General features: G+C 54.0%; 51 protein-coding genes and 1 tRNA gene (2 of these 52 only partly in view). 31 read left to right on the top strand and 21 right to left on the bottom strand.

The genetic code is table 11. From position 1 onward, the window contains the following. Positions 1–368: the 3' end of a GDSL-type esterase/lipase family protein gene (locus tag M6D89_RS12105; protein ID WP_253968333.1), read on the top strand. The gene continues 901 nt to the left of window position 1, outside the view; only the last 368 of its 1,269 coding nucleotides appear in the window; its start codon lies beyond the left edge, outside the window; the stop codon is at positions 366–368. A gap of 42 nt (positions 369–410) precedes the next feature. Next, entirely contained in the window at positions 411–1,013 is a 603-nt protein-coding gene (locus M6D89_RS12100) for a glutathione S-transferase family protein (RefSeq protein WP_253968332.1), read from the top strand. On the opposite strand, the gene M6D89_RS12095 is transcribed toward M6D89_RS12100, so the two are convergent. Beyond that, positions 1,010–1,450 carry a BLUF domain-containing protein gene (locus M6D89_RS12095; RefSeq protein ID WP_253968331.1) on the bottom strand — a complete coding sequence of 147 codons (441 nt, stop codon included), beginning with the start codon at positions 1,448–1,450 and terminating at the stop codon, positions 1,010–1,012. The genes M6D89_RS12100 and M6D89_RS12095 overlap by 4 nt on opposite strands. Before the next feature lie 155 nt (positions 1,451–1,605). Between M6D89_RS12095 and M6D89_RS12090 the strand changes: the two genes are divergently transcribed. The 3 genes from M6D89_RS12090 to M6D89_RS12080 all read left to right on the top strand — a co-directional run bounded on the left by M6D89_RS12090 (position 1,606) and on the right by M6D89_RS12080 (position 4,258). Next, positions 1,606–2,499, top strand: a complete 894-nt coding sequence (locus tag M6D89_RS12090; protein ID WP_253968330.1) for a VOC family protein — start codon at positions 1,606–1,608, stop codon at positions 2,497–2,499. A gap of 3 nt (positions 2,500–2,502) precedes the next feature. Next, entirely contained in the window at positions 2,503–2,667 is a 165-nt protein-coding gene (locus M6D89_RS12085) for a hypothetical protein (protein WP_253968329.1), read from the top strand. A 598-nt stretch (positions 2,668–3,265) separates the two neighbouring features. Continuing rightward, positions 3,266–4,258, top strand: coding sequence for a tubulin--tyrosine ligase family protein (locus tag M6D89_RS12080; RefSeq protein ID WP_253968328.1), 993 nt, complete (start codon positions 3,266–3,268; stop codon positions 4,256–4,258). A gap of 19 nt (positions 4,259–4,277) precedes the next feature. Here M6D89_RS12080 and M6D89_RS12075 read toward each other — a convergent pair whose 3' ends face one another. Further along, complete coding sequence (locus tag M6D89_RS12075; RefSeq protein ID WP_253968327.1) at positions 4,278–5,453, bottom strand: DUF5924 family protein; 1,176 nt, start codon at positions 5,451–5,453, stop codon at positions 4,278–4,280. A gap of 135 nt (positions 5,454–5,588) precedes the next feature. Between M6D89_RS12075 and M6D89_RS12070 the strand changes: the two genes are divergently transcribed. The 3 genes from M6D89_RS12070 to M6D89_RS12060 all read left to right on the top strand — a co-directional run bounded on the left by M6D89_RS12070 (position 5,589) and on the right by M6D89_RS12060 (position 10,007). Then, positions 5,589–6,293 carry a LuxR family transcriptional regulator gene (locus M6D89_RS12070; protein WP_253968326.1) on the top strand — a complete coding sequence of 235 codons (705 nt, stop codon included), beginning with the start codon at positions 5,589–5,591 and terminating at the stop codon, positions 6,291–6,293. Between the two features lie 204 nt (positions 6,294–6,497). Beyond that, entirely contained in the window at positions 6,498–9,431 is a 2,934-nt protein-coding gene (locus M6D89_RS12065; RefSeq protein ID WP_253968325.1) for an Lcl domain-containing protein, read from the top strand. A 57-nt stretch (positions 9,432–9,488) separates the two neighbouring features. Next, on the top strand, positions 9,489–10,007 hold the full coding sequence (locus M6D89_RS12060) for an Lcl C-terminal domain-containing protein (protein WP_253968324.1): 519 nt from the start codon (positions 9,489–9,491) through the stop codon (positions 10,005–10,007). A 136-nt stretch (positions 10,008–10,143) separates the two neighbouring features. Here the strand turns inward: M6D89_RS12060 and M6D89_RS12055 are convergent, their stop codons facing one another. Then, the gene (locus M6D89_RS12055) at positions 10,144–12,720 is read right to left on the bottom strand and encodes a TonB-dependent receptor plug domain-containing protein (protein ID WP_253968323.1); all 2,577 of its coding nucleotides are present in this window, start codon (positions 12,718–12,720) and stop codon (positions 10,144–10,146) included. A 171-nt stretch (positions 12,721–12,891) separates the two neighbouring features. On the opposite strand from M6D89_RS12055, the gene M6D89_RS12050 reads away from it, so the two are divergent. Then, positions 12,892–13,296 (top strand): DUF4870 domain-containing protein, encoded by a 405-nt coding sequence (locus tag M6D89_RS12050; protein WP_253968322.1) that lies wholly within the window; start codon positions 12,892–12,894, stop codon positions 13,294–13,296. A gap of 203 nt (positions 13,297–13,499) precedes the next feature. Here the strand turns inward: M6D89_RS12050 and M6D89_RS12045 are convergent, their stop codons facing one another. Then, positions 13,500–15,683 (bottom strand): alpha-glucuronidase family glycosyl hydrolase, encoded by a 2,184-nt coding sequence (locus M6D89_RS12045; protein ID WP_253968321.1) that lies wholly within the window; start codon positions 15,681–15,683, stop codon positions 13,500–13,502. Positions 15,684–15,864: 181 nt separating this feature from the next. On the opposite strand from M6D89_RS12045, the gene M6D89_RS12040 reads away from it, so the two are divergent. Then, positions 15,865–16,479 (top strand): hypothetical protein, encoded by a 615-nt coding sequence (locus M6D89_RS12040; RefSeq protein ID WP_253968320.1) that lies wholly within the window; start codon positions 15,865–15,867, stop codon positions 16,477–16,479. Here M6D89_RS12040 and M6D89_RS12035 read toward each other — a convergent pair. Beyond that, positions 16,476–17,021 carry a sugar O-acetyltransferase gene (locus M6D89_RS12035; protein ID WP_253968319.1) on the bottom strand — a complete coding sequence of 182 codons (546 nt, stop codon included), beginning with the start codon at positions 17,019–17,021 and terminating at the stop codon, positions 16,476–16,478. The two genes, M6D89_RS12040 and M6D89_RS12035, sit on opposite strands and share 4 nt — an antisense overlap. Before the next feature lie 170 nt (positions 17,022–17,191). Between M6D89_RS12035 and M6D89_RS12030 the strand changes: the two genes are divergently transcribed. After that, positions 17,192–17,800, top strand: coding sequence for a DNA-3-methyladenine glycosylase I (locus M6D89_RS12030; RefSeq protein ID WP_253968318.1), 609 nt, complete (start codon positions 17,192–17,194; stop codon positions 17,798–17,800). Between the two features lie 8 nt (positions 17,801–17,808). Here the strand turns inward: M6D89_RS12030 and M6D89_RS12025 are convergent, their stop codons facing one another. The 4 genes from M6D89_RS12025 to M6D89_RS12010 form a co-directional block, all read right to left on the bottom strand. Next, complete coding sequence (locus M6D89_RS12025; RefSeq protein WP_253968317.1) at positions 17,809–18,669, bottom strand: UDP-2,3-diacylglucosamine diphosphatase; 861 nt, start codon at positions 18,667–18,669, stop codon at positions 17,809–17,811. Positions 18,670–18,867: 198 nt separating this feature from the next. Next, the gene (locus tag M6D89_RS12020; RefSeq protein WP_253968316.1) at positions 18,868–19,656 is read right to left on the bottom strand and encodes a metal ABC transporter permease; all 789 of its coding nucleotides are present in this window, start codon (positions 19,654–19,656) and stop codon (positions 18,868–18,870) included. Continuing rightward, entirely contained in the window at positions 19,649–20,413 is a 765-nt protein-coding gene (gene znuC, locus M6D89_RS12015) for a zinc ABC transporter ATP-binding protein ZnuC (protein WP_253968315.1), read from the bottom strand. Before znuC ends, M6D89_RS12020 begins: the two co-directional genes overlap by 8 nt. Further along, complete coding sequence (locus tag M6D89_RS12010) at positions 20,403–20,903, bottom strand: Fur family transcriptional regulator (protein ID WP_253968314.1); 501 nt, start codon at positions 20,901–20,903, stop codon at positions 20,403–20,405. The genes znuC and M6D89_RS12010 overlap by 11 nt, the downstream gene beginning before the upstream one ends. A gap of 62 nt (positions 20,904–20,965) precedes the next feature. Between M6D89_RS12010 and M6D89_RS12005 the strand changes: the two genes are divergently transcribed. Then, positions 20,966–21,892, top strand: coding sequence for a metal ABC transporter solute-binding protein, Zn/Mn family (locus M6D89_RS12005; protein WP_253968313.1), 927 nt, complete (start codon positions 20,966–20,968; stop codon positions 21,890–21,892). 439 nt (positions 21,893–22,331) lie between these two features. Here the strand turns inward: M6D89_RS12005 and M6D89_RS12000 are convergent, their stop codons facing one another. After that, positions 22,332–22,604, bottom strand: coding sequence for a hypothetical protein (locus M6D89_RS12000; RefSeq protein ID WP_253968312.1), 273 nt, complete (start codon positions 22,602–22,604; stop codon positions 22,332–22,334). A gap of 321 nt (positions 22,605–22,925) precedes the next feature. Between M6D89_RS12000 and polA the strand changes: the two genes are divergently transcribed. Further along, positions 22,926–25,652 (top strand): DNA polymerase I, encoded by a 2,727-nt coding sequence (polA, locus tag M6D89_RS11995; protein ID WP_253968311.1) that lies wholly within the window; start codon positions 22,926–22,928, stop codon positions 25,650–25,652. A 428-nt stretch (positions 25,653–26,080) separates the two neighbouring features. On the opposite strand, the gene yihA is transcribed toward polA, so the two are convergent. Next, entirely contained in the window at positions 26,081–26,704 is a 624-nt protein-coding gene (gene yihA, locus M6D89_RS11990; RefSeq protein ID WP_253968310.1) for a ribosome biogenesis GTP-binding protein YihA/YsxC, read from the bottom strand. A 187-nt stretch (positions 26,705–26,891) separates the two neighbouring features. Between yihA and M6D89_RS11985 the strand changes: the two genes are divergently transcribed. From M6D89_RS11985 to M6D89_RS11950, 8 genes are all read left to right on the top strand, one after another. Next, on the top strand, positions 26,892–27,563 hold the full coding sequence (locus tag M6D89_RS11985) for a c-type cytochrome (RefSeq protein WP_253968309.1): 672 nt from the start codon (positions 26,892–26,894) through the stop codon (positions 27,561–27,563). A gap of 110 nt (positions 27,564–27,673) precedes the next feature. Beyond that, complete coding sequence (locus tag M6D89_RS11980; protein ID WP_253968308.1) at positions 27,674–28,309, top strand: thiol:disulfide interchange protein DsbA/DsbL; 636 nt, start codon at positions 27,674–27,676, stop codon at positions 28,307–28,309. 110 nt (positions 28,310–28,419) lie between these two features. Beyond that, positions 28,420–30,093, top strand: coding sequence for a GGDEF domain-containing protein (locus M6D89_RS11975; RefSeq protein ID WP_253968307.1), 1,674 nt, complete (start codon positions 28,420–28,422; stop codon positions 30,091–30,093). Between the two features lie 28 nt (positions 30,094–30,121). After that, the gene (locus M6D89_RS11970) at positions 30,122–30,751 is read left to right on the top strand and encodes a methylamine utilization protein (protein ID WP_253968306.1); all 630 of its coding nucleotides are present in this window, start codon (positions 30,122–30,124) and stop codon (positions 30,749–30,751) included. A gap of 2 nt (positions 30,752–30,753) precedes the next feature. Beyond that, positions 30,754–33,078 carry a putative bifunctional diguanylate cyclase/phosphodiesterase gene (locus M6D89_RS11965; RefSeq protein WP_253968305.1) on the top strand — a complete coding sequence of 775 codons (2,325 nt, stop codon included), beginning with the start codon at positions 30,754–30,756 and terminating at the stop codon, positions 33,076–33,078. After that, positions 33,075–33,935, top strand: a complete 861-nt coding sequence (locus tag M6D89_RS11960) for a DUF3034 family protein (protein WP_253968304.1) — start codon at positions 33,075–33,077, stop codon at positions 33,933–33,935. Before M6D89_RS11965 ends, M6D89_RS11960 begins: the two co-directional genes overlap by 4 nt. Then, the gene (locus M6D89_RS11955; protein ID WP_253968303.1) at positions 33,935–34,354 is read left to right on the top strand and encodes a group I truncated hemoglobin; all 420 of its coding nucleotides are present in this window, start codon (positions 33,935–33,937) and stop codon (positions 34,352–34,354) included. Before M6D89_RS11960 ends, M6D89_RS11955 begins: the two co-directional genes overlap by 1 nt. Positions 34,355–34,481: 127 nt before the next feature. Further along, the gene (locus M6D89_RS11950; RefSeq protein WP_253968302.1) at positions 34,482–36,962 is read left to right on the top strand and encodes a glycoside hydrolase family 9 protein; all 2,481 of its coding nucleotides are present in this window, start codon (positions 34,482–34,484) and stop codon (positions 36,960–36,962) included. A gap of 100 nt (positions 36,963–37,062) precedes the next feature. On the opposite strand, the gene M6D89_RS11945 is transcribed toward M6D89_RS11950, so the two are convergent. Beyond that, positions 37,063–38,070 carry a glycoside hydrolase family 5 protein gene (locus M6D89_RS11945; RefSeq protein WP_253968301.1) on the bottom strand — a complete coding sequence of 336 codons (1,008 nt, stop codon included), beginning with the start codon at positions 38,068–38,070 and terminating at the stop codon, positions 37,063–37,065. A 236-nt stretch (positions 38,071–38,306) separates the two neighbouring features. On the opposite strand from M6D89_RS11945, the gene M6D89_RS11940 reads away from it, so the two are divergent. The 4 genes from M6D89_RS11940 to M6D89_RS11925 all read left to right on the top strand — a co-directional run bounded on the left by M6D89_RS11940 (position 38,307) and on the right by M6D89_RS11925 (position 42,912). Continuing rightward, positions 38,307–40,712: an acyl-CoA dehydrogenase gene (locus M6D89_RS11940; RefSeq protein WP_253968300.1), complete on the top strand. Its 2,406-nt coding sequence runs from the start codon at positions 38,307–38,309 to the stop codon at positions 40,710–40,712. 53 nt (positions 40,713–40,765) lie between these two features. Beyond that, a complete protein-coding gene (locus M6D89_RS11935) occupies positions 40,766–41,683 on the top strand; it encodes a pirin family protein (protein ID WP_253968299.1) in 918 nt (305 codons plus the stop codon). Positions 41,684–41,807: 124 nt separating this feature from the next. Next, on the top strand, positions 41,808–42,314 hold the full coding sequence (xrtH, locus tag M6D89_RS11930; protein WP_253968298.1) for an exosortase H: 507 nt from the start codon (positions 41,808–41,810) through the stop codon (positions 42,312–42,314). Beyond that, entirely contained in the window at positions 42,301–42,912 is a 612-nt protein-coding gene (locus M6D89_RS11925) for an exosortase H-associated membrane protein (RefSeq protein WP_253968297.1), read from the top strand. Before xrtH ends, M6D89_RS11925 begins: the two co-directional genes overlap by 14 nt. Here M6D89_RS11925 and M6D89_RS11920 read toward each other — a convergent pair. Both M6D89_RS11920 and M6D89_RS11915 read right to left on the bottom strand, forming a co-directional pair. Further along, complete coding sequence (locus M6D89_RS11920; protein ID WP_253968296.1) at positions 42,902–43,087, bottom strand: hypothetical protein; 186 nt, start codon at positions 43,085–43,087, stop codon at positions 42,902–42,904. The two genes, M6D89_RS11925 and M6D89_RS11920, sit on opposite strands and share 11 nt — an antisense overlap. A gap of 27 nt (positions 43,088–43,114) precedes the next feature. Further along, positions 43,115–44,608 (bottom strand): glycosyl hydrolase family 79 N-terminal domain-containing protein, encoded by a 1,494-nt coding sequence (locus M6D89_RS11915; protein ID WP_253968295.1) that lies wholly within the window; start codon positions 44,606–44,608, stop codon positions 43,115–43,117. 65 nt (positions 44,609–44,673) lie between these two features. Between M6D89_RS11915 and M6D89_RS11910 the strand changes: the two genes are divergently transcribed. Beyond that, on the top strand, positions 44,674–44,949 hold the full coding sequence (locus M6D89_RS11910) for an acylphosphatase (protein ID WP_253968294.1): 276 nt from the start codon (positions 44,674–44,676) through the stop codon (positions 44,947–44,949). Between the two features lie 46 nt (positions 44,950–44,995). On the opposite strand, the gene M6D89_RS11905 is transcribed toward M6D89_RS11910, so the two are convergent. Then, positions 44,996–45,928 carry a DUF808 domain-containing protein gene (locus M6D89_RS11905; RefSeq protein WP_253968293.1) on the bottom strand — a complete coding sequence of 311 codons (933 nt, stop codon included), beginning with the start codon at positions 45,926–45,928 and terminating at the stop codon, positions 44,996–44,998. 189 nt (positions 45,929–46,117) lie between these two features. Here M6D89_RS11905 and M6D89_RS11900 point away from each other — a divergent pair, with 189 nt between their 5' ends. Then, a complete protein-coding gene (locus M6D89_RS11900; RefSeq protein WP_253968292.1) occupies positions 46,118–46,609 on the top strand; it encodes a GNAT family N-acetyltransferase in 492 nt (163 codons plus the stop codon). 15 nt (positions 46,610–46,624) lie between these two features. Here M6D89_RS11900 and M6D89_RS11895 read toward each other — a convergent pair whose 3' ends face one another. The 3 genes from M6D89_RS11895 to M6D89_RS11885 form a co-directional block, all read right to left on the bottom strand. Then, positions 46,625–47,410, bottom strand: coding sequence for a ZIP family metal transporter (locus M6D89_RS11895; RefSeq protein WP_253968291.1), 786 nt, complete (start codon positions 47,408–47,410; stop codon positions 46,625–46,627). Between the two features lie 43 nt (positions 47,411–47,453). Next, complete coding sequence (locus M6D89_RS11890; RefSeq protein ID WP_253968290.1) at positions 47,454–48,179, bottom strand: glutaredoxin; 726 nt, start codon at positions 48,177–48,179, stop codon at positions 47,454–47,456. A 199-nt stretch (positions 48,180–48,378) separates the two neighbouring features. After that, positions 48,379–48,455, bottom strand: a tRNA-Arg gene (locus M6D89_RS11885). Positions 48,456–49,112: 657 nt separating this feature from the next. Here M6D89_RS11885 and M6D89_RS11880 point away from each other — a divergent pair. Further along, positions 49,113–49,514 (top strand): c-type cytochrome, encoded by a 402-nt coding sequence (locus M6D89_RS11880; RefSeq protein ID WP_253968341.1) that lies wholly within the window; start codon positions 49,113–49,115, stop codon positions 49,512–49,514. 108 nt (positions 49,515–49,622) lie between these two features. Here the strand turns inward: M6D89_RS11880 and rep are convergent, their stop codons facing one another. Next, complete coding sequence (rep, locus tag M6D89_RS11875) at positions 49,623–51,632, bottom strand: DNA helicase Rep (protein WP_253968289.1); 2,010 nt, start codon at positions 51,630–51,632, stop codon at positions 49,623–49,625. A 311-nt stretch (positions 51,633–51,943) separates the two neighbouring features. Between rep and M6D89_RS11870 the strand changes: the two genes are divergently transcribed. Beyond that, positions 51,944–53,716: a putative bifunctional diguanylate cyclase/phosphodiesterase gene (locus M6D89_RS11870; protein ID WP_253968288.1), complete on the top strand. Its 1,773-nt coding sequence runs from the start codon at positions 51,944–51,946 to the stop codon at positions 53,714–53,716. Here the strand turns inward: M6D89_RS11870 and M6D89_RS11865 are convergent. Both M6D89_RS11865 and M6D89_RS11860 read right to left on the bottom strand, forming a co-directional pair. Beyond that, positions 53,688–55,178 carry a YifB family Mg chelatase-like AAA ATPase gene (locus M6D89_RS11865; protein WP_253968287.1) on the bottom strand — a complete coding sequence of 497 codons (1,491 nt, stop codon included), beginning with the start codon at positions 55,176–55,178 and terminating at the stop codon, positions 53,688–53,690. The genes M6D89_RS11870 and M6D89_RS11865 overlap by 29 nt on opposite strands. Before the next feature lie 70 nt (positions 55,179–55,248). Continuing rightward, positions 55,249–55,488 carry an accessory factor UbiK family protein gene (locus M6D89_RS11860; RefSeq protein ID WP_254722316.1) on the bottom strand — a complete coding sequence of 80 codons (240 nt, stop codon included), beginning with the start codon at positions 55,486–55,488 and terminating at the stop codon, positions 55,249–55,251. A gap of 447 nt (positions 55,489–55,935) precedes the next feature. On the opposite strand from M6D89_RS11860, the gene M6D89_RS11855 reads away from it, so the two are divergent. After that, the gene (locus M6D89_RS11855) at positions 55,936–56,274 is read left to right on the top strand and encodes a P-II family nitrogen regulator (protein ID WP_253968286.1); all 339 of its coding nucleotides are present in this window, start codon (positions 55,936–55,938) and stop codon (positions 56,272–56,274) included. A 30-nt stretch (positions 56,275–56,304) separates the two neighbouring features. Next, positions 56,305–56,654, top strand: partial view of an ammonium transporter gene (locus M6D89_RS11850; protein WP_253968285.1) — the beginning only. It continues 919 nt past the right edge of the window; 350 of the gene's 1,269 nt are visible here — the first part of the coding sequence; the start codon lies at positions 56,305–56,307; its stop codon lies beyond the right edge, outside the window.

The raw sequence follows: 56,654 nt of genomic DNA, 5'->3' as shown, positions 1-56,654 counted from the left end.
TGATGATCGGTACCAATAATACCGGGCATCGCCAGGACGATCCGGCGCGTATTGCCGAAGGCATTAAGCATATTCTAAATGAGCTGGAACAGCGCATTCCCGACAGTAAAGTGTTGCTTCTGGCCATCTACCCGCGCGGCGCGACCGCCGACGATGTGTTGCGCCAAAACAACGCGTTGGTGAATGCGCGCATTCGCAATTTTGCCGACGGCGAACGGGTCTTTTTTAAAGATATTAACAGCGTCTTTCTGACCGAAGATGGCGTATTGAGTGAAAAAGTAATGCCCGATTTACTCCACCCGGAAGAGTATGGCTACACCCTGGTGGCCGAGGCGATTAAAGATGATATTAAGCGCTTAACGCGCTGAAGGGCAGAGCGTATGATGTCGGTTCCAAAGGAGGGAATCGATATGCATACGCTCTTTCAGTTTCACCCATCCGGTAATTGCTACAAGCTGCGGTTGGCTATGCGTCAATTGGGCGTGAGCTTTCGCATCAAAGAGATTAATATTCTTAAAGGCGAATCGCGTACCCCTGAGTTTTTAGCCATTAACCCCAATGGTCGGGTGCCGGTACTGCAGGTTGGTGATCGCTACCTGCCCGAGTCCAATGCCGCACTTTGGTATCTGGCGCAACAGACTCATCTTTTGCCGGACGATTCTTTCAGTCAAGCACAAGTTCTACAGTGGATGCTCTTTGAGCAGTATTCCCACGAGCCCAATATTGCCACGCTGCGGTATTGGCAGAGTCTTGCCAACATTGACACGAGTGAACTCATCCAGACAATCAACACTAAGCGCCAGGCTGGATATCAGGCGCTGGAGGTCATGGAGCGACACCTGGCCGAGCGGGATTATTTTGTGGGTGAGCAGTACAGCATCGCTGATATTACGCTTTACGCCTACACCCATGTTGCCCATGAGGGCGGGTTTGATTTGAAGGGCTTTCCGGGCATTTGTCGCTGGCTGGTTGCCGTGGCTAGCCAGCCGGGTTTTGTCAGTTTGGCCGATTAGCGTTTGGCCATGCTCTGTCGGTTGCGCGCCAAGGTAGTTACCACTTTGGTTACTGTGGCCTTCCAGCGCTCTTCGTTGCGGTAGACACCGTTCATGGAGACCACATCGTCGATAATGATCTGCTCCAGGTTCAGCTTGCGCACCGTCCCTTCGCTGATGGCGCGCATACTCCAGTCGGGAAAGCGGCGTTCGCCCGAGAAAGTGTCGTGCAACTGATTAATAATTGAATGCCGCGTGTCGGCCGCAATGCTGTCCATCAGGGTTTCCACCGCATTATCTTCGCTTTCAATATATTGAAAGAAGTAGGGCGACTTAAAATACAAGTATCCGGTGATGCCCAGAGTTCTGTTGCGCTCCTCGGCCTGTTGCAGCAGATCCCGTAACGCTTGCTCATCAAACGTTTGGGTGGCTTTGCTGACGTATAGAATGGATTGCATAGCGCGGTCTTCGGTTAGTAAAGATGCGCCATTTTGCGGTAATAGCGGCTAAACAACAACGCTTTTATGAAGGATTTGCGACACAAACCTGGCCCAACGACAAATCCCGTTAAGGTTGCTATTATCGGAACACAGGCTTACACATTGGAGGTACTATGAAGCGTTTAGGATTATGGATAGTGTCGCTGGCTTTGTTGACCAGTTGTGCGCAAACCCAGGTAGACTTGCCCGCGGTGGTCGATTCGGCCGACACACGGCTGCCGGGCAAAATCATTTGGCACGATCTAATCAGTGCCCAGCCCGAAGCCAGCCAAACCTTTTATCAAACCCTGTTCGGCTGGCAGTTTGAAAAGCTCACCCTGAACACCGGTTTTTTCAGTACCTCCCGCTATTATTTAATCCGCCACAATGGCGAGCTGATCGGTGGCATGGTGGATCAGGCCGACCTGAATGTGAAGGGCAATGCCTCTCAGTGGGTGCCGGTATTCGCCAGTGCCGATATTGACCAAAGCGCGGCGGCGGTGGACGCCAACGGGGGCGAGCGTTTAGGGCCGATTTTTGATTTGCGTCAGCGCGGTCGTATGGCCGTAGCCCAGGATGGGCAGGGCGCGCTTTTTGCCATGCTGCAAACCCCAGAGGGCGATCCTGCCGACGCGGGTCCCGCAGCGCCGGGTGGATTCTTGTGGAACGAGTTGTGGACCACCGAGGTGCCCGCTGCCCGCGAATTCTACGCCGCCGTTATGCCTTACCAGGTAGAGCAGAAGTCTCTGCGCGAGAGTGTTGATTACACCTTGCTTAAAGCGCAGCAAAAGCCGCGCGCCGGTATTTTGAAAAAGCCGGTCGAGGGCATAGGCTCTAACTGGATTACCTATATTCGAGTGGCCAATGCCCAGTCCCTTGAGGCGATAGTCGCGCAGGTAGAGGGCTTGGGCGGACGTGTTTTACTGCCGATTGAGGCGCGCGAAGCCGGGGGGCTAGCCGCTTTAATTGCCGGGCCCTCGGGCGCCGGTATCGCTTTGCAAACCTGGCCTGTGGACAACAAGGAGTAAACCATGAAACTGATTAAACGAGTCGTTTTCGGTACCGCGTTAATAGCGGGCGCGCTTTGTCTGTCGGGCTGTGATCCGCAGGTGTACGGCAATGTGGGAATTCAATCGGGTTGGGGTAGCGGGCCGCACCTTACCGGCAGTATTTCGGTAGGTGGTCGTATTCACTAGGGCCTGTTCACACTAATTAAATGCGCCTGCTGGAAGCCCCTATTTTGCAGACAAGTGGTGTTTCCAGCTAGGCGCCGTGAGCGAAGTTTGTTCAGCATATCCTTATGCTTCACCCCTCCGGGGCAAAAGCGCAAAAACGCTCCCGGCGTTTTAGTGGTTACTCCAAATAAGCGATCGGCAACAACGCTGGGGACAAAACTGGCTCCAGCCCTCGGCAATTGCTCCTGCATTGCTCTAATACCTTACTTCCATGTAAGTATTCGGGTTGCGGCTAAAAACCCGCCACTCTGCGTCGCCTGCATGGACGCAGGTGAGGCGCGAGAGCAGGATGCGGCAAGCTTTGCTCGTCGTTCATTTGGAGTGACCAAACCACTCTCCTCGCGCCTTAATTGGCGAATTTTTAGTCGCAACAGGCTGCATCTAATTAGTGTGAACAGGCCCCAGAAGCTCTGCGACCGCCGCCTATTAATCTGCTTCGCCAGAGGGGATTGAGCATTCTTAGGCAGAAGTTGCGCAAGTAACATTGCAATGGTTTTACCTGATTAGGCTGCGCAGCAGGGAAGCGAATTTTTACGATTAATCTACGGAGTCGAATACTATGTACATTCAAGCCAATCGAGCGAGCAAACTCTTTGCCGAAGCCGGGCGCCGTGCCAATCAAAATACCCACGTAGCTAATAATAATCAGGTGTTTAGTTACTGGTGCCGCTTTTATGGTGACAACCCCGATGAACGATCCGATGCGATTAAGCTAATCGAAGCGGAGGTGTATAACCAGTTAGAAAATAAATCCCGGGTCGCAAAATCGGCAATCGAGAAAGGTGTGTCCGACCTTTTCCCGCCCAGCTGCTTTTCTATCGCTGAGGCCCAGGCGCAATCCCGGCCAGGGGATATTTGGTTCGTAAAACCCAACCACCTTTCCGGAGGTCGCGATATTCAAGTGGTTTCGCACGAGCAGCTGGCGAGCCTGGAAATGCCGCAGTTTGCTTTTCTGCAAAAGGGTGAACAGCACTTGCATTTAATGAATGGGCGCAAGTACACCGGGCGTTGCTATTTGCTGGTGTGGAATGGCAAGGTGTTTCTCTATCGCGACGGCTTTTACATGGTGCACGGCAAGCCCTACGACCCCCAAAGCTGCGATTACAGTGTGCAGGTGGATCATCGCGGTTACGAGCAGGCGGGCTCGGAAATAAAAATGCACTGTCTGCGTCAAGGGCCTGATTACTCGCAGGTGTTTTCCCACTTGCTTAAAGCCAATCTCAAGCTGTTACCGGTACTCGAACCGGCTATCGCCGCCTCGTCCGAGCGGCGCTACCTGCTTTTGGGCATTGATTTCTTACGCCGCGAAGACGGATCAATAGTCTTTATTGAGATTAATGCCATCCCCAACTTTGTTCATACCTCCGAGATTAACCAGCAGTTAAATACGCCTTTTTTCGAGCATTGTATGTATGCTGTTTCGGGCGTGCCCACGCGCGAACTGGTTCCCCTGTCGTCCAACCCCGTGCGGGATTGGTGGAACCGGCTTACAGGGTCGTCACGGGTTGATCATTCAGCGGGCGACCGGGAGTCTCCCAAGGTGTCGGGGTAAGCCTTGTGAGCACCGCTTATTAATCTGTTTCGCCCGCAGGTTTTTCTTTCAGCACATTATCCAAAAGCGCCTGCCCTTCTTCTGTTAGCGTGTCGACAATCGGGTCGCGTATCAGCTCGGCGGGTGAGGTAATCACTTTTTCTGGCAGGGTTTTTTCTTGGGCTTCTTCGCTCGCCTGGGGGTTATCGCTTACGCTAAAGCGCAGCACGCCAATCACTTGATTGGCCTCGGTCACCACGTCAATTCGCCAGTTGCCCTGTGGGTAGGGCGGAAAGTTAAGTTTATGGCTCCACGCCCGGTAGCCCGCTTCGCGCCCGCCATTGATGTCCAGCGGAATTTTATCCACGGTTTTACCGTTTAAGCGCCACACATGATAAATGCGCTCGCGCAGTCCACGCGGGGCATGAATAGCGGTATAGGCGTAAAGCCCGTCTTCCAATTGCGCGCTGCCTAGCGCCTTTAGTCTCTTTTCAGGCGCCTTTTCGCGGTTATTAATACTGGGGGTAATGGCTACCTGGGTTAACCACAAATTGGCGGGCGGCACCCATGGACGTGCCAAGACCCCCACTGCGGCGGCAGCCGCTACCAACCCCAAAGCCAGCGCGGCGCGCCGCCACCAGGCAAAGGATAAATCGCGCACCATATTTAAAAACGACAATACCGTGGCAATGCCTAACGACCAGCGATAGGCCTCGGCGGTGGGAATATGCAGCAAGATGGGCAGTGCCGTCAGCAAGACCGCAAACAGGGTGAAACCGTGGTAAAAAAAGTACAGCCAGCGTCTGGGGGCCAACCACTTATAATAAATAGGGTCGATGACCGAAATGGCGGCCATTGCCATTAGCAGGCCGGTGAACACCAGTTGCCCGCTGTTCCAGGCGGTGGTAATAAAAAAGAACGGGATGACGAAAAACAGGCTTTCCTGGTGCACCATTTGGGTGGCAAAGCGCACCACCGGGTCGGGCAGCTCGGCCCCAAACCAATGGCTAACACCACGCTTTAGCAGGTTTTCCAGCATCAGCAAAAACCAGCCGCCTACCATTAGTAGGGAGACCAGCTGAGCAAACTTATCTTGCTCGCGCTCGACCAGAAAAAAGCTGGCCACGCCGGATACAAAGCCCACCAAAGCCAGCAAGCCCGGATAGCGGGCAGCCAGCCGCGCCAACAGGCTGAATATGCGTTTTACAAAGCTCAAATACAGGCTCCGTTTGTGGTAAATTGTGCCGTATCATACCTTATGTTGAATGCCACAATCTTGTCGGGGTAGGCAATACGGCTCCCGGAGCGGTTGCCTCGCTCATACAGCTGTTTAGATAAGAAGACTTACACTATGGATGTGTTAGCAACATTTTTACCGAGCGCAAGAAGCGCGCAAAATCGCCAGCAGTTATGTGACTTGCTAGAGAGGCAGCTTAATAAGCTTGGCTTTAACTATTGGGCCTATGTAGAGCATAGTCAGGGCACGCAGAACCTTCTTACTAACTATCCCGCCGAGTGGGTGTCATACTATGTCAGCCGAGATTACGAAAAAATAGACCCGCTGACCGATAAAGAGCTTGATCACCTACTGCCTTATCTGTGGTCGGATCTACTGAAAACCTACCCGTTAACCCGGACCCAGCAACAGATCTTCGACGAGGCCAGCTCTTTAGGTATAAGCGACGGTATTGCCATCCCCATCCACGAGCCTGGGGGTGACTATGCCTGTTTAACCATCAGTGGCTTTGCCGATATGCGAGAGCTACCCCGCGTGTTCGCAAGTGAAAAGACCGAGCTTTACGCCTTGGCCACCGCTTTCCATATACACATCCGCCAGCTGCCGTCCCAATGTGCGGTAGCGCTAACTCAACGCGAGCGCGAATGTTTAAAGTGGGTTGCTCAGGGAAAAACCAGCTGGCGGATCGGTGAGCTGATTAACGTCAGCGAGCGAACGGTCAACTTCCATATCACTAATGCCATGAAAAAGCTGGGCGCCAAAACCCGCCAGCAGGCGCTGACCAATGCGGTTGCTCAAAAAATAATCACTTCTCTTTAGGTTTTTGCCCAACCTGTCAGATCTGACAGTGCCCAATGGCGCATAACTCTAATAAAATCAAGCCACGTTCATTGTGTGATGCCTATCACAAACGACACAGGAGTGTTGGCCACTCGGCTTGCGCAGGAAATACTGACAGTCTGTCAGAGCGCTACCCCCTACCAGCACTTCTAAGCCTAATAAAACCAGTGTTTAGGAGTAGATATGAAAAGCAATGCTTATTGCAGCGTAATCGCCATGATGTTGGCGCTATCTGCCTGTGGCGGCGGAAGTGGTGGTGGAAACCCCGATCCGGAGCCTCCAGTTGTAGAAAACCCCGATCCTATTCCTGAGCCAGAACCCGAACCGGAGCCAGAACTCGAACCGGAGCCAGAACCCGAACCGGAGCCAGAACCCGAGCCGGAGCCCGAGCCGGAGCCAGAACCCGAGCCGGAGCCAGAACCTGAACCGGAGCCAGAACCCGAGCCGGAGCCAGAACCTGAACCGGAGCCGGAGCCAGAGCCGGAGACCGAGCTGACTTTAACAAAAGTTTCGGGTACTGCGGCAGTAGGGGCTGCTATTACCGAGGCACAAGTTGAAGCTCGTTGCGCTGACGGATCGGGTTTTATCGCAGAAGACGGCGCCGATCCTCTGGTTATTACCAGCGAGATTGGTACCTACACCGGGTATGTAGACGTTGATGCTCTGCCCTGTGCAATTCAGGTTAGCGGTGGAAACCCCGATGTTACTTTGCATGGGATTATCTTCGAACCCGGAGAAACAGCCAATATTACACCGCTAACAGATATGATTATTGCAGCAGCTAGTTCAACGTTGCCAGAGCAGTGGTTTGCGAGCGATGAATGGCAGGAGGCCACAGTAAACCTGGCTTCAGCAACCGAAGAAATTCTACAGCATTTGGAAAATAATGGTTACGACATCCCCGCGGCTTCTGGCTCGCCGTTGTCCACGCCTTTCGTTATTGGCGATGAGTGGGATTTGGTGCTGGATGATATTGCCGCGGCTATTGCTGCTACCCCGGCTATAGAAACTCAAAGTGATCTTACTCAGTTGTTGGCTGATGGAAGCGTATCGGCTATTCCAGCAGCAGAGCCGTTAGTAGAGAACGCAAATGTTTGTTTTAACTCGGACTTATACAAGCCAGGCGCAAAATACAGCGTAACGTATGAACAGAATGATTATTTGTTTGAGTTACAATCTACGGTTCATTATGAGGCCGAGGTGCTAGGTGAGACGACCTTTAATGGAAAATCGGCCACGGCACGAAAAGAAATGACCACAATTCGGCAGTTGGAGGAGCCTAACGAGTTTCAGGTAAACGGGGTTCCAGTGGTGGCAACTATTTTTGAATACCCCGAGACCTATTATTATGGTGTGGACGAAGAAAATTTAATGCTGCTTACTTACGGCTACGACACTAGTTCGCTAGCAGGGTGGCAGCTAGAAGACGGCACCATAGATTTATCGGCGACAGGGAACGAGTTTTCCGCATCTTACAACCCAGAAATCCCAACAATGAAATTTGACCTCGATAAGGGTGAGAGTTATAGCAACACCTATCAATACTCGTACGAAGGAGGATCAGTTGACGGTGACGCTGGAGAGGGAACAATCATCCGCACGTTTAAAGGTATAGAGACCTTGCAAGTGGGTGATCATTCGTTAGAAGCCTGTAAGTTTGAATTACCAGACGAAGGCAGCGAGGGTTCTGTGGATGCAGAGTGGATAGGCGTTGATAATGGTATTTTGCTGTTAGAGGAGCGATACATAGAGGGAAGTCTAACGAATAGTAAGCGTATTGTTTCTAGTTCTCTCCTGCCGAATTTAGGAAATGTATCTAGCTCATCAAGTTCTCAGGGATCTTCCTCTTCTGTGAGCTCTAGTGAAGGTGGAACAGGCAGTAATAGTTCGGTCTCTTCAGGTGCTGGCGGATCTCAGGGTTCTTCGTCGAGCCAAGGTCTGCAAACTTACACGGTGAGTGTTTCTCTTAACACAGGTGGATGGGTTTCTCCCGCTGAAGCGATAGTAGAGGCGGGTGACTCTGTGGCCTTTAATATTGCGTTTGATGCGGGATTTCAGGTGGAGTCGGTGACTGGTTGCGGTGGTAGCTTAAATTATCATGAATACGTCATCGACAATGTAACAGAAGACTGTGAGGTCAATGTAACCTATGGTGAAAGTCCTCTTGATGCGCCTGAAAATCTAACGGTAGCAGGAGGAGACGAAGAAATAACAGTTAGTTGGGACCCAGTAGAAGGCGCTATGGGGTATTATGTATACCACTCCAGTGAATCGGGATTAACACCTTCTAATGCTTTTTATTTAGAGGATGGCTGGGCTGATTACAGTGACCTTAATTCATGGACTATGACGGAAATTCCTAATGGTGAGGCGCGTTACTTTATTGTAACTGCCTATTCATTTGACAATATGACCCAGGGATACCCTAGCGCTGAACAGCGTGGGTTGGCTAGTTTGCCCCCAGGCCAGCCTACCGGAAAGATTAGCGATACAGGTATTGATTGGTGTGCAAGTGAGACAGCCAATCAGCTGGCTTGCCCAGTGGATGGCTTGCCGGGTCAAGATGGTGATTATGGTTCTAATCAGTTGGATCTAGCCAAAATAGATGCCAACGGAAAGCCGCTGCCTGATTCCGCCACCGAATGGTCCTGCGTCAAAGACAATGTGACTGGTTTGGTGTGGGAGGTGAAATCAGATAATTATTCTGATCTTCAATATAGAAACCATACTTACACTTGGTATAACCCGAATAATAGTGAAAATGGAGGGAATCCTGGAGTTGAAGATGGTGGTTCATGTATAGGTAGTGGTTGTGACACTAAAAGTTATATTGATGAACTTAATTACCAGGGCGTTTGTGGCGCAACTGATTGGAGGCTTCCTACTCTCCAGGAGCTAGTGGGCATCATTAATTTCGATGATGAGAGTCGATTCTCTAGCGAATATTTTCCATACCTGCCGCCAAGTTCTGTGCGTTACTGGTCCTCAGTAACTAATGTAAACGATCCGGCGCAAGCGTGGAGTGTTTACTATGAACAAATATTTCCGTTAATTGATAGATTTGACAAAGATCATGGATATGCTTTGAGCGTTCGGGCTGTGCGATCGGCAAACTAATAGAAACTAAGGAAGCAGGAAAAAACTTAGTGTCAATGACGAAATAGGGGAAGTAATGTGGATAAATTATTGAAATCAGTACTATCATTTTTATTTAGTGTCGTCGCGATAGACGCCGTAGCGCAAGAAACATGTAATGCCAGCATGGTGAAAAGTACACCTAGCAGCGATTTTACATTTCACGGCGATGGAACAGCGACCCACAACCCGAGTGGGCTTATGTGGTCTCGTTGCGCTATGGGCCAAAATTTTTCAGAAGGAAGTTGCATTGGGAGGGGAGATTATATTCCTTGGGGTCAGGCTCTTGTTGCTGCGGAGTCGTTGGATTATGCAGGTTACACGGATTGGCGTTTGCCTAACGCGAAAGAACTGTACTCAATCGTGGAAACTTCATGCTGGGATCCGGCAATTAATCAATCGGTTTTTCTGAATTTTCAAGGCCAAACTTACTGGACATCTACTCCCCATTCCGAATACCCGGAAGAAGCGTGGCTTTTAACTTTTTCATTTGCGTCGTTGGAGCGAGGGAACAAGGGAACCTACAATTACGTATTTACAGTTAGGGAGCCGAACTAATAAGCGATCCTATGATGGCACAGCTAAAAATATCCTTGCTTTTGCCATCATGGGTTCTGGAAAATTATGTGGATCGAAATATAACCTACAAGGTTAAATATACTGATTAGCTAGGCTATTCGTAATCAAAATAGCATTAAAACCGAACGCTAATTCCCACCGAGTAAAGCGCGCCGTTAAAACCAAAAGGCGCGCTGCGGCGCGAGTAGCGGAATACGGTGTCGCTGGCCATATCCTCCGCGCCGGGGGCGGACTCGAACAGCCCGCCGCGCGAGCTGGTGTTGGTGACTTCATCCGGGGTGACATCAAAAATATTGTGGCCCGTAAAGTACAGCTCCAGTGATTCGGTAAGGTCGTAACCCAGACGCAGGTCGGTCAGCAGTTCGGCGCTGTAGGTTTGCGCGCTGCTGTCCACCACCGTGTACTCGCCGTAGCGGTTAAAGCTGAGGGTGGCCGAAAAATCTCCCCGGCGGTAATCGCCGGTAAGCGCCAGTCGATCCTCCGGCTGCCAGGATTCAATAATGGAAATATCCTGTTCGCTGAATACCACGCTCGGGTCCAGCGAGGCGATGGCCCCGCCCTGGGGGACATAGGTGCTGGTAACCTCGGTGTCGGTGTAGTTGCCGGCGAAGGTAATATCCAGGTTACCGCCCAGAACATTCAACCCATTGTAAGTGGCCACCACATCAACGCCCCGGGTTTCGGTATCGGCGCCGTTTAAAAAGAATTGCGCGGCGGCTACATTGGCCTCGTTTAACGCCGCTTGCAGCAGACCGTCGCCGGGATCATCCTCAGCGGTTAACTGGTTGCTGATGGCAATGCGATCTTCAATATCAATAGCGTACACATCCACGGTAACGCTCAATTGACTGCTCAGTCGGGCTACCAGCCCCAGGCTGATGTTTTCCGATTGTTCTTCGCTCAGCTCGGGCACACCCAGGGCGCGCACTACATTACTGTCATTGCGAAAGGTGCCTACGGTCACGGCGCCGTTGTCACGAATTTGTGTGCTGATGTTATTAAAATACAGCTGTTGCATGGACGGGGCGCGAAAGCCGGTACTAAAAGCGCCGCGCAGGCTCAATTGTTCGGTCAGGTGGAAGTTGCTGGCCAGCTTGTAGTTGAGGGTATCGCCAAAGCCGTCGTAATCATCCCAGCGCACGGCGGCGCTGACCAGCCAGTTGTCGGTCAGTTGGTATTCGCCATCGACAAACACTGACATGACCTGGCGGCTTTCATCCACGGCCGAGGCCGGGGCAATACCGTTAAAGCCCTGAATTGCGCCGCCGGCATCTTGCGGGTACAGGGCCTCGCCGGTGTCGGGGTCGGTGTCATAGTCATCCCAGGCGTAGCGCTCGCCCGCCATAATAGCGTAGCCGTCGCGGCGCCACTCGGCACCCAGAGCCAGGTTTAAGTCGCCCGCGGTGTGGGTCAGGTTAAGGTTGAGTGTTTGTAAATCCAGCGCCAAGCCATAGGCCTTGGCGGCGCGGGGCATTTGTTCGCGCACCTCGCTATCACTTAAGCCGTTTTGATAGCGCAAATAGTTGGCGTAGGAATAGTTGCCGCTGTTTTCAGTGGTGTAATCAATGGTGTTTTCGCCGTAGGTGTAGGCGATATCCAGGTTCGTGCGCGCGGTTAAGTCCAGCGCGTAACCGACACTGGCCGATACATCGTCAATCTGGGAGGCAATAATCGGCAAAAAACCATCGGCATCCACCGGGTTTAAACCGTCGCTTAACAATGCCCCGTCCACGCCGTTCGTGCCCGTGGGGTTGCGGTAAAACGCACCGGATGCATTCTCGCGGCTGGAGTAGGTGGCAAAGCCATACAGCTCGCCGGGGCCTAAATCTAACCCGGCATTTAACGCAAACGCGTACTGGGTCGAGTCCGCATCGCCAATGCGAAAGCCGTCACGCGCGGGACCATTGATTTCGCGCTCGGTAAATTCGGCGCTGGGTTCCAGGTACCCGTTGCCGTCGCTGTCCACACAGCCGCCGTACAAACATAACCCCTGCGGATCGGCGCGGTTGGTATAGCCACGATCGCGCAAGTTGGCGGTCAGGTTAATAAAACCGTCATCGCCCAGGGCAAAGCCGTGATTGGCGTCCAGGTTCAGGGTTTCGCCATCGCCCTCCGCCGTTTGCCCGTAAGAGCCGGATACCTGCCCGCCCGCGCTTGCGTCTTTGAGCACAATATTAATAATCCCCGCAATGGCGTCCGAGCCGTATTGCGCCGCCGCGCCGTCGCGCAGAATTTCCACCCGGCCAATGGCGGCCGCAGGGATGGCGTTCATATCCGTGCCCGCCGTGCCGCGCCCCACCGAGGTATTAATATGCACCAGCGATGCCTGGTGGCGGCGCTTGCCGTTAATCAGCACCAGTGTCTGATCCGGCCCCAGGCCGCGCAAGGTGGCCGGGCGCAGGGCATCGGTGCCGTCGCTGACCGACGAGCTGGAAAAATTAAACGACGGCGCCACCGCCTGCAGCATACGCCCCAACTCGGTCTGCCCGGTACTGGCGAGTGTTTCGGGGTTTAGCACATCCACCGGTACGGGTAAGTCTCCTGCCGTGCGTCCCGGCGCGCGCGAGCCGAGTATTAAAACCTCTTCCACGCGGGGCTCATCCGCTACCGACTGCGCCAGGGTGGCCGCGCTGCAAAAAGGTAAAAAAAGGGCAGAAAAAACAAAGGGAAGAGGGCGTGCGATCCGCTGCATAAGGAGGCTCCGTTCAGTGTTTCTGCGATTATAGACAAGTCGGTCATTACCGAAAAGCAAAGGGGCTAATGGGGCAGACTTGATTAACCCTCGCCGCTTTGCGATGCTTTGACCCAGGTAGCGATTTCTTCGCGCCTTTAGGCCAACGTAAAAGGAATAAGGACAGCATTTATGACAGAAGAACAAACACCACCCACAGGAAAGCAGGAAGAGCCCGCCCAGGCACCGCAAAATACACAGGATACATCCCTTTCAGAGCCCTCGCAGGACTCTAAAAATATGGCGCTACTGGTCTGGATTGGGTCAATCTTTTTTGGTTTTATTCCCGGTTTGATCCTGTACTTGGTGAAAGCGGATGATGCCTATGTTAAAGACCAATCCCAAGAGGCCCTGAACTGGGGCATTACCGTGTTAATAGGCTATGCCATTGCCATGGCGTTAACCGTTATTTTAATCGGCGCCCTGTTATTCCCACTGCTGTGGATACTGAACTTGATATTCAGCATTATGGGAGCGATTGCAAGTTCAAAAGGCGAGCCGTTCCGCTGCCCGTTTGCCCTGCGTTTACTCAAGTAACCTGACTCAGCCGCCCGCTTGCTAGAAGCGTCCGGGCTCAACGGCCCGGTTCGCTAAGTACATAATCGCGCACACGAATTGGGGTATCGCTGGATTAAATTGACGTTAAGTCACCCTCCGATGTCACAATAGTACGTGCAAGTGTCGAGGTTTAAGAAATGAGAATGGGGCCATTGGGGCCCCATTTTTCAAACTGTAAACATTTAATGCCCACTCGGCTCTGGATACCAAGGGTCAGGCACATACAATTCTTTCTCCATCCGCTTGTAGTGCTCCAAATCATGCGCGGGCTCGGGTGAGCCTTTGGGCAGTGGTAAGCCGTTTACGCTTTGGAAGTAGCTGATACAGGCGTCGCGCCAGTGTTTGGCGTCGCGCAGTTGTACTTGCAGTAGCGCTTTAACGCGCTGGTAGCGCTCGGCATCGACATAATCTTTTACGCTTTCCCAGGTTTTTTGCATCTGCTCAACTTGAGCGACACCTGTGTCGTATTTGTGTACCAGCTCTTGCCACAGGCTGCGGCCGGAATTCATTTGGTAGTTCCAACCCAGGTGGTGGAACCACAGCAGAATGTCTTCGGGAGTGGTGTCGGGGTCGGTAAACTTGTTGGTTAGTTCGTCGTGGTATTGCTCGATAGCATTGGAGCCGGATTGGGTGCGATCAAAACCAATGCCGTCTTCGGTTGCTTGGTGATAGTAGTAAGCAGTCCAGTCCGGGCGGCCGGATTTGTCGTGCCAGGGAGCGGGGCCATAGTGGTGGCCCTGGGCGTACAGGTGGGTTAAACCCAGCGGCATGCGGTAGTTTACCCCGGCCTCGCGGGAGATGGCCATAATCTCTTGCATGGGCTGGATAAAATCTGAATCGTTGCTAAATGTCTGTCGCAGCCATTCTTCGCCGATAGCGCTTGAGGTTAAATTGACATCCCACGCCAGGCGGCCGAACGCGTACCAGCTGCTTTGTACAAATGGGTGGCTGGTCCAGTTGCGTGAGTTACCGGGATTGATAACCGCCGCCATGCCGGTGTGTTTATAGTCAAACACATCGCCTGCCAAAATTTTACCGATGGTGGTGCCTTCGCCTTTAGCATAGGTATCGGCGTTCAGCGCTTCGGTAAAAAGCGGGCCTTGGTAAGCCAAGTGATAGGAGAAACCAAAGTATTCCTGAGTGACTTGTAGCTCCAGTGCGATATTGGTTTTTTCTAAACTGCCAAACAGCGGCGAGAAAGGTTCGCGGGGCTGAAAGTCGATGGGCCCATTTTTAATTTGCACAATGACATTGTCTTTGAACTTGCCGTCCAGAGGCATAAATTCGTCGTAGGCTTCGCGAAACCGGTCGCCCTGTTCGGGTGCGTAGACAAACGCGCGCCAGAAAACCACACCGCCAAAAGGCTCCAGGGCCTCGGCGAGCATATTGGCGCCGTCGGCGTGATTGCGGTTAAAGTCTTGCGGGCCGGGTTGGCCTTCGGAGTTGGCCTTCACCAAAAAGCCGCCAAAGTCGGGAATATACTCGTAAACTTTTTTGACTCTTTCCTGCCACCATTTTTGTACTTTGGGGTCCAGAGGATCGGCGGTTTCAAAACCGTCTAATAGCATGGGCGAGTTAAATTTCACCGACAGATACAGCTTGATGCCGTATGGGCGAAATACATCGGCCAGGGCGGCAGCTTTTTCCAAGAACTGATCGGTCAGGATGCGCGCATCGGCATTGACGTTATTGATGACGGTGCCGTTAATGCCGAGTGAGGCGTTAATGCGCGCGTAATCTTTATAGCGCGGATTGTCTTTGTAGGCGGGCAGAGTGCCCCAGTCCCACAGCGACAAGCCGGCATAGCCGCGCTCGACCACTCGGTTTAAGTTGTCCCAGTGGTTGACCACCCGGTGCTCGACCGCAGGGGCCGATTGGGTTGCCAGCTGGTCAACGGGAGTTTGGGTTTGCAGTAAGCGCAATAGGTGAAAGCTGCCGTAGAGCACCCCCACATCCGAATTGGCGGCGATAGCGGTGATGGGTTTGCCACGATATTCGCGGCGCGCAATCACAAACCCCTCATCGCCTAGGGCATTAAGCTGGTCGTTTAATTCGAGAGATTTGATAACGGCTGAGCTTTCGGGTGTGCCGAAAACAACGCTGCCGGTGGTAGGTGTGTCTGGGGTGGCTATCTCTTGACCGGTAATGCCGCGCAAACCTGTGGCCAGTTCGCGAGCGGCCAGCTGCAAGGTGGGCGAGTCGCCCGGTTGAACAATATTGGTAAATTGCTGCTGGTACTGCGAGCGCAACTGGGTGTCAGCGGTTGGCTGGTAGCGCAGCCACATACGGTAGCCGTCCTCGGCCTGGGCGGCCAGGGCACCGAATAGGGTGAGGGAAATACACACTCGGACAAGAAATCGGATCATAACGGGTCCTGCAATGGTTATTGTCATTGTGACCACTATAGCATTTTCGTGAGTCTTTGTTAGCTTGCCCGAGCGGGGTGGGTGGATCAATTTTTGTATGGTTAGGCCCTCGTTAAAAGTTCGCTACGCGGAGGAACAGCCCTTGGACACCAGTTGGATTAACGCCGGAAGCAATCTTATTATGACTGCTATCTGGCTGATTTATTTGCAGTTTTTCTATTTTAGTTACCGCCGTTCAAACCGCCCGTTTATGATCATCCACCAGGCCCAGGGCGACGGCCCCGAAGCGCCCTGCTTATTTGTAAATATGAGCAAAGAGCCGATTCATGTACAAAGCATTGTCGCGTATCTCGACACGGAGGATGGTTTGCGCTCTTGCTTTATTACGGATTACCAACGCCACTCTCCCGAAGATTCCCAGGCCGGAGAGGGCTTGCGCGAGGGCCCAATTCAGCCCGGTGGCTATCTGGTGTTGGGCAGTTTTAACGATATTTTCAGTTGTCATCCCGAAGTCGGTGGCGATCACTCCGGTGCGCGCGCTGCCCTGGATGGACGAAAATTAGAACTATGTGTTGCCGTTACCCATGGGCCGAGTCAGCATTTAATCGGCGCCCGGCGGGAGTTTCGCATTCGTCAGGCTAGGAACGCCACTACATTACAGGCCCACAGTATTTACACCGAACAGTTAACCTCGCGGCGCAAGCGCAAAGACGTGCGCCGCTGGGTACAGGAGCGCTTTAGCCCGGAACAAGATAGCGAGCAAGAAGATCGGGGCACCGAGCAAAAGATGGATTAGCGCACCTTGCAGGGGTTGCCAAACGCGGTGACATTGGCCGGAATATCTCGGGTAACGACACTGCCAGCACCAATCACCGCGCCGTCGCCGATGGTGACGCCTGACAGAATAATACAGCCACCACCGATCCAGACATTGTTGCCGATGGTGACCGGCGCGGCAAAGCCAATATGGGCGTTGCGCTGCTCGATATCCATCGGATGGCTGGCGGTATAAATTTGTACATTGGGGGCGATAAAGACATTGTCGCCAATCGTAACCGGGCAACAATCCAACAGTGTGAAGTTAAAGTTGATAAACACATTACTGCCGATGGTGGTGTTGCGGCCGTAGTCGATGCGCATGGGCTTTTCGATGTGCACATTGTCCCCGACAGCGCCAAAAATACGCTGTTGCAGGGCGTTTTTATGTCCGGCGTCGCGGGGTTGGGTGAGATTGAACTGATCCACTAGCTCGCGGGTTTGAAATCGTATTTCCGTCAGTTCGGGGTCGTTAATCCAGTAATGCTCGCCGGCGAGCATCTTGTCTTGTTCGGTGGTCATGGGTGCTCCAGAGAGTTTTTCTTGAGCCTATTCATTTAAAGGTGCTAGGCCCGATTGTTTTGTTGATGGGGTAATATTGTACCGTAATCGGAGGTTAACCCTCGATGAGTGCGAATTGCTATCGCTCGGAGTAAAGTAACCATCTCGCAATAACCATAGGATGATTAAGTATGAATACCACAGTCAAAGGTCCGGACGGCAAGCCTCGCTGCGGTTGGTGTGGTAGCGTGGATGAGTTTTTTCCCTATCACGATAACGAATGGGGCTATCCGGTAGACAATGATATTCGTCTGTTTGAAAAGGTGTGCCTGGAGAGCTTTCAGTCCGGTTTAAGCTGGCGCACCATTTTGGCAAAACGCGAGAATTTTCGCCTTGCTTTTGCCGGGTTTGATTTTAATAAAGTCGCGGAATTTGATGAAAGGGATATTGAGCGCCTGTTGGCGGATGAGGGTATTGTTCGACATCGGGGAAAAATAGAAGCGGTTATTAATAATGCTCGCCGGGCGCAAGAGTTGGTGGCTGAGTGTGGCTCTCTGGCGGCCTTTTTTTGGCGCTTTGAGCCCGCCCGAAAAGGTGTCGCTGCACCGCAAACGCTGACCACTACCGAAGAGTCTAAAGCTCTAGCCAAAGAGCTAAAAAAGCGCGGCTGGAAATTCGTCGGCCCCACCACCGCTTTTGCGTTTATGCAGGCGATGGGCCTGGTGAATGATCATGTATACGAATGTGCTGTACGCGATAAAGTCGAGCGTGCGCGAGAAAAATTTAAGCGTCCGCAGTAACTTTACAGTTATGCTGCCTGGGCGACTTTGTTGTCAGTCGCCTCTTGCCATTGCACCTGATCACTGTAGTGCAAAAGCCGCATTTCCCCCGAAAAGTCTTCCACGATGGCAGTGCAGTTTTCAATCCAGTCGCCGGTGTTGCAGTAGCGAATACCGTTTTCTTCACACATATCCGGGTAGTGGATATGGCCGCAGATAACGCCGTCAAAACCGCGTCGGCGTGCTTCGTCGGTTGCTTCTTTTTGGTAGGTTTCTATGGCGTGCTTGGCGCCTTTAATATTATTCTTAATCATCCCTGCCAGAGAAAAGTAGGGGCGACGCATTAGCTTGCGCCAGCGGTTGGCCCAGCGATTGATAAACAATAAAAGCCCGTAGCCGATATCCCCCACAAACCGGGTCAGGTGGGATAAATTAATATAAGCGTCCATAGCGTCGCCGTGCATGATTAAGTAACGCTTGCCGTCGGCGCAGGTGTATTCGTGTTCTTCAATAATTTCAATCGGGCCAAATAAATTGCCGGTAAAGCGACGCATAGGTTCATCGTGATTGCCCGGCACATAGATTATCCGCGTGCCGTTGTTTGCTAGCTCGTACAGCTTAAGCATCACGTTATAGTGCTGTTGTGGCCAGCGAAATTTTTTCTTCATTGCCCACATGTCGATAATATCGCCCACCAGATACAAGGTATCGCAACTGATGTTGTCGAGAAACTTGAGCAGATACTCGGCTTTGCAATCGCGCGAGCCCAGGTGAATATCGGATATCCACACGGTGCGACCTTTGATCAGGGGGCTGGTTGTTGCGCTTTGGGGGGCGGCGGGTTTGGGTGTGGCAGAAGAAAAAGACTCGGGAGCAGTTGGTGTTGTCATGGCTGCGGCCTCAGCGTTGCGTTGGCCAAATACTGCGCACAAGCTATGACAGTGAGACAACAAAATGGTGAAGGTTTGGTGACATTGTTAGGTTGGGTAATGGCGGAGGGGGAGTGGAAATGAAACGCTGTCTGATGTCGGAAGACTGACGTCAGACGTTTCAGCTAACCTTTACTACTGGCACCGATATCGATTTCATCAGCGGCGCAGTGTGGAGAGGGCCAGCGAAAGAACAAAACCCGCCGCGGCGGCGAGGACGATGGCGGGGCCGGCGGGCCAGTCCCAGATAAACGAGGCGGCCAGCCCGCCGATGACCGAGCTTGCGCCTATTGCACTGGCGGTGACGGCCATTTGTTCGGGGGTGTGACTTAAGCGTCGGGCAGCGGCGGCGGGAATAATCAGCAGAGCGGTAATTAATAAAACACCCACGACTTTCATGGCGATGGCAATTACCAAGGCCATTAACAGCATCAGTGCGGTGCGCACGGCACTGACATGTACGCCCTCTACGCGCGCTAAATCCTCGTGCACGGTGATTGCCAGCAGAGGTTTCCACAGCCAGATGAGCGCGGCCATTACAAACGCCGCCACCAGCCAGATGGTAATCACATCGGCGCCGGTGGTGGCGAGAATATCACCAAATAAATAGCCCATTAAATTAATGCGCCCAGGGCTAATCACACTAATGGCAACCAAACCCAGTGCCAGGGTGGAGTGCGAGAGAATGCCCAGCAGGGTATCGGTGGCCAACTGGCGGCTGCGCTGCAGGGCCACCAGGGCGAGGGCCAGTAGCAAACACCCCACGGCTACGGCGGCGTTTAGGTTGACTTCGAGTATTAAACCAAAGGTAACCCCCAAGAGCGCCGAGTGGGCCATGGTATCGCCAAAATAGGCCATGCGGCGCCATACGGCGAAACACCCCAAGGGCCCGGCAATGAGCGCCACACCCAAGCCTGCCGCCAGGGCCAGGAGCAAAAACTCAGGCATGGTGGGAGTGCTCCGGATCAATTTCACCGCACTGGTCGTGAGCGTGGTCATGATGGTGGGTATACAGGGCAATCTGCGCTTCGGCGCGGTGGCCGAATAATTCCAGATAGGCCGGGTCGGCGGTGACTTGCGACGGGTGGCCCTGACAGCACACATGGCCGTTAAGGCAGACCACGGTATCGGTATTGGCCATTACCAGGTGTAAATCGTGGGAAATTAATAACACGCCGCAACCTAATTCATGGCGCAGCTCATTGATCAGCGCGTACAGGGCGGCTTGTCCGGCGACGTCTACTCCCTGCACCGGCTCGTCCAACACCAGCAGCTCGGGCTGTTGCAGCAGGGCGCGGGCCAGCAGTACTCGCTGGGTTTCACCGCCGGATAGCGATTGCAATGGCTGTTTGAGCAGGTGCTCGGCGCCGGTGCGTTCCAGTGCCTTGTGGGCCTGTGCTTTGGTTGCGCCGCCCAGGGTTAAGAAGCGTTCGACGGTTAGGGGCAAGCTGGGATCGATGTGCAGCTTTTGCGGCATATAGCCGATGCGCAAGCCGGGCTTACGGTAGAGTTTGCCCCGGTTGTGCTGCATTAGCTGCAGTATGGTCCGCACCAAGGTGGTTTTACCCGCGCCGTTGGGGCCGATTAAAGTGACAATTTCACCGGCGTGAACCGCCAGGTCGGCGCTGTCTAACAGGGTGCGGCCACCGCGCTCGACACTCAGGTGCTGCGCCTGTACCAGTAATTCGGCGGTATCAGGAATCATGGCCGTCCTGGGTTCGGCAATCGGGGCATAACCCAAAAACCTCTAGCGATTGGGACTGAACCGCAAAACCCGCCTCGGTGGCGGCTTTTTTGATGCTGTTGCTGACCGATTTAGAGTGAATTTCCTCGGCCCGGCCGCAGTCATCGCAGAGAAAAAAGTGACTGGCGTGGTTGTGATCCGGATGCGGGCAGCCAATAAACGCGTTAATCGCCGCAATGCGGTGAATCAGCTTTTGCTCCAGCAGAAAATCCAGCGCCCGGTAAACCGTGGGTGGTGCCACGGGTTTGGTGGACTTCTCGGCCAGCTGGTCTAGCAGCGCATAGGCGCCCAGAGGCTTATGACTTTGCCAGATAAGCTCCAGCACCTGCTGGCGAATAGCGGTTAGGCGCGCCCCCCGCTCGGTACATATAGCAACGGCGGCCTGCAGCGCATCGCTGACGCAATGGCTGTGGTTGTGGCGGGTGAAAGCGAGGGGTTCTTTATCAGTCATAAATAATAGTATAACGAATATGTTATAATATAACTATCTTTGTTCAGTCCGCCGTGATCACTATGTTATCTCCTTTGTTTCCCCGAATAGTCGCCGCTTGGCGCGCGTTGGTATTGCTGGCCGCAACGGCCATGTCCTCTCAGGTCTATGCCCAGCCGCTTGAGCTGGTGACCAGCATCAAGCCTCTGGCGTTAATCGCCAGAGAAATCACCGCTGAGGACGACCAAGTGGTGACCTTATTGCCTCCCGGCGTTTCGCCCCACGCCTACAATTTGCGGATGTCAGACCGCCGTTTGCTGGACGATGCCGACCTTTTGCTATGGGTGGGGCCCGAGCTGGAAACCTTTTTGCGCAAGCCCTTGCAAAGTCAGGCACAAAAGCTGCTGACCCTGTCCGAGTTGGCTGGGCTGGAGTGGCCCGAGGCCGGCGCGAGTCACGACCACGATCACGATCATCACCACCACGGCGATGGGGCGGATATGCACCTGTGGTTGAATCCGCGTAACGCGGTGGTGGTGGCACGGGCTTTGGGCGAGCGCCTGGCCGAGTTGCGCCCCGCCAACGCCGTCGATTATCGGCGACGGGTGGAGGCGTTCGCCGCCCAGATTGACCTGTTGGACGCCGAGTTAGAAAACATGTTAAGCAAGGTGAAAGATCAAGGTTTTGCAGTCTATCACGACGGATACCGACACTTTGTCGACCATTTTGGCTTAAATCAGGTGGATTTTGTCAGCTTGACCCCCGAGCAAACGCCCGGTGCGCGACACCTATACCACCTGCAACAGCATTTGGGCGCCGAGGCTGTGTGCTTGTTTACCGAGCCCTATGCCGACACCCGGGCTGCGCGGGATTTGGCGCACAAGCTGGACTTGCGCAGCGCCGAGCTGGACCCTTTAGCCGCCAATGAGCGAGCGAATACCTACGCTGAGTTACTCATGCGCTTAGGGCAATCGTTCTCAGCCTGTCTCGCGGCTTCGAAGGGAGGATAGGCTGTCTGGGGTTACCCCCTCGTTGGCAAGCCAAGTTCGCTGTTGCGGCGTCAGAGTTTCTAGCAGGTGCCTACAGCAGGCTTGAATATCTCGCTCGGGCGCGGAAAAGCCCGCTCGTAAAAGGGCGAGTTGATTGTCACTTGACGATAAACGATGGCGCACGCCTGTGTGCCGGTACATTAGGTTGGCGAGTTGCTGGAGCCGATAAATGCCGGCAGGTGAAAATATTTGCTTGGCGCTCACTAAGGTCTCTCCCTGTGTATTGGGTCATCCTTAACAAAGTGTAGCCGCGCAAATATCGCTTGAATAAGCGTAAATGAAATATGTGAACTGGGTCGATTAACCCCGTAGTTGGAAACAGCTTGTGGGAATATCCCTGGGAAAAGTGTCAGTGGCCACACCTTCCTTTGGGAATCTTCTCACACGCTAGGACCGAGGCTTACAGCCCCAGTTGACGCTTCATATCTTCTTCAAACTTGGCGTTCAGCTTGTCGCTGATTTTGTCGGCCAGTTCGTCAGACTTAGCAGTCATTTCCAGATCAACCACTTTAATCGCCGCGGTGTTATCCGGGGTATCGATTTCAAAGCGGATGTTTTCCGAACGCTCGGCGGCGGCCAGGATAAGGCTGTCGTTCACGTCGGTTTTGGCTTCATCAGCTACCGCGCCTGAGGCGAGTAGTAACCCTGCCAGTAATACACCATAGGTCTTCATAAGATTTCCCTCCGTTGGTTGGTGATACCAAAACGCTGGTGTGTCGCTTTGGCGTGTAAGGTGTCGGCGCTTTTGGCGTCCTGTTACCTTGTGTTACTCATGGTAACAAAATTCTGGTTAATGTCCAGTCAAATCATAGGTTTTTATTCTATAAAGGCCATTAAAAACGACTATAAAAGGCTGTTTTCGGTAAAACTTTTATAAAAACCGATATCTAGGATGCTTTGTGCGCCAAGGTAACACTTTGTCGGACAAACAGCCGGACGCGGGTTTGGTGTATCCTTCACCTTTTCTGTTACTGCAAAGGCCAAAACACTCGCTATGACCGATCAGTCACCCGTTGTCCTCGTGGATGGATCTTCCTATCTGTACCGCGCCTATCACGCACTGCCGCCGCTCACCAATGCCAAAGGTGAGCCCACGGGCGCCGTTAAAGGTGTTATCAGTATGATTCGCCGTCTGCTGGCGGATTACCCCGGCAGCCCGGTGGCGGTGGTGTTTGATGCCAAGGGCAAAACCTTTCGCGATGAGCTGTTTGCCGAGTACAAGGCCCAGCGCCCACCCATGCCCGATGACTTGCGGCCCCAGGTAGAACCTATTCACGAGATTATTCGCGCGATGGGGCTGCCGCTTTTAATAGAGGAAGGCGTCGAGGCCGATGATGTGATTGGTACGCTCGCCGCCCAGGCCAAAGACGATGGTCGCCCGGTGGTAATTTCCACCGGCGACAAAGACATGGCGCAGCTGGTCAATCACAAGGTGACGTTGGTAAACACCATGAATGGCACCCAGCTGGATGAAGATGGGGTGCGCGAGAAATACGGTTTTGGCCCCGAGCTGATGATCGATTTTCTCGCTCTGATGGGGGATAAAGTCGACAATATTCCCGGTGTTCCCGGCGTGGGCGAAAAAACCGCCAAGGCGCTGCTGGCCGGAGTAGGGGGGCTGGACGCGCTTTACGACAACCTGGAATCCATTCGCGAGCTGGGGTTTCGCGGCGCTAAAAAAATGCCCGAAAAGCTCGAGGAGCACAAAGATCAAGCTTATCTGTCCTATCAGTTGGCCACCATTAAAGTGGATGTCCCCCTGCATGTGGCGGTGGACGATATTGCCCTGGGCGAGCCGGATAAAGAAGCTTTGCTGGGGCTGTATGAGCGCATGGAGTTTAAAGCTTGGATTGACGAACTGAGCGCTGATCCCGATGTCGAGGCATCTGTAGTCGCTCCTGCAGAAGAAGTAAGTGTTCACTACGATTCCGTTTTAGAGAAGCCAGACTTTGATGTCTGGCTGCAGCGATTAAAACAGGCCGAAGTCTTCGCCTTCGATACCGAGACCACCAGCCTGCACGCCATGGAGGCGCAGATAGTGGGGGTGTCTTTTGCGGTGGAGGCGGGCAAAGCCGCCTATGTGCCCCTGGCGCACGATTACCTTGAGGCGCCCGAGCAGCTGGATCGCGATTGGGTGCTGGAGCAACTGAAGCCGCTGCTGGAAGACGACAGTAAAGCCAAGGTGGGGCAAAACCTTAAGTACGACCGCAATGTGCTGGCCAATCATGGCATTACTTTGCGCGGCATTGCCTGGGACACCATGCTGGAGTCTTATATCTACAACTCGGTGGCCGGTCGGCACGATATGGATTCGTTGGCCCAGCGCTATCTGAATACCAATACCATTCACTACCAGGATATTGCCGGCAAGGGTGCCAAGCAGCTGACGTTTAATCAGATTAAAGTCGAAGACGCCGCACCCTACGCCGCCGAAGACGCGGATATCACTCTGCGTCTGCACCAGCATCTGTGGCCGGATATCGAAAAAGACGAGTCGTTGCGCCGGGTTTTATTGGATATTGAAATGCCCCTGGTGCCGGTGCTGGCAGATATCGAGCGCACCGGAGTGCTGATAGATGCCGCGCAATTGGGCAAACACAGCCAGGAGCTGGAAGAGCGTTTGACGGCCCTGGAGCGCGAGGCCTTTGATATTGCCGGTAAAGAGTTCAATTTAAGTTCACCCAAGCAGTTGGGGGTGATTCTGTTTGAAGAGCTGGAACTGCCGGTGGTTAAAAAAACCAAAACCGGCGCCCCTTCCACCGCTGAAGAGGTCTTGCAGGAGCTGGCATTAGATTACCCGCTGCCTAAACTGATTTTGCAGTATCGCAGCCTGGCCAAGCTTAAATCCACCTACACCGACAAGCTGCCCAAGATGATCAACCCCCAGACGGGGCGGGTACATACTTCTTATCATCAGGCGGTTACCGCCACCGGGCGGCTGTCTTCGGCCGATCCCAACCTGCAGAATATCCCTATTCGGACCGAAGAGGGGCGGCGCATCCGCAAGGCCTTTGTGGCGCCCAAGGGCTACAAGGTGCTGGCGGCGGATTATTCCCAGATTGAACTGCGGATTATGGCGCACTTATCTGAAGACAAAGGCTTGCTTAACGCTTTTGCCGAAAACTTAGACGTGCACCGCGCCACGGCGGCCGAGGTATTTGCCACCGACCTGGATAAGGTGACCGACGAAATGCGCCGCCGCGCCAAGGCCATCAACTTTGGCCTTATCTACGGTATGTCGGCCTTTGGCCTGGGCAAGCAGCTGGGGCTGCCCCGCAATGAGGCCCAGAGTTATATCGACCGCTATTTCGAGCGCTACCCGGGTGTCGCCCGCTATATGGATGAAACTCGCGCTCTGGCCCATGAAAAAGGCTACGTGGAAACCCTGCAAGGGCGCCGTTTGTACCTGCCCGAAATCAACGCCCGCAATAAAATGCTGCAGCAGGCCGCCGAGCGCACAGCCATTAATGCCCCCATGCAGGGGACGGCGGCGGATATTATTAAGCTGGCGATGGTCACCGTGGCCCATTGGCTTAACGATAGCGAGTTAGATGCCCGTATTGTCATGCAGGTGCACGATGAGCTGGTGCTGGAAGTGGCCGAAGACCAGGTGGATGCTGTGCGCGAAGGGTTAATTGAACGTATGAGCCAGGCCGCGGAACTCGCCGTACCGCTTATCGTCGAAGCCGAGGTGGGCGATAGCTGGGATGAGGCGCATTAAGCTGCATTTTCGTTTTATTTGAGGTTTTTTAGAAAAAATTGCAGATTTTTTGAACTTTTCTGAAATCGAGCCCTCCAAGAGTCAGCACACTGAAGAGTTACGTTGATTTTTCATGAGCTCCTCCTCGTTTGGCCTTCGGGTCAATTTGGCAGAAAGACTTCTGACGCTAAACCCCAATCCCCTGGTTGGGGTTTTTTTTATCCCTCGATTGGCGGTTTTATCTCGCCTTTAGGGGCGATAGCGGTTAAATGAGTGCAAAACGCCAAGCCCATCACAAACTTTTACACTTTGCGGTGAACTTACCGCTTAACCGCTAGTCTCAGTAAACAGCAACACACTGCTTAGCATGGTGATCCGTAACTGGCATCAACCCCCAAGGGTGTCAGTATTGCAGCCGATAACATTCGTTATCGGCTTTTTTTTGCCTGTTATTCGCCCGTCGGCTCGTCCAATAGCCAGCCTGTTATTTTGCTTTGCAGCTGATCCAGCCCCGCTCGTTTTAATGAAGAGAAGGTCTGCACGCTAATCAAATCGTCCACCCCGGCCTCTTTCAGAGATTTTTTCACCTGTAGCAGGGTATTTTGCGCCGGTCCCCTCTTTAGCTTGTCGGCTTTGGTCAGCAGCAGATGCACGGGCATTTTGGCCTCAATCGCCCAGTTAATAACCAGGGTGTCGTGCTCTTGCATGGGGTGGCGGATGTCCATTACCACCACCAGGCCCGCCAGGCACTGGCGCTCGTGCAGATATTCCGACAGGTTTTCCTGCCAGCGGTCTTTCATCGCGCGCGATACCTTGGCGTAGCCGTAGCCGGGTAAATCCACCAGGCGGGTATCTTCACCCAGCTCAAAATAGTTAATCAGCTGGGTGCGCCCCGGGGTTTTACTGGTGCGTGCCAGCTTGGAATTGTTGGTCAGGGTGTTCAAGGCGCTGGATTTACCCGCGTTAGAACGCCCCGCAAAGGCCACTTCGCGGCCGGATTCCGGGGGGCATTCGCGAATGCTGGGGGCGCTCTGGGTAAAGAACGCTTGGTTAAAATGTATACGTTGGCTCATGGATTGTATAGCTCGGTATTGCGGGGGGTGGTTGGCGCCCCTTTTGTGATCGGTCAATTAGTATATAATGCCCGCTGCAACCGGCCCGTGCCAGTGGATTCTGGCAGGGATTTGCCTGGCCCTTACGTCAAGATGCTCTCAGGCAGTTTCGCCAACACAAAAAAATGACGATGTCACAGGTTAGCCAATGAAAAAACACGTATTAACTTTGCTGATTGCTCTGGGTGCCACCTCTGGGGCTTACGCCGCGGGCGATGCGACCGCAGGCGCCGATAAAGTGGCGGTGTGTGCCGCATGTCATGGCAGCGATGGTAACAGCCCCGCCCCTACATTCCCTAAAATTGCGGGCCTGGGCGAGGCTTACCTGTTAAAACAGCTGCAAGATATTCAGGCGTGGGATAAAGCCACTGGCGAGGACAAAGCCAGCATTGGTCGCGCGATTCCCGAAATGACCGGGATTCTGAGCGGTATGAGCGAACAGGATCTGGCCGATATCGCCGCTTTTTATGCCGATCAGACCATGCAGTTGAGCGGTTCTAAAGAAATGACCGTTAAGGTCAACACCGGCGCCGACGTAGACGCGCTGGAGCTGGGCGAGCATCTGTACCGCGCGGGTAACCTGGAAACCGGCGTGCCGGCGTGTATTGGTTGTCACTCTCCTACCGGCCAGGGCAACGCCCCGGCGGCGTACCCGCGCCTGGGTGGTCAGTACGCCGAGTACATTGAAAAGCAGCTTAAAGCTTTCCGCGGTGGCGAGCGCACTAACGACGGTGATGCCTCGATCATGCGTATGGCGGCCAAGCACCTCAGCGACGCTGAAATTAAAGCGGTAGCGAATTACATTGCCGGCCTGAATTAATACCGGCCTGTAGAAAGAAGGCGACTTAGGTCGCCTTTTTTGTGGCCGGAACTTGTTAGTTTGGATGGGTCTAAACCCCACCAATAGTCATTATTAGATGGAGCATTAACATGCGAGTGTTGTTAGCCGTATTCGGATTTATGTTTAGTTTGGTGGCCTGCGCCCAGGACAGCGACTCCGCCGCACCCTATCAAGAGGGCACGCACTATACCGAGCTGGCCGAGCCGGTGCGTACCGACGATGCCGACAAAATTGAAGTGCGCGAAATGTTCGCCTACACCTGTGGCCACTGTTTCCGCTTCGACCCGCTGTTCAGCGCGTGGAAAAAGAAGCAGGCTGACGATGTGAACGTAGTACAGACCCCCGTCGTGTGGGCCTCGCAGATGGAGCCCTACGCCCGTGCCTTTTATACCGCTAAGGCTATGGGTATTTTGGACCAGGCGCATATGGACCTGTTCAATGCCATTCACCTGCAGCGCACCCGCTTTGGCTCGGTCGAGAGCTTTGCCGATTTTTACGCTCAGTACGACATTGATAAAGACAAGTTCACCAAAACCTTTGAAAGCTTTGGGGTCGACAGTCAAATTCGCCAAAGCGATGCCAAGGCCCGCGCCTATCAAATCAGCGGCACGCCCGAGCTGGTGATTGACGGCCGCTACACCATTAGCGCCAGCGGCGCCGGTGGACACGAAGAAATGTTACAAGTGGCCGACTATCTGGTCGAAAAAATACGCGCCGAGAAGTAATTGTCGGTGGTATGAAAAACCCGCCCGCGAGCAATCGCCGGCGGGTTTTTTGTGCTCGTTTGTTAAGGCCTCCTATAATAAAATGACCAAAAAACGGATTAAGTGCCAATATGAGCGACCCGACTAACGACAAGTGGAAGGATAAGTACCTCCATATCCTGGATCAGCAGGAGGCCCTGGAGCAGGCTCATAATGAGCAGCTACAACTGCTCAGACGTGCGCTGGTGCGGGTGAGTGTCGCCGCTGAAGGACAGCAGTCTGAATTAGACAGCGCTCTGGAGGTACTGCGCAGCAGTGTACGCGCCGAGCAAGATGGCCAGTTAGCCGATACCCTGCGCGGGCTTGATAAAGTTTTATTGGAATTTGACACGACGCGCGAGCAATCGGCAGATGAAATGCGCAAGACCATGCAGTCGCTGGTGGCGCCTTTGCTTGCGCGCGATCCGCCGCGGCCGGTCAAAAAGCAGTTGCGCTCTCTGGCCCAAGAGGTCAGCCGTCAGCAAGACTTGCTACAAAACTATCCGCATCTACTCAGGCAAATTGCGACTCTACAGGCCCAAGTGCTGAGTGAGGCCAGCACCGAAAACGGCGAATCTGGGGGCTTTTTGTCTCGCCTTATGGGGCGGGAAAAAAGCGCCGACGCCATCGAGCATGACGCTAGTGAAGATGACGGTCAGTTGCCCACTTCCGGTAAAGCCGACCGGGTCTTGTTCGAGCTCAACCCCAACGCCAGCTTGCGCGACAGTGAAACCGTTTCAGAAAATCTGCGCAAAATTATTACCGATTTACTCCAGAGCGTAGAGGCCCAGGCCCTGCAACCCGAACGGGTAAACACCCTGCAAGAGCGTCTCAAGGCGGGATTGCGTAACGCCGATTTAATACCGGTGCTGGAAGAGGTGCGAGACTTGGTCATGGCCGCCTACATGGCCGCTACTCGGACGTTTGCCGCCTACCTTAATAACGTGAATCTGGAGCTGGCGGAAATTTATGCCGCTTTAGACGGCGCCCGCGCCAGTGGCGATGATTTACAGTCTGCCTCGCAGACCATGCACGAGGATATGCTGGCCGAATTTGTTCGCCTGGAAACTCAGACCCGTGACGCAACTGACTTAAACGAATTGAAAGACCAGGTGCAAAGCCGCTTGGGCAGCATTCGCGCGGCGCTCGACAGTTACCGTCAGCGCTCCGACGAGGCGGCGCCTATGCTCAGTCAGTTAGGGGTTCTGGCGCAAAAACTGCGGGACTTGGAATCAGAGGCGCAAAAAAATAAACAGGTGTTAGAAGAGCAGCGGGCTAAAGCCCTGTGCGATCCGCTCACCGGCGTGCCCAACCGCGAAGCTTATAACGAGCGGATTGAGCTGGAGGCCCAGCGCTTTCGCCGCTATGGTAATCCCTTGGTGCTGGCGGTGTGCGACTTGGACTATTTTAAAAATATTAACGATACTCTGGGCCATCAAGCGGGTGATAGAGTTTTAAAAGTCCTTAGCCAGGCGATAAGCAAACGCTTGCGCGAGGTGGATTTTTTTGGCCGCTATGGGGGCGAAGAGTTTGTGGTGATCATGCCCGAAACCACGGCAGAGCAAGCCTTTAAAGTGCTGGACCAAATTCGCGCCGCTATTGCCAGTACCGGTTTTAGCTTTAAAGGCTCGCCGGTTAAGGTGAGCGTATCCATGGGAATTGCCGAGTTTCGCCCCGAAGACACCGAAGCCGAGGTATTCGCCCGCGCCGATAGGGCGTTGTATGATGCCAAGGCAGAGGGCCGAAATCAGTGTAAACTGGGCTGACGTCTAAACCCACAATAGGGGCAAGAATATGCGTGCAACCGGGCTTTGGGTGGCTGTCTTGTTACTGGTAAGTATGCCGCTGCGAGCGCTACAGGTTAATGTGGTCGATGATCGGGATCGCCCCCTGAGCAATGCAATTGTCGCACTTTACGCTAGTAGTGCCCCACCGCAGCAGGGCCTGGGGCAGGCGGTTATGGATCAGCGCGACCGGCAGTTTGTACCCGAAGTGCTGGTGGTGCAGACGGGCACAGAGGTGACCTTCCCTAACAGCGATGATATTCGCCATCACGTGTATTCATTTTCGCCGGCTAAGCGCTTTGAGTTGCGACTGTACCACGGCACAACGGCCAAGCCCGTCACCTTCGCCCAAGCCGGTCAAGTGGTGCTGGGGTGTAATATCCACGATTCCATGCTGGGCTATATCTATGTGGTCGACACGCCATATTTTGGCTTAACAGATGCCCGCGGTGAGATCAGCCTGGAGGTTCCTGCAGGGGATTACCGGCTGGAAGTACAACACCCTAGAGTCAAGGCCGTGACGGAACAAACCGTTACGGCCAAGAGTGGTGCTCATGTCAGTGTGAACCTGGGAGACTTACAACCAGACCCGCGCCAAGTCGAGGAAAAGACGGAGCTAGAGACTCTGTTTGGGCCTTAGACATGAGGCTTAGTTATCGCGCCAAGTTAGTGCTGATACTACTGGGGCTGGTGGTAGTCTTGCAGGTCAGTAGTTATATCGCCACCCGAACGGTGATCCGCGATGCCGTGATGGAAGACGCCTACCGTCAGCTGGAAAAGGGCAGCGAGCTTTTTACCCAGTTGATGCAGACCCGCGTGCAACAGCTGGCGCAATCGGTGGGGGTGCTAACCGATGACTTTGGCTTTAAAGACGCGGTAGCGAGTGCTGATGAGGCAACGATTCGCTCGGCGCTGGTGAATCACGCGGCGCGCATTCAGGCCGATTTGGCGATTGTACTGGATAATCAGAATCAACTGGTCGCCAGCAGTGTCGAGGCCCCGCCTGAGCGCTTTGCCGCACTCGAACGCCTTGCGCCGGTCTCGGGCAGCCCCCGTTATTTGCCTGTGGTAATCGACGGCAAACTCTATCAATTTGTACTCTCTCCAATTATGGCGCCTTTGCAAATAGGTACGGCCGGTATCGGCTTCGAGGTGGATCAATCTCTGAGTACTCATTTGCAGGGTTTGACCGACCTGGAGGTTTCGTTTATTGCCGCGCTGGATAATCAGCCTTTTTATCTTAGTGGCACTCTGGGGCAGCAAGCTCAGGCTCTATTGTTGGCTGAGCCAGCCGCGATGCAGGCGCAGCCTCGCCGTATTTGGCGCAGCGGAGATATGCTCAGCAGCGCGGTCAATATTGCCCGCGAGCCACAGCCTATTACCGCCGTTTTACAGGTGCCTTTATCGCGGGCATTAAAGCCTTTTGCGGTGCTGGATACGCAGCTATTAACCTTGGCCTTTTCGTTTGTCTTGGGGGCCGTGGTTATCGCGTTGTTGCTGGCGCGCAGTGTTACCCGGCCGGTGCAACAGTTGGTTAACGTGGCCCGGCACATTGCCGGTGGCGACTATAGCTCGCCGATTAAAGTGCGCGGTAGTGATGAATTCTCGCAGCTCGCGCACACCTTTAACCGTATGCAATCGGCTATCGCCGAGCGGGAAACGGCCATCCGTTACCACGCCGAGCACGACAGCCTGACCGGCTTGGTCAATCGATCGCAGGTTGTTCCCCAGCTCGAGCGTGCTATGGGTGAGTGTCGTGCTGCGGGCAGGGTGTTGGCGGTCATCATTGCCGATATATGCAAGTTTACCCAGATTAACGACACCTTGAGCTCTGAGACGGGCGATCGAGTCCTGCGCGCCGTAGGCGAACAGCTGGTCGCCCAGGTTGGCGATACAGGGGCTGTCCTACGCTTGGGCAGTGACGAATTCTTGCTGCTGGTAACCGTGGATTCTGAGCCGGACGCTGCGGACTTTGCCCGCTCGTTACAAGAGTGTCTTGATCGTCCGCTTAATTTAGAGCGCTCGGATATTAAAGTGGAGCTAAATATTGGCTTTGCGCTTTACCCTGCCCAGGGGGAGTCATCCGAGCGACTGCTGCGTCGGGCAAATTTAGCGCTCAATCACGCGCGCCACTCCAACGAATTTATTTGCGCCTATCGTCAGGGGTGGGACGAAGACCACTTGCGGCGTCTGCAGCTATTTGCCGATTTTAAACAGGCGTTACTGAGCGATGAAATTTGTTTGTTTTTTCAGCCCAAAGTTGATCCCCTTAGCCGTGAGAACTTAGGTGCCGAGGCGTTAATTCGCTGGATACACCCGGAGTTTGGTTTTGTAAATCCGGAAGAGTTTATTGCGGTTATTGAAAGCGCGGGCCAGATTCACTTGCTTACCCGTTGGGTGTTGCGCACTGCTGTCCATCAGGTAAGTCAATTACAAGCGTTGGGTACTGACCTCACTATGTCGGTAAATCTGTCGGCACTGGATTTACTTGAGGATGATTTTCCCGAGTATATCCAGCGCCTATTGCGAGAATCCCAACTGCCGGCTTCCAGTTTTTGTTTGGAAATTACCGAAAGCGCGATTATGCAAGAGGCCGAGCGCAGCCTGAAAAATCTGGAACGCTTACACGCTATGGGTCTATTGATATCCATTGATGACTACGGCACGGGTTACTCGTCTTTGTCACAAATGAAAAGTCTACCGGTATCCGAACTAAAAATTGACAAGTCTTTTGTGTTAGAGCTGGAAACTAATCAAGAAGATCGACAAATTGTTCGTTCAACCATTGAGCTGGGCCATACCCTGGGACTAAAAGTGACCGCCGAGGGTGTGGAAACGGCCGGGGCAAGGGATTGGTTAATAAATCACGGCTGCGATATTTTGCAGGGGTATTTTTACAGTAAACCACTACCGGCACACGATTTTTCTCGATGGGTACAAGACTATTTACACGAGGAGGCACAATGAAACTCTGGGCGGCGACCCTTGCGTTAACGCTAATGGCACTGCCGTCACTGGCGGAGGAAAATCGAAGTCGAATTATTGCCACTGGCGGCGCATCAACGGTCGAAGGTAGCGCGGGTGGGGGCATAGTGCCCATGGCGGTATTGTCAGGTTATGGCGCTCGCGAAGAGCAAGGCGGTGCGGTTTTTGTCAGTCGGGTTCGTGTGCCCGACTATGATCTCACCAGTTTTGGCGGCAGTTGGAGCTGGCGCAATCGGGTTGAACTCTCGTTCGCTGATCAGCGCTTGAATCATCCCACGCTCTCGGCGGCGTTGGGGGTGAGTGACCAAACCATTCGCCAATCGGTGGTGGGGCTAAAAGTGAGAGTGTTGGGTGATATTCTCTATACTCCCTATCCACAGCTAAGTGCCGGGTTGCAATACAAAGATAACCACGATTTTTTTATCCCTGCCGCCGCCGGTGCCAAACGCGACAGTGATGTCGACGCTTATCTCGCCGCCAGCAAAGTGTATCTGGGAGGTTTTTTTGGCTATAACGTGTTGCTTAATGGTGTTGCCCGGTACACCCGTGCCAATCAAACCGGGTTGGTCGGTTTTGGCGGAGACTTGAACGATGATCATCAGTGGCAGGCTGAACTATCGGCGGGTGTTTTCTATAACAAGCATTGGCTAGTGGGCGCGGAATATCGCGAGAATCCTGACAATTTATCTTTTGCCGGCGAAGACGATTGGCAGACGGCGTTTGTTGCTTGGTTTCCCAATAAACACATTGCGTTGGTGGCAGCTTATGTCGATTTGGGAGAAGTGGCTACCCTGCCGGATCAGGATGGGTGGTATTTGTCCGTCCAGGGGAGTTTTTAATGCGATATATATTATGTATTTTTGTATTAACGGCCTTGCTCGGCTGCGCCTCGGGAACTCAGTCACCCAATTTATATCAGCGCCTCGGGGGCGAGCCGGGGGTGGACGCGATTGTCTATCATCTGATCGTTAATATTTCCCAGGACGAACGAGTGATCGAGCGTTTTCGCGGCGTGGATATTGAACGTTTTCGCACCGGACTCGTGCAGTACATTTGCAGTGTGAGCAGTGACGAGTGTCAGTACCAGGGTGATTCAATGCAAGTGGTGCATGCTGGGCATGACTATACAGATACAGAATTTAATGCAATTGTAGAAAACCTGATGAAAGCGATGGAATCGCAGAAGGTTCCTACCCGGGTGCAGAATGAATTGCTGTCCATTCTCGCGAAAGATTACGATAGTATCGTTTATCGGTAACTAAACGTTACAAAAGTTAACGGATATAGCGTTCCGGCTATTAATCTGGCCATTATGATTGCCAGGCTAATAGTTAAGCACAGAAAGAATTATTTCAAATAAGTTTACAATAATATTAGGAGAGATCATGAACCAGCTACTGACGGCAGTACTACTGCTTGCCAGCTCTGCAGCTTCTGGCAAGGGGTTAGAGCTTAACGAGAAAAACTATTTTTCCACACCGGGACTAGACGTAACCGTGTTTGCTGATATTTACCCCGATGGCCACCAAACCGGGGTGACGATTATCCAGCACGGGGTGCGCACCGCTGCCAATGGTGATTTGCGTTTGGAGACCTCGCCTGGTCAGTGGTCGCCAGTGCCGCGCGGCGTAGGCGAGGCCCATGTGGATGTGAAAAACCAGCGTATCAGTCAAACCTTGGCCTACCCCGATGAAAGCAAAAACCGCAAAGGTTTTAACCCCATTGAGTATCCCGATCTAAAGTTCAGCTATCAGGTTCATGTAGAAGCGCTGGAAGGCAATAGCGTTAAAGTCAGCGTGGATTTAAAACAGCCTTTGCCGGATGAGTGGATTGGCAAAGTGGGCTTTAACTTTGAATTGTTTCCCGGCGATTTGTTCGGCGCGTCGTATATCATGGATGAGCAAACGGGTATTTTTCCCACTCAGCCCAATGGTCCTTTACGGCAAGTTCACGGCGAGTGGTTGGCCGACCCGTTAGCCATGGGTGATGAGTTGGTGGTGGCCCCCGAACATGACACCCAGCGAATGAAAATCCGCCGGGTCAAAGGCGGCGAGTTGCAGCTGTGGGATGGGCGTACCAATCACAATAACGGCTGGTATATAGTACGATCGCTAGTGCCCAAGGGCGCGAGTAAAAATGCCATTGAGTGGATTATTACTCCCCATGTGATAGACGACTGGGAGTATCAGCCGGTTATTCAAGTGTCACAACTCGGTTACGGTGTATCCCAGGCGAAGCGCGCGGTGATTGAGCAGGACAGTCGCGATACCAAAACCGATCCTGTGACTCTGCTTAAGTTGGGCAGCGATGGGCCGGAAAAAGTCAAAACCGCAAAGCCCAGCCCTTGGGGTTCGTTTTTGCGCTATCACTATTTGCAATTTGATTTTAGTGAGGTGGCCGAACCCGGTATGTACCAATTGGAGTACCGCGGTGAAAAGTCCGAGCCTTTCAAAATAGGGCCCGATGTCTACTCCCGCCATGTTTGGCAACCGACCCTAGAGTATTACCTACCGGTGCAAATGTGTCATATGCGAGTTAACGAAAAATACCGCGTATGGCACGACAAGTGTCATCACGACGATGCGCTAATGTCGCCCGTTAATCACAACCATATCGACGGCTATATTTCCGGTGATTCCACCTTAACCAAGTTTAATCCGGGACAGCCGGTGCCGGGCCTGAATAAAGGCGGCTGGCACGACGCCGGTGACTATGACTTGCGTGTGGAGTCGCAAATGGGCACGGTCTGGCTGCTGTCGATGATGGTGGAAGAGTTTGGTCTGGATTACGACGCCACTATGATTGATCAGCAAAAACAATTGGTGGAAATTCATCAGGCCGACGGCAAAAACGACGCTTTGCAGCAAATCGAACACGGGTTATTAAGTGTGTTGGGCGCCTATCAGAACTTGGGGCGTTTGTATCGCGGCATTATTGTACCCACGGTGGATCAGTATGTAATGTTAGGCGATGCCAGCGCGCAGACGGATAACTATGTGTATCACCCGAGTTTAGAGCCGGGTGAGGTGCGCGAAGGCCGCTCGGGCACTCCGGATGATCGCTGGGTGTTTACCGAGGAGAACCCCGAGCGCGAGTTGGATGCTGTAGCCAGCCTGGCGGCCGCCTCGCGGGTGTTGCGCGACTACAACCCCGAGCTTTCTCAGCAGGCGTTGGCGGCCGCCGAAGACCTGTTTGTAAAAGCCTTTGCGCACACAGATAAAACCGGTGTTAAAGCGTTTGCATTGGCCGAACTGATTTTGGCTACCGATAAACAGGCCTACATTGATCAGCTATTAAGTATGCAGAGTGAGCTGGTCGAGAATATTGACGATACCGCCTGGGTGATTGGCCGAGTTGTGGCGAAAACGCGGGATGCGGAATTTATGCAGGCTATTAATGCCGCTGTGGCCGAGCAGCAGGCCGGGGTACAAAAACAAGCCGCGCAAACACCCTACGGCGTGCCTTACGAGCCCCACATTTGGGGTGCCGGTTGGGGCATTCAGGCGTTTGGGGTTAAGCAGTATTTTGTGCATAAAACCTGGCCTCAGCTGGCGGACGCGGATATTTATGTCAATGCTTTAAACTTTGTCTTGGGTGTACACCCGGGCAGCAATACGGAATCTTTTGCCTCGGGCGTGGGGTCCGACTCGGCGCTGGTGGCCTATGGGGTGAACCGCGCAGATTGGTCTTACATTCCCGGCGGTGTTATCTCGGGCACCGCGCTGATCCGTCCCGATTTGCCTGAGTTAAAAGAGTGGCCCTTTTTCTGGCAGCAAACCGAATATGTAATGGGTGGCGGTGCGACCAATTATATGTTTTTGGTGTTGGCTGTAGAGGCTTTGGAGAATAATGCCGGCGAACGGTAAACGGTAAAAAGTCAGACGTCTGATGTTGGACGTCTGACGCTTTGTGTGCGAGCTGATTGGTGTGCGCTGCGAAAATTGTATCAGACCTCAGACCTCAGACCTATTCACCATCCCCACTATAATCAATCTCATGCCATCCCTGAATAATTGATTTCACATACAGTCCCGACTCGGTTAAGTCGTCATCGGTCCAATTGCCATCGGGGGCGGTTCCGGGTTTAAGCATAGAAGCGCCCTCGTCTTTGTCGTTTAGAGCCCAATTGGCGTGGGTTAAATGATGATCGCGCATAAAGCTAAGCCACTGTTCGGTGCTTTGTTTATCCACACCTCCGTCGCCATCGGCGTTGACGGTGCCCCATTCAGTGACCATTAGAGCGACGCCCTCTTGCAGGGCTTTTTCGGCTTTATCTCGCAACTCTTGTTTATGGGTGCCGGCGTAAAAGTGCAGGGTGTAGGCAATGTTGTTATAGCCGGTAAGTGGATTGGCAGCGGCTTTGTCGACATCTTGGGACCAGCTTTGGGTGCCGACGATAATAAGGTTGTCGGGGTCGATGGCGCGTATATGGCTAATTAAGGTTTCGGCATAGGGCTTGATCACCGTATTCCAGTCGGTGTCGGCTAAGGGTTCGTTGTATATTTCGTAGATTATGTTGTCATGCTGGCCGTACTGGCGCGCGAAATACTCAAAAAATTCAACTGCACTTTGGGTGTGATCTTCGCCATGGTGAGCATGCCAGTCGAGAATCACGTACATGCCTTGGTCAATAGCGGCGTCTATAACCGTTTCCGCCTTTTTGCGGTTTTCCTCGGGGTGGGTCTGCATCCCGCCATTACCACCGGCGCCAATGGCGGCGCGAATAATGGGGGCATTCCACTGCTCCTGTAAATAGTTAACCACCTGCGGGTTGTAGTAGCGGTCGGCATTCCAGCCGCTGTTGCTCCAAAATAAGCTCGGGCCTGCCAACGAGAGAGGTTCTCCGCGCGCATCGATAATCTGATTGCCTTTAACGCTTAATGCGCCGTGAACCTGTACAGCGGTTTCGGCCTGGGCGGTCGTATAGCTAAGGCCTAGGCTTAGCCCCAGGGCGAGTAGTGGTTTGCAAAACATAATCATTTGACCTTGTGTTATTGTGTTGGAGTCGCAAAGAGTTACGATACTAGGTAGGCTCAAAGAAGGAGTCCATCGGCGCGTCGGTGCATCAACACTTCTTTACTATGCCACTCGGGCACCGTTTGTTATTCCGAAGGGTGCCAAGCGAGGCAGAATCGACTATTGTTAAAGAGCCTGTACAGCCCGAAAGCTTTAGCTTTTGAGTTTGTCTTAATACGCCGGAGAATCTGTGTATGTTTTTGTTGGCCTTGGTTCTATTTATCGCATTACTGACGTTTGTTTTGTATTACCCGCTCTCACTGGCGCTGGGGTCGGTAGTGGTTGTGGCGGGGCTGTTTGCCCTGACGTTTGTTTCCCCCTGGATGTGGCTGCTGTTGCTGCCCGCGGCTGCGGCCGTGGTCGTCCTGAATTTGACCGATGTACGGCGTAAGCTACTCAGCGATCCGGCCTACCACTTTCTGCAAAAAGCCATGCCCCCCATGAGCGTTACCGAGCGCGAGGCCATGGAAGCGGGCACCACCTGGTGGGAAAAAGATTTATTCAGCGGTCGCCCCGACTGGAAAAAGTTTGTCGATATTGAGTTGCCCCAGTTAAGCGAAAAAGAGCAGAGCTTTTTGGATAATGAGGTGGACGAGCTGTGCAGTCTGATCGACGAATGGCAGATTTTTGAAGATCAGGATCTGTCGCCCGCCGCTTGGGAGTATCTAAAGAAAAAAGGGTTTTTCGGCCTGATTATTCCCGAAGAGTTCGGCGGACGCGACTTTAGCCCCTACGCCCAGAGTCGGATTATGAGCAAAATCGCCAGCCGTTCGGTGACGGCGGCGGTGACCGCGATGGTGCCCAACTCACTGGGCCCAGGCGAGTTGCTTATGAAATACGGCACCGAAGAGCAGAAAAATCGCTGGTTGCCTGGGTTGGCCGACGGCAGCGAAATTCCCTGCTTTGGTTTAACAGGCCCCGAGGCGGGTTCGGATGCGGGCTCTATTCCCGATATTGGCGTGGTCTGCAAAGGCGAATTCGAGGGTCAGGAGGTGGTGGGTATTCGCCTCACCTTCTCTAAGCGCTGGATCACCCTGGCGCCTGTGGCCACTGTGGTGGGCCTGGCGTTTAAGTTGCACGATCCCGAAGGACTGCTGGGTGATAGCGATAAATCCGACTACGGCATTACCTGCGCGCTGCTGCCCGCGGATTATCCGGGGATTGAAATTGGTCGTCGCCACAATCCGGGTTCACCGTTTATGAATGGCCCCATTAAAGGCGAGGACGTGTTTGTTCCCGCCGAGTGGATTATCGGCGGCCCGGCTATGGCCGGTAAAGGCTGGCGTATGCTGATTGAGTGCCTGGGCGCCGGGCGCGGGGTTTCACTGCCCGCGCTTTCCACCGCCAGTGGGGAAATGAGCTACCTCACAGTGGGCGCCTACTCGCGCATTCGCCGCCAGTTCAATATGGAGGTGGGTAAGTTTGAAGGCGTGCAGGAGGCGACCGCCGAAGTGGCCGCCAATGGCTATACCCTCGAGGCCTTCCGCCAACTGGTTACCCGCGGCCTGGACGGTGGCGCGCCCTCGGTGATGACGGCAATGGCCAAATATCACGCGACCGAAATGATGCGCACCTCGGTCAACCACGCCATGGATGTGGTGAGCGGCCGGGCGATTCAGCTGGGCCCGCGCAACTTTACCGCCTTTGCCTATCGCGCATTGCCGGTTGCCATTACCGTTGAGGGGGCGAATATTCTTACCCGCTCGCTGATGATTTTTGGTCAGGGGGCTATGCGCTGTCACCCGTATTTGTTTGATGAGGTGCAAACCCTGCAGGCGGAGGATGAAGATAAAGCCAAAGAGGCGTTCGATAAGCTGTTTATGCGCCATTTGGGGCATGTCTTTAGCAATATCACCCGCTTGAAGTTGTTTAGTTTTACCTGTGCCCGCTTTAGTCCCACACCGGTGAATGCCGATGACTTCTCCAAGGTATGGTATCAGCGCATTAACCATATGAGCGCCGCCTTTGCGGTGGCTGCCGATGTTGCCCTGGGGGTATTGGGCGGTGATCTGAAGCGTCGCGAGCTACTCTCGGCCCGTTTGGGGGATGTACACAGCCAGCTGTTTATTGCCTGCAGTATTTTGAAATTCCACGGTGCTCACCCGCGCACCGCCGAAGAGGACGCCCACGCCGAGTACGCGCTAAAACAGGCCTTCCATAAGGCGCAAACATCGCTGCAGGCGTTTTACGCAAACTTTCCCTCTAAGTTTTTGGGCTGGGCCTTTAAGTTTGCCACCTTCCTCTGGGGCTCGCCTTACAAAGCGCCCAACGATAGTGATATTCGCAAACTGGGGGGCCTGATTATGGAAGACACCTCGGTGCGTAAAATGCTTGCGGGCTACGTCTATATGAATCACAACCCGGAAGATGCGGTGGGCCGGGTAGAGTCGACCTACCAGCTGCTGAACGATTTGGGCGATGTCTGGCATACCTTTAGTCGCGCTCAGGCCAAAGGTGAGTTGGAGGGCGACACCCTGGATGAGCGTCTGGACGATGCCGTCGCCAAAGGTGTGATTGAGCAGGCGGACGTCGAGCCCCTAAAAACCTATGATGCTCGTCGTTACGATTGCCTGTTAACCGATAATTTCGACAAGCTGTAAAACCACCAAGGCGCCGGCTTGCCGGCGCATCAACAATAATAATAGGAGGGGGTATGAGTTGGCTTCCCGACGCCGATCCCCGGTGCGATTCATCCAAGGGAAAGACCGCCCCTGTTGAGACGGTTATCACACCCAATTTGCGCGATTTAGAGGGCTTTTCGGTGCGCCGCGTGCTTCCGGCCCCCGAGCGACGGGCGGTGGGGCCCTTTGTCTTTTTTGATCATATGGGGCCTACCGAGTTTGCGGCGGGCCAAGGCCTGGCGGTCCGGCCCCATCCGCATATTGGCTTATCCACCCTGACTTATCTGTATCAGGGGCATATCGTTCACCGCGATAGCCTGGGTTTTAAACAACTGATCCGCCCGGGGGAAATCAACTGGATGACTGCCGGACGCGGCATAGTGCACTCCGAGCGCTCGCCAGAGGACGAGCTGGCGCGTGTCAGTGAGCTAATGGGCCTACAAGTATGGGTGGCGCTGCCTCGCGAGAGCGAAGAAATTGCCCCGGCTTTTACTCACTACAGTGTTTCCAGCCAGCCCGAGGTAGAAGCCAGTGGTGTGAATATCCGGGTGGTGGCGGGCGAGGCCTTTGGCCTGCGCGCGCGCCTGAAAACTCTTACGCCTTTGTTCTTTGTAGACATTCGCCTGCAGCCGGGCGCCTCCACCGGGCTTGAGGTGGAGTATACCGAGCGCGCGGTTTATATCGTGCGCGGCAGTGCCGAGGTGGATGGCCAAGTGTTTACCGAGGGGCAGATGGCAGTGCTTCGGCCTGGATGCAAGATAAGTCTCACAAGCGCTGGCGGTGCCTGGCTGGTAGCGGTTGGCGGAGAGCCGCTGGACGGCCCGAGACACATGTGGTGGAACTTTGTCGCCAGTGATCGCGAGGCCATTGAACGAGCCAAAACCAACTGGCAGCAGGGCAAGTTTGGCCATGTGCCCGGCGATAGCGAAGTAATTCCTTTGCCCGATTAAGGCTGCCCTATTGGCCGCTGCGGCGCCACCGGTTGTGTTAATCTAACCCATTACTTACCCACGCCAGAAGTTTTTTGGTGGGGAATATCACATCGGCAATAGATTCATACCTGGGCAAGGATTAATGGCGCGATTTATCAGTTTGTTTTTTATCACCATGATCGCCCTGTTTGTGTTGGAGTTATTGCCCTGGGGACAAGAGTATGTGGTGGTGCCTTTAACCACCGGTTTAACTCACGTGTGTGCGTTTGTGATTGAACTTTTGGGGCGGGACCTACGGGTTGCGGGCATTGTGCTCACCGACCAGAGCAGTGGTTTTGCAGTGCAAATTGCTGCCGGCTGCAATGGCATAGAGGCAATGATTTTACTGATTGCCGCCATGGTGGCTTTTCCCGCAAGCTGGCGTTACACCCTCAAGGGGGTTGTGTTTGGCATGCTGGGGTTGCAGTGCCTCAATGTGCTGCGCATCGTCAGCTTGTTTTTCTTGGGGCTGTGGAACAGCGCCGCGTTCGAGTGGGCGCATCTGTATGTCTGGCAGGCGTTGATTATGCTGGACGCTCTGCTGATTTTTCTCATTTGGATTCGCTACAACTCGCATTCACAGGGCAAGGCCGACCATGCCCCGGCGTAAATCCGATCCACTGCTCGCCTACTTTGGCAAAACACTGTTGTGGCTGCCGCTGTTCTTTTTGTTGTGGTATTACCTGGCCGCGTTTTTCAGTGTGCCCGCGGCGCTGTTAGCCAAAGGCTGTATTAATCTCATGTTTTCAGGGCTTGTAGAAACGCTGGAAATGAATGGGCGGGAGCTGGAGGTGATTACGGCGTTAATGGTAAACACGGAAAAAGGCCGGGGGAATGTCGTAGTGTCTCTCAATCCGCTCATTTACTCCTGGAATATTCCTGTGCTTTTAGCGCTGTGTTTCGCGGTAGAGGAGCAGTATTTTTCTAACCCTAAAACTCTGTTGGCGGTAATAGCACTTTTGCCTCTGCACGCTTTTGGTATCGGTGCCGATTTACTGGCTAGCCTGGCGTTTAAGCTGGGGCCCGAGGTGGCGGGGCAGTTGCCTTTGCAGTCGTGGCAACATGAAGCGATAGCGCTCGCGTATCAATTTGGTTATTTAATCTTACCCGTTGTTGGTGCCAGTGCGATATGGCTGGTCAGCCAGTATCCGGTAGTGAGCCGCCTGGCGGGTATCAGGCCCCGAGAGTCAGCCTCCCCTAGCGATTAGTGTCCTCGCGGTGGCCAGCGGATTCGGCGGTATGTTCATCCAGATCGCGCCCCACTTCCAGACAGTTTTGGTAGGCCTCGGGGTCGGTTTCGTAGCTGCACCAGTAATGGTCATCGGTTTTAATCTGGCTACAGCTAGCCGCAAGTAGACTCGTCAGTATCAGTAGTTGTTTCATAGGTTATCGGTCTTGCACCACGGGATTTTATTTATCCAGTGTATAACACCAAAAACTGATACTGTAGCCCGGCACGCGATTGCTTTGCGGCGCTTGGGTAAAGTCTTCCAAAGTCACTTCGCCTTTTTTCAGCTTCGCTCTTACCTGGTTGATATACACCTTGCGACTGGTCAGGCGCTTCGCAGTAAGGGTGTATTGGTTTTGGCAGTGCCCGGGCAGGTCCACGTTTACCCGAATACCGCGTGGCTTGAGGTTGATAATCATTAGGGTGTATTGCTCACTGTTCGGATGGCGGTGGCAATAAACGCGCAAATGTTTGTCGGAGTGGTAGCTCTGGTAGACCTCGGGGCCCATCAATCTCACCCATAACCAGCTGACCCAGTAGTCCGGACGGGGTTTAAGGGTTAACCGGTCAATCAGGCCGTAGTCGCCGCCGATCAAACTCTGGCGCACCATCACCTTGTGCCCCAGCAAGGCGCCCTGTCCCAGTTGGTCGGCCCACCAAAAAGAGGAAATAAAGCGGTCCGACAATTTGGGCTGACCACCGCACTGAGCCGAGCCGGATTCGCCGGTCCACAGCTGGGCGCGGGGTTGATAGCGATCGCGCCAAAATATCAGGGTGCGGCTGTAGCGATCAAAATCGGCAAAGGATTTGGGGTTGAGCATGGTGCGCACTGTGGCGGCGCGAGTGCGCACCGGTGAGCGGCTGCTCTGAAAGGGGTAGTAGTGCCAGTTGACGATATCCAGCGGCATGGGCAGTTGCTGTAAAAACCGCCGGGTGATATTGGAAAAGGGTTTAAAGGTTTCCCCCAGGCGCGGCCAAAAAGCACTGCCGGGTCCGGAAATTTTAGCCTGTGGATAATACTGCCGCACCTGGCGGGTAAAGGTCGCGTAGTCAATGGCTAAATCCCGCGCTTTGGGTTGCGCGCGCAGGCCGTGAAAGGCCCAGTAGGCGTTTAGCTCATTACCCAATTCAAACACCGCGATCTGGTAGTGTTTCGAGCAACTGTATTCGAGTAGCTCCTTGAGCTCGTCGCCGCGCCACTGGCCGTGATCCTGGCGGGCGAACAGGCCATATTTAACGGTAAAAATTAAGCGCAGGTCGTGTCGTTGAACAAACTCGTTCAGGCGATCCCACTGTTTGCGGGTTAATACCAGCGCGTCGGGCTCAGTGTCGGGGGCACTAAAATAGTGAATCTTATCGGCCTCAGAGCCTCCCACCCTCAGGTAAGAGGGGCCCAGCTGGGAGACTAAGCGGTCTAGCTTTTTTTGTTTTAGCTGTATCGGTGGTACTCGCAGCATACCCAGCCCGCGCTTGGAGCTATCGCTGCCCTCCCACCAGTAACCTCCTACCAGAACCGAAATATCAATGGAAAACGACAGGTAGCGGGTGTCCACGGTCTGCACGGGAGTGGAGTGTTCCACCACAATATCAGAGGGGCTGGATACGGTGCCGGCGCGGGCGGTGTAGTGGCGTTTTAGCCGGGCGTACCAGCGCGGTGGGCTGAGGAGTGTTAGCATAGAAAGTCAGCGGCTATAAAGTATCGCGGCGATGCTAACAAACTCAGATGACCGGGAGGTTTCAATTGCTCAGTAAGCGCTTTTACGTCAGTGGTCGGGTTCAAGGGGTTTCCTACCGCGCCTCGACCCAAGCCGAGGCTCAGGCTTTGGGCGTGACCGGTTGGGCGCGCAACCTTCACGATGGGCGGGTCGAAGTGTTGGCCACCGCACCTGACGATAAAATGGCACGGTTGGCCGAATGGCTGCATCGTGGGCCGGCACGGGCCCAGGTGAAATCTGTCGAAGCCGTGGATATACCTACACAGGACTTTGCCGAGTTTAGTATTTATCCGGATGCGTGACGGCTGCGGCGAGCTATAGTACTCGGCGCTAAGTGTGTACCTTGATTCACGACGCTCTGCCCTTCAACTTTTTTCCCAAGGTGAAAAGCCCCACCAATATCGCGCCCGCTACTACGCCTGCCAAAGCGTTAATGAGAACAGGCGCTGCGGCGCCCACTAAGGCGTTAACACTGGGCAGATCGAAATTGGTATGGCTAGTATGCTCCACCCAGTGATGCACAGGGGGAATACCGTGGATCAAAATGCCGCCGCCCACTAAAAACATCGCAGCGGTTCCGGCAATGGATAAAAACTTCATCAGCTTAGGGGCGGTCAGTAGAAAAAGCCGTCCCAGAGATTGTTGCGCCGCCCCAGGTCGCTGTTTTAGCCACAGGCCCGCGTCGTCAATTTTGACAATGCCCGCCACCAGGCCGTAGACCCCCAGAGTCATCCCCAGGGCAATAATACACAGCACCGCAATTTGACTGGTCAGGCTCGCCCCGGCTACCGCACCAAGGGTAATGGTGATGATTTCCGCCGATAGAATAAAATCGGTACGTATTGCGCCTTTTATTTTTTCTCGCTCAAAGCTCTTTATGTCTGTTTTAGCATCGGCCAGTGCTTGTCGTCGTGCCTCGTGTATTGCTTTGTGCTCGTCCTGGGAGTGAAGCCATTTATGGGCGACTTTTTCAAAACCTTCAAAACAGAGAAAGGCGCCGCCGAGCATCAGCAAAGGCAATATTAGCCAGGGGATAAACACGCTAATCGCCAGAGCCGCGGGTACCAATATAATCTTGTTAAGCAGTGAGCCTTTAAACACTGCCCACACGACGGGTAGCTCGCGATCGGCGCGTACCCCGGTTACCTGCTCGGCGTTGAGCGCCAAATCATCGCCCAGCACGCCGGCGGTTTTCTTAGCGGCGACCTTGGTCATAACCGCTACATCGTCCAGCAGTGTGGCGATATCATCGATTAACGTGAGTAAGCTGCTGCCTGCCATAAATTTCCTTAGCTTGTGACCTTAAAGCTTGCTAAAAAGGGTGCACGATCCTGTCGGAAGAGAGATTCTGTAATTGCGTGTAATGGCATAATTTTCTGCACAATTCATAATCGGACATTTCCATTTTGCCGAACGTGATTTTGGTTGTCGCCCATTCGCGGTGAGGTCCAGCTAAGAGTTGATGTGTCAATGAATAATGTCAAACTAGTGACTGCTACAGAGCAAGACCTGCCGTTTCTCGAGGTTGTGTACGCCAGTACCCGGCAGAACGAACTCAAGGCCACCGGTTGGGGGCAGACGCAAATTGATGAATTCTTAGCCATGCAGTTTGCCGCGCAGCATAAACATTATCACCAGCATTACCCCGAGGCCAGCTTTGATCTGATTTACCACAACAATAGAGCCGTGGGCCGTTTATATGTAGACCGAAGCTTGGCGGATATTCGTATAGTCGATATCGCGCTGTTGCCCGAGTTTCGTGGAATGGGTATTGGTGGTTGGCTGCTGCAAAACATTCTAGAGGAGAGCCGCCTAGCCAAACGACCTGTGGCGATTCACGTGGAGAAAAATAACCGGGCAATGGCTATGTACCAACGGTTGGGCTTTATTAAGAAGCGCGATGTGGGTATATACGATTTTTTAGAGTACACCCATCGCGAATGTGAAATGATCTGTCATTGAATGATTCCTTTTAGTTTATCCCAAAACAATATCAAGATAAGTCATTATCGAAAATCCCCCCAAGAGCGAGAACGTGGCCGCACTGGCATGGCCACGGCTGTGGGTCTGCGGGATAATTTCGTTGCTAATGATATACAGCATAGCACCGGCGGCTCCACCTAAAACCCAGGGTAGTAGTGGCAAGCTAAAAGACACTAGAGTGGCGCCGAGTAAGCCACCTAAAGGTTCAATTAGGCCGCTTGCGGTTGCCGTTAAGAAGGCAAAAATACGGGTGTAGCCCGCAGCCAATACTGCCACGGCTACCGCCAAACCCTCGGGAATATTCTGTAGCCCGATTCCCAAGGTAAGCGCTAGACCGTTTTGAATATCGCCGCGCGCATAACCTACCCCCACCGCCATACCTTCGGGAAAATTATGTAGGGTAATGGCGAGCACAAACAGCCAGATGCGTTTTAGTGCCTGGGGATTAGCGCCGGGCAACTGGCTGTTAAAATATTCGTGGGGGGTATAGCGATAGATGACAGCCAATAAGGTTGCGCCCAACATCATACCCGCTAAAACAATCAGCACCGAGGTGCTATCGCTATGTCCCAAACTTCCAGCGTGTTCGATACCAGGCAGCAATAAAGAGAACACTGACGCGGCCAGCATGACCCCCGCTGCGGCGCTTAGCAAAGTATCTTCCAGCGATTCTGATAACTGTCTGACGAACCAAACACCGGCGGCGCCTAAAATAGTCATTGATCCCGCCACCAGGCTACCTAAAAAGCCCAGCCAAACCACATCGTTGGTAATGTTCAAATACTATTGCTCCATTGAAACCGCTATTGCAAAAACATAGTCATTATTTCAGCCACATCCACAGTCCCATGCTAACCATCATTAGGTTTTCAGTCAGTGAGATGAAACCCAAGGGTACCTTACTGTTGCCGCCTACACACGCACACTTTAGCTCCCGCTTATCAATGTAAACCGCTTTGGTAACCGATGTCGCCCCCACTAAGCCGATAAAGAGTGCCGCGGGCGAGACGATCCAGGGTGGTGCGAGCGCGAGCATGCCTACGCCAGCAAAGGCCTCTAAATAGGCGTATACATAAGCGTAGCGGGGACGGTGCATGCCCTGTAGGTCGTAGGTAATAAATTGCAGCGAAAAGCTTTCTAAGTCTTTGAGTTTTTGCATAGCCAGCGCCACCATACTGAGCGCCACGAACGTCTCAATAACATTCACCCAGGTGTCTACTCCGCCAGGACGGAAGAATAAAGCCAGGGAGGAAAGCAGTGTCAGCGAAAAAATCGCGATGACGGGGGTGTAACTGGTGTCTTTGGCTGGCGGCGCTTCGCCCAGATATTTTTGCAGATCGTCATAGCCGCCGATGCGTTTGCCATCAATAAAGGTCTGCGGCGTAGTTTCGACACCTTGTTCGGCTTTAAAACGGTCAGTTTCGTCGCGGTTGGTCAGCAAGTGATCGTTGATTTCAAAACCCTTGCGCCGCAACAGGTCTTTCGACTTAATACCGAAGGGACAAATATGCGCGTCGGTTTTCATGCGGTAGAGATCGGCGGTGGCCATGAGTAACTCCCTGACGAACGGTAAGTTGAGATTACAGGGCGTGGATACAAAGCGCGTGCCGATTGCGCAAGGGCCTGATAAGACGCCTTAAACTTTGGTTTGGGACTGTTTTTGGGTGTAAGTGCGCTTTCTACATTGTAGGAATTGCAGCAGGCTTACCTGAGAAACGGCATAAAGACGAGGTGGAGCGAAAGAAAAGTGGCGCACCCGGCGCGATTTGAACGCGCGACCAACGGCTTCGGAAACCGCTACTCTATCCAACTGAGCTACGGGTGCGTGATTCTGAGTTTTAAACTGGCTCAGGCCAGTATTCAACAATACGTAACGCTGCGCGCTACCGCTACTCCCCTCACTGTCGTTCGGGCCCGGTCTTCCAGCACAGCTGAAAGCCGTTCGACTGCGCACAAAGCAGTGCTTTGTAAACGCTTGTCTCACCCAACTGAGCTACGGGTGCGTAGTTCTGAGTTTTTAACCTGGCTCAGGCCAGCATTCAACAAGACGTAGCGCTGCGCGCTACCGCTACTCCCCTCACTCTCGTTCGGGTTCGGTCTTTCAGCACAGCTGAAAGCCGTTCGGCTGCGCACAAAGCGGTGCTTTGTAAACGCTTGCCTCACCCAACTGAGCTACGGGTGCGTGATTCTGAGTTTTTAATCTGGCTCAGGCCAGTGTGTTAGCGCCGGGGCGCTCAAACGAGGGCGCATTCTACTAGTAGGGCGGACAATCGTCTAGCAGGCTGTTGAAAAACCCCTTAAGTACCCAGCCTTGAAGTCCCGCTGAGCATGCAAGGGGTTTTTCAACAGCCTGCTAGGCTTGAATGTTCACCTCAGATGCGGTTTCTGGCTATAATGGCGCGCACTGAGATTAGTGCGGCATTTGAGCCGCCAATGAATAGAGGACATAACCGTGAGCCAAGCGAAAAAAATAGGCGGCCTGATGGTCGCGCTGGGTATGGGGCTGCTTGCCTCGGCCTTCGCCTACAGTCAGTCAAGCGCTGTCAATGATGAAATCGCCGAACGTATTGCGCCGGCGGGCACGGTTTGTATGGCGGGCGATGATTGCGCCGCAGCGCCTGTAGCGGCAGCCAGCAGCGGGCCTCGCTCGGGTGAAGATGTTTACAATGCCAGCTGCAATACCTGTCATGGCGCGGGTGTTGCGGGAGCGCCCAAATACGGCGATCCAGCCGCCTGGGCCGACCGTATTGCCAAGGGCATGGACACCTTGCACAAACACGCGATTGAAGGCTTTAACGCCATGCCGGCCATGGGCCTGTGCACCACTTGCTCCGACGATGAAGTGATGGCGGCGGTGGACTATATGGTAGAAAACAGCCAGTAGAGACAGCCCGCGATGCTAAAAACCCGCTGCGGCGGGTTTTTTTATGCCTTTTGACGTGGGAAAGGTTGACCGGTAACGACAGTCTCCATACTCGAGTACCCCGTACCCCTATTCAAACATACTCAACAGATTAGTAAGCGTTTGCTCACCTGTGGCTTTCACCTGCTCGGCGGTGGCAGGGCTAAAGCCTTCGTAGGAGATATCATCCTGAGGCAGTTCGCTGATAAAGCGACTGGGGGTGGTTTCGGAGATATCCCCATACTGTTTGCGCTTACCCGCCAGGGTGAGCGAGAGGGTTCGCTGAGCTCGGGTAATTCCCACGTAAGCCAAGCGGCGCTCTTCTTCGATATTGTCGGTTTCAATGCTGTTGCGGTGGGGCAGCAGGTCCTCTTCCATGCCCACCAGGTAAACGTGGGGAAACTCCAGCCCTTTAGAGGCGTGCAGGGTCATCAGTTGCACCTGGTCCAGAGTCTCTTCCTCTTCCTGACGCTCCAGTAGATCGCGCAGTACCAGCTTGCTGATGGCGTCTTCAATGGTAATGGATTCGCCGTCGTCGCCGCGCTCGAGCATGGAGCGGATCGAATCCACCAGATAGCGCACATTGTCCATGCGTTTTTCGCCTGCTTTGGCGCTACTGGCGTTTTGGTGCAGCCAGGCCTCGTAGCCGATGTCTTCCAGCATCTGTTCAATCGCGACCACCGGTTCCGGGCCATTGCACTTTTCCAGGATTCGCTCAATCCAGTTGCGGAAGGTGCGCAATCGTTCCAGATTCTGCTTGGGGATATGCCGCTGCAGGGCAATATCGTCGGTGGCGGTGTACAGGCTGATGTGGCGCTCGCTGGCAAAGCGACCCAGGGCCTCCAGGGTGCTGGTGCCAATTTGGCGACGGGGGGTGTTGATGATGCGCAAAAAGGCGTTGTCATCGTCCGGGTTTACCAGCAGGCGCAAGTAGGACATCACGTCTTTAATTTCGGTTTTGCCAAAAAACGACGAGCCGCCGCTGATTTTGTAGGGCACTTGATGCTGTTGTAGCTTTATCTCCATCAGCCGACCCTGGTGATTGCCGCGGTAGAGAATCGCGTAGTTGCTAAAACTGCCGCCGGTGCGCAGCTTGTGAGCGAGAATTTCGGTGGCGACCCGCTCGGCTTCAGCCTCTTCATTGGCGCATTTGACGATGCGGATTTCATCCCCCAGGCCCATTTCGCTCCACAGCGCCTTGTCGTATTCGTGGGGGTTGTGGGCAATTAAGTGGTTGGCGACCCGCAGGATACGGCTGGTAGAGCGATAGTTTTGCTCCAGCTTAATCAGGTGCAGGGTGGGGAAGTCCTCTTTAAGCAGCACCATATTCTCGGGTCGGGCACCGCGCCAGGCGTAGATGGACTGATCGTCATCCCCCACCACGGTCAATCCATTGCGCCCACCTACCAGCTGCTTAACCAGTAGGTACTGACTGGAGTTGGTGTCCTGATACTCGTCCACCAGCAAGTACTGGATTTTGCGCTGCCAGCGGGCCAAAACCTCGGGCCGGGTGTTAAAAAGGTGGACTGGTACCAGAATCAAATCGTCAAAATCCACCGCGTTATAGGCTCGCAGCGCCTGGTTGTAGCGCTCGTAAATGCGCACCATGGTCAGTTCGGCGGGGCTTTGCGCCTGCTCTTCGGCGGATTCGGGGGTGACCAAATCGTTTTTCCAGTTGGAAATCTGATGCTGCACCATATTCAGGTGGTCGCTATCCAGCTCGCCGTCTTTAAGCATGAGCTCTTTGAGCAGGGCGCGGGCATCCTCGGCGTCGAAAATGGAAAAGCCCGGTTTAAAGCCCAGGGTTTTGGCTTCGCGGCGAATAATATTGAGCCCCAGGTTGTGGAAGGTGGATACTGTCAAACCCCGCGCGGCCTTGCCTTTAACCAACCCGCCCACGCGTTCTTTCATTTCGCGCGCGGCCTTGTTGGTAAAGGTCAGAGCGGCGATGTTGCGCGCCGGGACACTGCACTTTTCGATTAAGAAAGCGATTTTACGGGTAATCACAGAGGTTTTGCCGGAGCCGGCGCCGGCCAGCACCAGGCAGGGGCCATCCACATAGTGTACGGCTTCGCTTTGTCGGGGGTTGAGTCGGGTCACGGGGCCTCGATAGAGATAGATTGGGCGAGGATATTCGAGCGCGCTATTGTAGCAACGCCGTAAGGCAGAAGAAACGACTACTGAATCGAGAAATTGCGTTATTTTTGTGCATTTCGGGCGGCTATGGTGTATGTTTGCAGGTGGACTTATTAGGTTGATTTAGACGAAACTTGGCCAAAATTAAACGGACGTACGGGCGATGGGTCGGAGCCGCCTAGCCCGGTGTCTGCAGCTATTAAATGGACCGCTGCCGGCGGCGCTGCAAGCGGTTTGAGAAGATGGACTTTACGCAAACTTAGGGATGCACAAAGATGGCAACGAGCATCAGCGTTCTGCTGCTCAATGGCGGCGAGGAGTTGGCCGCCCAACTGACCTCTTGGCTGGACGCTGCGGCGCCCGGTCGCTACCTCGTATCGACTTGCGAGCTGCGCGACGACGCCCTGATGACCTTGTTAAGCGGCGAGTACGACCTGGGTTTATTGTATATGGACGCGGACTGCCAGCAGGGACGGGATTTGCTGGGAGCGGTAAAAAATCAGTTTTGTCCTGCACCGGTGGTGGCGCTGTCCGAGCGTATGGAAGAGGCGCTGGATCGCGACGCCATTCCGGCGGGGGCCTCTGATTATGTGGCCCTAGAAGGGATTAGCTCGCCCGCGCTGGAAAGATCACTGCGCTACGCCATCGAGCGCAAGCGAACCGAGCGCCACCTGGCGCGCCTGGCTCACCACGATCCTCTAACGGATATCCCCAACCGAGTATTGTTTCGCGATCGCCTGGAAAATGCTATTCGCATCGCCACGCGGGACAATATGCGTTTCGCGTTGATGTTTATCGATTTAGACGATTTTAAAATTGTTAATGATCGCTACGGCCACGATGTCGGAGACGGTCTGATCCGCATGTGCGCCGAGCGATTGCAGGCGCTGCTGCGTCGCAGTGATTCGATGGCGCGGATGGGGGGCGATGAGTTTACGCTTTTGCTCCTCAATGTCGAAAACTCGTCGGATATTGCGCACCTGGCCGTCAAAATCATTGAAGAAATCACATCGCCCTACGATATCAGCGGCTACCACCTGTCGGTGGGCTGTAGCGTGGGCATCGCCTCTTACCCCGAGGCTGGCCGCAGTGCCGATGCTCTGCTCAAAAGCGCCGATCTGGCCATGTACCAGGCCAAACAGGTTGAGGGCAGCAACTTCCGCTTTTTTACCGAAGAAATGAACCGCGATGTACGCTATCGCCTGAGCCTTGAAGAAGACCTGCGGCGCGCCCTGGATAACCGCGAGCTGTACCTGGAGTATCAGCCGCGTTTTTCCGTGCGCAGTGGCAAGGTTGTCGCCCTAGAGGCGTTACTGCGCTGGAATCACCCGCAAAAAGGCATTCTCAGCGCCCATAACTTTATTTCCATTGCCGAAGACACCGGGCTGATTTTCACCATTGGCTATTGGGTGATTCGGCGTGCCTGCGAAGATTTGCAGCGTCTTAAGCGCGACTGTGGGGTCGAGGTCAAAATGGCCATTAACCTGTCGGCGCGCCAGTTCCGTGACGAGGGTATGGTTCAGCAGGTGGCCAATATTTTTGCTGAGACCGGTGCCAACCCCAATTTTATCGAGTTTGAGCTGACCGAAACCGCGCTGATGGAGAATATCGACTTGGTCAGTCTGTGTATGCGCCCGCTGTCCTACTTCGGGGTGACCTTTGCCCTGGACGATTTTGGCACGGGCAGCTCGTCGTTTCTGCATCTGCAGCGGCTGCCCATTGCCGCGCTTAAAATTGACTCGCAGTTTATGACCGATTTACTGCGCCGACGCAGCGAGAGACGCCTGGTCTCGGCGATGATCAATCTGGCGCACAACCTGGGCAAGGTGGTGGTGGCCGAGGGGGTCGAGTCCATAAGCCAGCAGAAATGGCTGGTGGATGAGGGCTGTGATCAGATGCAGGGGTACTTTCTCTGCGCGCCTCACGCCTATTCGCGTCTTACCAAGGTGATTCGCGGGCTTAGCCTAAGTGCCGTGCTGGAGAACAAAGAGGGGTCGGCTTCTGCGGCGGATAACGGCTCTAAACCCGGTCCAGGCCGCGATAGCTGAGTGCTTCGGCGAGATGTTGGCGGCTGATGCCTTCGCTCTGGCCCATATCCGCCAGAGTGCGCGCGACTTTTAGTACCCGGTGATAAGCGCGGGTCGACAGGCCCAGCTTATTAACTGCAGCCGCCAGATACTCTTCATCGGTCGGGTTAAGCTGACATATCGTTTCTATATCTTTCGCCTCCAGCTCGCTGTTGCTTTTGCCCTGGCGCTTGAGGGCGCAGCGCCGGGCGCGCTCAACCCGGGTTTGCACCTGAGCGCTTGATTCCCCCGCCGGAGCTCGGTTGAGTTCGGTGGGCGGCACAGCGGTAACGGGCACATGCAGATCAATGCGATCGAGCAGTGGACCTGAGATTTTACCGCGATAGCGGCGAATCTGGTCGGGGGTGCAGCGACAGCGGCTATCGTTATCGCCAAAGTAGCCGCAGGGGCAGGGGTTCATGGCGGCGATCAGCTGAAACCTAGCGGGATAACGGGTCTGGGCCTTGGCCCGGGAGATACGAATTTCCCCGCTTTCCAATGGTTCGCGCAATACCTCCAGCACCTGACGCTGAAATTCGGGTAGTTCATCTAAAAACAGTACCCCGCCGTGGGCTAACGAGATTTCTCCGGGGCGCGGGCTGCCACCGCCGCCCACCAGCGCCGGTGCCGAGGCACTGTGATGCGGGGCGCGAAAAGGGCGCTGCAGCCAGGGTGGAGGAGTGCTATCGGATACCGAGTAAACTGCCGCCACGGCCATGGCCTCGCGGGTTTGTATGGGAGGCAGTATGCCGGGTAGGCGGCTGGCCAGCATGGTTTTGCCCGTACCGGGAGGGCCGTACATTAATAGGTTGTGACCGCCACTGGCGGCAATTTCCAAGGCGCGCTTGGCTTGTTCCTGGCCGCGTACATCGGCCAGTTCAGGTGGTGGTATGGCGGGCGGTGCGTCTGGTACTTGGGCTTGGGGTAAAGGTTCACGACCGTGCAGATGGGCGCAGGCGCGCAGTAGGTTGGCGCTGGTAAGGCAGGACTGCTCGCCCGTCAGGGCGGCCTCGCCGCCGTTGTCGGGGCCGGTAATGAATACCCGTTGGGCTGTTTGGCAGGCCAGTGCCGCGGGCAGAGCGCCCTTGACCGGGCGCACTTCGCCCGACAGCGCCAACTCGCCCACAAACTCGTACCCCGCGAGCTTTTCGCTGGGTATCTGCCCCGAAGCCGCCAAAATGCCCAGGGCGATGGGCAAATCGTAGCGCCCCCCTTCTTTGGGCAAGTCGGCCGGGGCCAAGTTTACGGTAATCCGGCGGGCGGGAAATTCCAGGTGGCTATTGAGTAGGGCACTGCGCACCCGATCTTTACTTTCTTTGACCGCCGTTTCGGGCAGCCCCACGATCGCGAGACCTGGCAGACCATTGGACAGGTGGACTTCGACGGTCACTTGAGGGGCTTCTACGCCAACCAGGGCTCGGGTGTAAACAACGGCGAGTGACATATAACGATTAACAGTCCTTTGTCGTGAGGGTGTCCTTACCCGCTAAGGCTAGATAGCTCCGCGTTCGGGGTCAAGCTTGGGGCTTTCTTTCCTGGGCTTCCCACGTCTGAACTTTGGCTTCCAGTGCTTCAAGTCTTGCCCGGGTGCGGCCCAGCACCGCCGCCTGGGCCTCGAACTCTTCTCGGCTGACCAGATCCAGTTTGCGCACAGCCGCCTGCAGGGCCCGGTTTAGCTCGGGGCGCGGCAGGTTTTCTAAGTTGGGCAGTTGGCGTTTCAGTTCTTCAAACAGTTGTTGGGCGGTGGTTGGCATAATCAGTCCGTCATTTTTGGTGCCCTCTATTGTACACACTGGCGTGACAGCGCCGATAGTGGCCGCCCGACGAGAGGCCTAGGCGCGCAAAAGACGCATTCTGGTGCGCGCATTTTAGGCATTACGCGCCATTTGAGTGGCCTGACTGGATTTGGTGCATTAATGGTGCGCGTCTTTTTGGGGGTGGCACAAAAATGGTGCAACTTGCTTGGCTGGGCCGCGTTTTAGTCCGGTTTTTCACGCCGTATTATTTTGTAAGGCTATGATTTTTAAGAGTATTTGTTTGTTGGCCTGCTCTGTGCAAAGTTGTGACCGAGTACACAGCAAAGGGCTAATGCCCCTTTAATGGGTCAGCGTTTCTGTTTGCGATGCTCAGGTACGTAAACAGGTCTGTCTTTCCAGTGTTTCCCGCACTCTCGGGTGCGGGTTTTTTTAGGAGCACAATAAATGAAATTGGTAACAGCGATTATCAAGCCGTTTAAGCTCGATGTGGTGCGCGAAGCGCTATCCGACATCGGCGTGCACGGCATGACCGTCACCGAAGTGAAAGGCTTCGGTCGACAAAAGGGCCACTCTGAACTTTACCGCGGCGCCGAATATGTCGTCGATTTCTTGCCCAAAACCAAGGTGGAAATTGCCGTCAAGGAAGCGGAGCTCGATTCCGTGGTAGAGGCCATCACCAAAGCGGCCAACAGCGGCAAAATTGGCGACGGTAAGATTTTTGTATCCGCGCTCGAGCAGGTTCTTCGGATTCGCACCGGCGAAACCGGAGACCAAGCGCTTTAAAACGAATTGACAACAAACGGGGATTAAGCAATGGAAAATAATATTTTTCATCTGCAGTACGCCATGGACACCTTTTACTTTCTGGTGTGTGGCGCGCTGGTAATGTGGATGGCAGCGGGCTTTGCCATGCTGGAGTCCGGTCTGGTTCGGGCGAAGAACACCACCGAAATTTTGACCAAAAACGTCGCTCTGTACTCCATCTCGTGCATTATGTACCTGGTGTGCGGCTACTACTTTATGTATGGCGGCGGTATCTTTCTTTCCGGCATCGAATCGGTCGATGTAGCTGGCACTTTGTCGGATTTTGCAGGCCGTGACGGCGGTTTTGAAGGTGGCTCTATCTACTCGGGCGCCTCTGACTTTTTCTTCCAGGTGGTATT

The organism is Gilvimarinus xylanilyticus (genome assembly GCF_024195295.1).
Lineage (GTDB): Bacteria > Pseudomonadota > Gammaproteobacteria > Pseudomonadales > Cellvibrionaceae > Gilvimarinus > Gilvimarinus xylanilyticus.
The sequence above is the reverse complement of the archived record's forward strand: the minus strand, read 5'-3'. Positions and strand labels throughout refer to the sequence as shown.

Excerpts from the sequence above, each read along its gene's own strand:
- M6D89_RS12100 (WP_253968332.1), top strand. The coding sequence starts at position 411 with ATGCATACGCTCTTTCAGTTTCACCCATCCGGTAATTGCTACAAGCTG.
- M6D89_RS12095 (WP_253968331.1), bottom strand. The coding sequence starts at position 1,450 with ATGCAATCCATTCTATACGTCAGCAAAGCCACCCAAACGTTTGATGAG.
- M6D89_RS12090 (WP_253968330.1), top strand. The coding sequence starts at position 1,606 with ATGAAGCGTTTAGGATTATGGATAGTGTCGCTGGCTTTGTTGACCAGT.
- M6D89_RS12085 (WP_253968329.1), top strand. The coding sequence starts at position 2,503 with ATGAAACTGATTAAACGAGTCGTTTTCGGTACCGCGTTAATAGCGGGC.
- M6D89_RS12080 (WP_253968328.1), top strand. The coding sequence starts at position 3,266 with ATGTACATTCAAGCCAATCGAGCGAGCAAACTCTTTGCCGAAGCCGGG.
- M6D89_RS12070 (WP_253968326.1), top strand. The coding sequence starts at position 5,589 with ATGGATGTGTTAGCAACATTTTTACCGAGCGCAAGAAGCGCGCAAAAT.
- M6D89_RS12065 (WP_253968325.1), top strand. The coding sequence starts at position 6,498 with ATGAAAAGCAATGCTTATTGCAGCGTAATCGCCATGATGTTGGCGCTA.
- M6D89_RS12055 (WP_253968323.1), bottom strand. The coding sequence starts at position 12,720 with ATGCAGCGGATCGCACGCCCTCTTCCCTTTGTTTTTTCTGCCCTTTTT.
- M6D89_RS12050 (WP_253968322.1), top strand. The coding sequence starts at position 12,892 with ATGACAGAAGAACAAACACCACCCACAGGAAAGCAGGAAGAGCCCGCC.
- M6D89_RS12045 (WP_253968321.1), bottom strand. The coding sequence starts at position 15,683 with ATGATCCGATTTCTTGTCCGAGTGTGTATTTCCCTCACCCTATTCGGT.
- M6D89_RS12040 (WP_253968320.1), top strand. The coding sequence starts at position 15,865 with ATGACTGCTATCTGGCTGATTTATTTGCAGTTTTTCTATTTTAGTTAC.
- M6D89_RS12035 (WP_253968319.1), bottom strand. The coding sequence starts at position 17,021 with ATGACCACCGAACAAGACAAGATGCTCGCCGGCGAGCATTACTGGATT.
- M6D89_RS12030 (WP_253968318.1), top strand. The coding sequence starts at position 17,192 with ATGAATACCACAGTCAAAGGTCCGGACGGCAAGCCTCGCTGCGGTTGG.
- M6D89_RS12025 (WP_253968317.1), bottom strand. The coding sequence starts at position 18,669 with ATGACAACACCAACTGCTCCCGAGTCTTTTTCTTCTGCCACACCCAAA.
- M6D89_RS12020 (WP_253968316.1), bottom strand. The coding sequence starts at position 19,656 with ATGCCTGAGTTTTTGCTCCTGGCCCTGGCGGCAGGCTTGGGTGTGGCG.
- znuC (WP_253968315.1), bottom strand. The coding sequence starts at position 20,413 with ATGATTCCTGATACCGCCGAATTACTGGTACAGGCGCAGCACCTGAGT.
- M6D89_RS12010 (WP_253968314.1), bottom strand. The coding sequence starts at position 20,903 with ATGACTGATAAAGAACCCCTCGCTTTCACCCGCCACAACCACAGCCAT.
- M6D89_RS12005 (WP_253968313.1), top strand. The coding sequence starts at position 20,966 with ATGTTATCTCCTTTGTTTCCCCGAATAGTCGCCGCTTGGCGCGCGTTG.
- M6D89_RS12000 (WP_253968312.1), bottom strand. The coding sequence starts at position 22,604 with ATGAAGACCTATGGTGTATTACTGGCAGGGTTACTACTCGCCTCAGGC.
- polA (WP_253968311.1), top strand. The coding sequence starts at position 22,926 with ATGACCGATCAGTCACCCGTTGTCCTCGTGGATGGATCTTCCTATCTG.
- yihA (WP_253968310.1), bottom strand. The coding sequence starts at position 26,704 with ATGAGCCAACGTATACATTTTAACCAAGCGTTCTTTACCCAGAGCGCC.
- M6D89_RS11985 (WP_253968309.1), top strand. The coding sequence starts at position 26,892 with ATGAAAAAACACGTATTAACTTTGCTGATTGCTCTGGGTGCCACCTCT.
- M6D89_RS11980 (WP_253968308.1), top strand. The coding sequence starts at position 27,674 with ATGCGAGTGTTGTTAGCCGTATTCGGATTTATGTTTAGTTTGGTGGCC.
- M6D89_RS11975 (WP_253968307.1), top strand. The coding sequence starts at position 28,420 with ATGAGCGACCCGACTAACGACAAGTGGAAGGATAAGTACCTCCATATC.
- M6D89_RS11970 (WP_253968306.1), top strand. The coding sequence starts at position 30,122 with ATGCGTGCAACCGGGCTTTGGGTGGCTGTCTTGTTACTGGTAAGTATG.
- M6D89_RS11965 (WP_253968305.1), top strand. The coding sequence starts at position 30,754 with ATGAGGCTTAGTTATCGCGCCAAGTTAGTGCTGATACTACTGGGGCTG.
- M6D89_RS11960 (WP_253968304.1), top strand. The coding sequence starts at position 33,075 with ATGAAACTCTGGGCGGCGACCCTTGCGTTAACGCTAATGGCACTGCCG.
- M6D89_RS11955 (WP_253968303.1), top strand. The coding sequence starts at position 33,935 with ATGCGATATATATTATGTATTTTTGTATTAACGGCCTTGCTCGGCTGC.
- M6D89_RS11950 (WP_253968302.1), top strand. The coding sequence starts at position 34,482 with ATGAACCAGCTACTGACGGCAGTACTACTGCTTGCCAGCTCTGCAGCT.
- M6D89_RS11945 (WP_253968301.1), bottom strand. The coding sequence starts at position 38,070 with ATGTTTTGCAAACCACTACTCGCCCTGGGGCTAAGCCTAGGCCTTAGC.
- M6D89_RS11940 (WP_253968300.1), top strand. The coding sequence starts at position 38,307 with ATGTTTTTGTTGGCCTTGGTTCTATTTATCGCATTACTGACGTTTGTT.
- M6D89_RS11935 (WP_253968299.1), top strand. The coding sequence starts at position 40,766 with ATGAGTTGGCTTCCCGACGCCGATCCCCGGTGCGATTCATCCAAGGGA.
- xrtH (WP_253968298.1), top strand. The coding sequence starts at position 41,808 with ATGGCGCGATTTATCAGTTTGTTTTTTATCACCATGATCGCCCTGTTT.
- M6D89_RS11925 (WP_253968297.1), top strand. The coding sequence starts at position 42,301 with ATGCCCCGGCGTAAATCCGATCCACTGCTCGCCTACTTTGGCAAAACA.
- M6D89_RS11920 (WP_253968296.1), bottom strand. The coding sequence starts at position 43,087 with ATGAAACAACTACTGATACTGACGAGTCTACTTGCGGCTAGCTGTAGC.
- M6D89_RS11915 (WP_253968295.1), bottom strand. The coding sequence starts at position 44,608 with ATGCTAACACTCCTCAGCCCACCGCGCTGGTACGCCCGGCTAAAACGC.
- M6D89_RS11905 (WP_253968293.1), bottom strand. The coding sequence starts at position 45,928 with ATGGCAGGCAGCAGCTTACTCACGTTAATCGATGATATCGCCACACTG.
- M6D89_RS11900 (WP_253968292.1), top strand. The coding sequence starts at position 46,118 with ATGAATAATGTCAAACTAGTGACTGCTACAGAGCAAGACCTGCCGTTT.
- M6D89_RS11890 (WP_253968290.1), bottom strand. The coding sequence starts at position 48,179 with ATGGCCACCGCCGATCTCTACCGCATGAAAACCGACGCGCATATTTGT.
- M6D89_RS11880 (WP_253968341.1), top strand. The coding sequence starts at position 49,113 with ATGGTCGCGCTGGGTATGGGGCTGCTTGCCTCGGCCTTCGCCTACAGT.
- M6D89_RS11870 (WP_253968288.1), top strand. The coding sequence starts at position 51,944 with ATGGCAACGAGCATCAGCGTTCTGCTGCTCAATGGCGGCGAGGAGTTG.
- M6D89_RS11865 (WP_253968287.1), bottom strand. The coding sequence starts at position 55,178 with ATGTCACTCGCCGTTGTTTACACCCGAGCCCTGGTTGGCGTAGAAGCC.
- M6D89_RS11860 (WP_254722316.1), bottom strand. The coding sequence starts at position 55,488 with ATGCCAACCACCGCCCAACAACTGTTTGAAGAACTGAAACGCCAACTG.
- M6D89_RS11855 (WP_253968286.1), top strand. The coding sequence starts at position 55,936 with ATGAAATTGGTAACAGCGATTATCAAGCCGTTTAAGCTCGATGTGGTG.